Below are 57,671 nucleotides of genomic sequence, written 5' to 3'. Positions count from 1 at the left end.
GTTTATGTTTCATGAAGTAATCGATAATAATCTCTGGCATTTCAACTAGAATCTCTTGAACAACTTTGCAACTTGGATACATACCATATCCGCCTACACCACTATAACGATAGTTATTCATAGCAAGTGTTAAAGTATCTTCTAGGCCCACTTCTTTATCATGAAGGGTCATGGAAACGACACGTTCACCTACTGGTTTTGTAAGGTCGAGAGTATAGTGAAGAGGAGCAAAATAATCATAGTTGTAATGAGATACTTTAGGCTTTAAGAATTTGTCTGAAATAGAGATTTCATCATTTTCTAAATGGAAGTAGCTTGCTGTGTTTTCAAGACCTTCTTTTAATATTTCTCCTGTAACTTCTAAGACAACTAATGTATTTGGGAAGATGTAAGTAGAAACAATATCACGTACTGTAACTTCTTGATTAAATCCTTTAACACTGTTGGCAAATGAAGTACAGGCGATGTCAGCACCACTACGTTCTAATTGAACTTGGTTAATAAAGTTTGCAAGTGGTGTACCATGAAGAGCCATTTCTAAATGATCACTTGGTGTAAGGGGCATGTTTAAGAAACCAACAGGTTCATCTAGCCAAGTTTGAAGAGCTGATTCAATAGGCATTAACTCATTATAAAGACGTTCATTGTATTCAATACCTGTTGAAATAAGTTCAGAGTGTGTAGATGTTGTTCCATCTTCAGCTACCTCAACTTCAACTTTAGCAAATTGAGTACCATATTGAGGTGTTTGAACAAGATGCGTACCACAGATTTCTTTGCCAAACATAGGTATATGTTGGTGACCTGTAAGAAGTACATCAAAATCAAAAGCTTCACAAATGGCATAAGCTAAGTTTTCTTTGCTCTCACTTAATTTTTTATTTGTTTCTAGATCATATTCTAATCCGCCGTGGTAAATTCCTACCATTAAATCTACCTGACCTTTAAGTGCTTCATAACTTGGGCGAATGCTATCAAGTGTAGCAGATACCATAAAGTTAGTTAAGTTTTCTTTCTTTTCCCATACAGGAATAAATTCTGTACTTACTCCAATTAAACCTACTTTTAATCCATTTTCTAATGTATGAATAGCATGTTTTTGAATAGGAAGTTGGTCTAGTTTATCATCTACATTCGTACAAAGACATGTAGCATTTACATAATCTAAGTAGCTTTTTAAATAATCATAGCCATAGTTAAAGTCATGATTCCCTAAAGTAATATAGTCATAACCAGCCACATTCATAACTTCTGCAATTGGATTTTTAGGTAAAGGTTGGCGACTTAAAAAAGTTGTAAAAGGAGAACCTTGAATAGTATCTCCACCATCTATAATTAAAGTATTTCCATCCTTTTTAAATTGTTCCATCATACATAAGAAACCTTGTGGTTTCTTTTCTTGGTCTCTATAATCAGTTGGATAAACATATCCATGAACATCAGATGTAAAATAAAGCGTTAGTTTTTTCATAAAGTGCACCTCGTGAGTAATTTAAACAATCTCATGTATTATATCAATAAATAACAAATCAAGCTATCTTTAGGATATGAATTAAAAAGAAAAAATATAGTTGTAAAAATTTTGCTAATTAACCAATGTATTTAGTGTTTTAGTCTATAATGAGATTAAGAGAAAAGTCTAAACTGAAAAAATATAGAAAGATAGGAGGGATAGGATGATTCAAGTAAAACATCTTACCAAGACTTTTGTAAGAACGGTTAAATCAGGAAAAAGAATAGTGAAGGAAGATTTTAATGCGGTTGAGGATGTGTCCTTTGAGGTAGGGAAAGGAGAAGTGTATGGCATTTTAGGACCTAATGGTGCAGGTAAAACAACATTGCTTAGAATGCTAGCAGGTATTTTAACACCTACCTCGGGTGAAATAGTAGTTGGAGGCATTGAGTATAAGAAAGATAAGAATCAAGCTAAAAACCTTATTGGGTACTTATCGGGTAACACTAAATTATATGGTAGATTATCTCCAAGAGAAGTATTAGAAATCTTTGGGGGACTTTACTCTATAGATAAGGCTACGTTAGATACAAGGATTGAAGAGATTATAGAACTATTAGATATGAGGAGCTTCGTAGATAATCGCATAGATAGACTTTCTACAGGGCAGACACAAAGAGCCTCTATTGCAAGGTGCCTTATACATTCACCAGAACTCTATATTTTTGATGAACCTACATTAGGATTAGATGTATTAAGCAGTAGAACAATTATTGACTTTATGAAGAGTGAGAAGGAAAAAGGGAAAACAGTTCTCTATTCAACTCACTATATGGAAGAGGCTGAAGCTTTATGTGATCATATTATTATGATACATGAGGGGTGCATACTAGCGATGGGAACAAGTGATGAACTTAAATCTATGACTCAGACACATAATTTAAGAGATGCATTCATTCAACTCATGGAAGAAAAGGAGGTCATAGAATGAGAAGTTATATTATCAAAAACATCTTAAAAAAAGAACTGAAAGATATTTTTAGAGATAAGAAAACAATCTTTATGATGATTGTCCTACCTATTTTACTTTATCCTGCTATTATGCTAATTACATCTCAGATTACAATGTATTCTATGAATAAAACAGAAACAGCTTCTTATAAAGTGAGTGTATCTAAAGGAAAGCTACACAATCAAATAATAGAGAAACTTCTGCAGGAAGAGGACTATGAACATTTAGAATTTATTGAAGTAGGAAATCCAGGTGAAGCATTAGAACAACGAGAAATAGATGCTTATATAGAGGTAGAAGTGTTACCAACTCAGCAAATGAGTTATAAAATTTATATTAATTCATCTATAGGTCAGTCTCAAAATGCAGGGCATAAACTTCAAAACTTTTTAGAAGAATATAAGGAAGAAATGATTTATAGTAACATAGAGCAAATAGGATTAGACCCTATTATTTTATTAGAGCCTGTAGTCTACGATACAGTAGACTTAGCTAAGAATGAGCAGAAGGCTGGTCAGCTAATGGCCATGATTTTACCACTCATCCTGATTATAGGTATATTAATGGGTGCACTTTATCCAGCAATTGATGTGATGGCTGGTGAAAAAGAAAGAGGTACCATTGAGACCTTATTAACTTTGCCTGTTTCTAATTTAGAATTGATTATAGGTAAGTTCTTAGCAGTAGCCATTATTTCAATCATATCGGCAGTATTAAATGTAATCTCTATTGTGGCAAGTATTATGCTTGTTATGATAAGTGCAGATTTATCAGGGATGATGAGTCAGCTTAATATAGATGCAAAGCGCTTTATTGTACCATTTTTGATTGCCTTTATATGTATTTTAATCTTTGCTTTAATTGTCAGTGCGATTAGTATGTGTGTATGTAGTATGGCAAAAAGCTTTAAAGAGGCACAGAACTATGCAACGCCACTCATGCTTGTATTAATGTTGCCTGGATATGCAAGCATGATACCGGGATTAGAGCTGACAACAGCAACAGCATGCATTCCTATTGTGAATGTCGTTTTACTGATTAAGAGCGTTTTAACTTTCCAATATAATATAGGTGCAATGGCTATAGTTATTGTCACTAACTTTGGGTTCCTTATATTATCTTTGATTATATTAGCTAAGATGTTTAATTCGGAAGAAATTTTATTTGGAAGTAGTAAGGAGTTTTCTATCTTACAAAAACGCTACAATATTCAAAAGGGTACGCTACCAACACCAAGTGATAGCTTAATGATTTATGTGATTGCATTGCTTGGAATTATTTATATAGGTAGTTTGCTTCAAGTGAAGTTAGGCTTTTTAGGTTTAGCACTTACTCAAGCATTAGTTATAGCTATTCCTATTCTATTTGGGTGGTATATCAAAACAGATTTTAAAGAAGCATTGTCGTTAAAGAAGCCGAAAGGTAAGCATATAGGTGGAGCAATTATCTTATGGGGAGGGCTATTTTTCCTTGTACAAGGTATTTCATTATTAATGATGCTTGTTTCACCAGATTTACAAGAGCTCAATAATAAGCTTGCTCAAGCAGTGACTCATCCTAATTTGTTTGTTAATTTATTGGTTGTAGCAGCTTTGCCAGCTATTTGTGAAGAAGTATTATTTAGAGGTATGATTTATAAAGGGCTTGAAGATGATGGAAAACATGTGAAATGGGCAATCATTGTATCTGGAGTTTTATTTGGAATTATGCATTTAGATTTCTTTAGGATGATACCTACAGCTATTTTGGGTATAGGTTTTGCCTATATTGTATATTCTAGTAAATCTATTTTTTTAGCGATGATGGTACATTTCTTGAATAATGGTGTTATAGTATTAGTACAGCACTTTATAGTACGCCCAGATGTAGAACCGGCTTTGACATCAGGGCAGATTATACAAAGTAGTGTTGTATATCTTTTGCTTAGTGTACTACCGTTAGTAACAGGTATGTTATTGCTAGGTTATAAAGATCAACCAAGTATTAAAAAAATATAGAGTTATTCATGAAATAGATTAAATAAAAGTAAAAATATACTTATAGTAAAGGATAACTTGTAGATAAAGGAATGAGTATAAATGAAAATGAATAGTAAGGTTAAACGTACTGCATTAGATGAAAAACTAGATTCTTATAGAAGACAGGGGTATATTGTACCACCTAAAAATATTATTAAAAATGAAAAGCAAATAGAAGCTATTAAAAAAAGTGCAGTGATTAATACAGCTATACTTGATCATGTAGCAGAACATATTAAAGAAGGTATGACTACTTTAGAAATAGATGAGATGGTTTATCGCTTTACAAAGGAACATGATGCTACGCCAGCACCTCTTAACTATCATGGTTTCCCTAAGAGTGTATGTATTTCTATCAATCAAGAAGTATGTCATGGAATTCCTTCTAAGGATAGAGTTCTTCAAAATGGCGATATCGTTAATGTAGATGTATCCACAATTTATCATGGATATTTTTCAGATGCATCTCGTATGTTTATTATTGGTGAAGCATCTGAAGAGGCTAAAAAAGTTGTAGAAGTAGCTAGAGAATGTATGCAAAAAGGGATAGAACAAGTTAAGCCATGGGGCTTATTAGGTGATGTGGGTGCAGCAATTAATGCACATGCTAAAGCACATGGATACAGTGTAGTAAGAGAAATTGGTGGACATGGAGTTGGCTTAGCGTTCCATGAAGACCCCTATGTAAGCCATGTGAGTAAGGCTGGCACAGGCATGCTTCTTGTACCAGGAATGATCTTTACTATTGAACCTATGGTCAATGTAGGAACAGCACGTGTAAAAGAAGATAAGAAAAATGGATGGACCATTTATACAGCAGATGGTAAGTTATCTGCACAATGGGAGAGTATGGTCCTTGTAACTGAAACAGGATATGAAATTTTAACTTGCTAGGATATGCTTAAATTTGATTTTTTAGGAGTAAATGAACGTGGAAAATATAGAGATTTTAAATAATATTACAGATAAAGATATGGCTAATATATTAGAGGTATGGGAGTCATCAGTAAGAGCAACCCATCTATTTTTAACAGAAGAGGATATAGTTTCTCTAAAACCTTGTGTGGAAGAAGGGGCAAAATTCATTAGTCACTTAGCAGTCATAAGAAATGAAGAAGATGCCATCCAAGCATTTATAGGCATGCATGATAATAAAATTGAAATGTTGTTTGTAAAAGATACTTGTAGAGGTAAAGGACTTGGAAAACACCTTGTCAATTGGGCAATCAATACTTTGAATGTAAAATTTGTAGATGTAAATGAACAAAATGAGCAAGGTCTAGGATTTTATAAATATATGGGATTTGAAGTTTTTGATAGGTCAGAATTAGATGAACAGGGCAACCCTTTCCCTATACTTTATATGAGACGATAACATATGTAATTCCAAATAAATAGTTAAAAAAGGAACTGTCACGAGCTGAGTTTAATCAGCTAATGTGACAGCTCCTTTTATTTACTAATGTTATTGAATGATTTTATGCAGATTGATCGAATTGGCTATTGTAGAGGTCTGCATAGATGCCACCTTTTGCAAGAAGCTCATCATGAGTACCTTGTTCAACTACATTACCGGCTTTCATGACTAGGATAACATCTGCGTCCTTGATGGTTGAAAGGCGATGGGCGATGACGAAGTTTGTCCTGCCTTCCATAAGGCGTGTCATCGCATTTTGAATATAATGTTCTGTACGTGTATCAACGCTACTTGTTGCTTCATCTAGAATAAGAATAGAAGGGTTAGCAAGGATAGCACGTGCGATAGTAAGAAGTTGTTTTTGACCTTGAGAAATATTAGAGGCTTCTTCATTAAGAATTGTATCATAGCCTTGAGGTAATGTACGGATGAAGTGGTCAGCATGAGCTGCTTTTGCAACTTCTACAACTTCTTCAAAAGTAGCATTTTCTTTGCCGTAAGCAATATTATCACGGATAGAACCTTTAAAGAGCCAAGTATCTTGAAGTACCATACCAAACAGTTGACGTAAGTCTTTACGAGTTAAGTCAGTAATATCAACACCATCTACACGAATCTCTCCACCATTAAGTTCGTAGAAACGCATAAGTAGATTGATCATAGTTGTCTTACCTGCACCAGTAGGCCCTACAATAGCAATGGTTTGACCAGGCTTTACTGTAATATTAAGGTCTTTCATCAGAAGATGATCAGGTGTATAACCAAAAGATACATGATCAAATACAACTTCACCTTTTGGATTTTTTATAGTAACTGGATTTGTTGCTTCAGGTACAGATTCTTCTTCATCAAGAATGGCAAAGACCCTTTCAGCAGAGGCAATAGTAGATTGAAGAATGTTAGCAATATTAGCAAGTTGATTAATCGGTTGAGTGAACTGTCTAGAGTACTGGATGAAGGCTTGAATATCACCAATAAGTAGACGACCGCTAACAGCTAAAACACCACCTACGACAGCTACAACAACATATCCGATGTTATTAACAAGTCCCATAAGAGGCATAACAAGGCCAGAAACAAATTGTGCTTTCCAACCAGATTCATAAAGAGAATCATTAATACATGTAAAGTGCTCTATAGATTCTTTTTCATGTCCAAATGCTTTTACAACAAGATGTCCAGTGTACATTTCTTCTATATGTCCATTAAGATCACCAAGGGCATTTTGTTGAGCAGAGAAATGTGTTTGTGAACGACCGACAATAGGGCGAATAACAAAGATACCTAGAGGAAGTGTTATAAGAATAATCAAGGTTAAGATCCAACTAATGCTAAACATCATAATGGTTACTCCAATAAGAGTTACTACAGAAGTAATAAGTTGGGTAATACTTTGTTGAAGCGTATTACTAATGTTATCTACGTCATTGGTCACTGTACTTAATAAATCTCCATTTGAATGGGAGTCAAAATATTTAAGAGGAAGACGTGATAACTTTTCATGAACATCAGTACGTAATTTAAATACTGTGTTTTGGGCAACGTCTGCCATTAAATATTGTTGGAGATAGCTAAAGAATGCACTTAAAATATAGAAACCTGCTAGCCACATGAGAATGGTGAGTAAAGCATTAAAGTCGATACTACCAGTTCCTTTTGCCATGTTAACAACACCAGCAGCAATAGTATTGGTTGCTGCCCCTAATATTTTAGGACTAGCAACGGCAAAAATTGTGCTTAAAGCTGCAAGGATGAAGATGATAATGAGTTTTGTACGAGCTGGATTAAGATAGCTTAATAAACGTCTAAAAGACCCTTTGAAGTCTTTGGCACGTGCACCAGCCATGACCATACCATGACCACCCATTGGGCCGCCAGGTCTATTTGGTTGTTTATGTTTATTTTCCATTTTCAATCTCCTCCTTTGAAAGTTGAGATAGAGCAATTTCTTTGTAGACTTCACAAGTATCTAAAAGTTCACGATGCGTACCTTGGCCTACTACTTTTCCATCAAATAATACAAGAATTTCATCTGCATCCATAATCGTGCTAATACGTTGAGCAACAAGAATCATAGCAGATTCAGTAACTTCAGATTTAAGTGCTTTGCGAAGTGCAGAATCTGTTTTAAAGTCAAGTGCTGAAAAGCTATCATCAAAAATATAGATTTCAGGCTCACGTACAAGGGCACGAGCGATGCAAAGACGTTGCTTTTGACCACCAGATACATTCGTACCACCTTGAGAGATATAACTATCTAACCCTTTTTCCATATTAGAAACAAAGTCACGTGCTTGAGCAATGTCTAGTGCTCTCCAAAGGTCTTCATCTGTAGCATCTTCTTTACCATATTTAAGATTGTCACGAATCGTACCGCTAAAGAGTAAGGCCTTTTGAGGGACCAAGCCAACCTTATTACGAAGTTCCTCTTGGGGCATATCTTTAATATTTACACCATTAACTAAAATTTCACCTGAAGTTGTATCATAGAAGCGAGGAATTAAGTTAATCAGTGTAGATTTACCAGAGCCCGTCCCACCAATGATAGCTGTGATTTTACCAGGCGTTGTCTCAAAGGAAATGTGAGAAAGAGCAGGTTCTTCACTATTAGGATAGTTAAAGGTAACATCTTTATAAACAATTTGACCATGTAAAGAACTATGAGTTAATTCATGAACATGATCTTGAATTTCAAAAGGGGTTTCTAAGACTTCATTAATACGTTCAGCAGATGCTGCAGCACGAGGAATCATAACAAACATCATAGTGACCATAACTAGTGCCATCATAATTTGCATAACATATTGAATAAAAGCGATTAAGCTACCCACTTCAAAACTACCGGCTTCTATGCGAACTGCACCAAACCAGATAATAGCAACAGAAGTAAGATTTAATATAATCATCATACTAGGCATAAGGACAGCCATAATTTTATTAACACGTATGGCAGTTGAAGTTAAGTCTTTATTAGCAGCGTCAAAGCGTTTTTGCTCATAGGTAACTTTATTAAAAGCACGAATAACACGAATACCTGTTAAGTTTTCTCGAAGGACTAAATTAAGTTGGTCTAATTTCACTTGCATAGATTTAAAAAGTGGCATACCAAACTTAGCAACAAGCCCAATAACAACGAGTAAAATAGGAATAGAAAAGGCCAATACAACAGAAAGTTCAAGGTTAGTAGATAAAGCCATAATAAGTCCACCAATAACCATTAAAGGTGCAGTAACCATCATACGTAAGGACATAAGCACTAATTGTTGAACTTGAGTAATATCATTGGTTGTTCTTGTAATTAATGAAGAAGTTCCTAATTTGTTAAATTCACCTAAAGAAAAGGATTCTACTTTTATAAAAAGATCACGCCTTAGATCTTTGCTAAATCCCATAGCAACTTTGGCTGAATTTAAGTTTGCAAAGACCATAAATGCACTTCCTAATAATGCAACTAAGAGCATATAAAAACCAACGGATAGGATATAGGAGGTATTACCATTAGGTATACCAATATCTACTATTTTGGCCATTAGTGTAGGAAGTAATAAGTTGGCAATCGTTTGTAAAAAAAGTAAAAACAGAGTAAGGATTGTAGCACCTAAATAAGGCTTAAGATATTTAGCTAGTCTAAACATTTTTTGTCATCTCCTTGAGCATCAGATAGATTATCTCGAACCTGCATTAAAAGTCTTTTAAGCAGTATTTGTTCCTCTATGCTTAAATCTTTGTTGTAGAGTTGTTCGTTCTGGGCATAAAGTTTATGAAGTGCTTTACAAGTAGCATGCCCCTTTTTAGTTAAAAAAGTACGGCATATACGTTTATCATTTTCATCCATTTGTTTATAAAGCATGCCAGTACGTTCAAGCCTTTTAATTGTTACAGTTACAGTAGAAGGCTTAACATGTAATTTAGAGGCCAAAGCAGATTGGTTGAGACCATCTTCTTCATAAAGACACATAAGTAGGGGGGCTTGTCCAGGGTGGAGGCCATATTCTTCAAATAATTCGTGACTTCTGGTATATTGTAAGCGTATAATTTCCCATAATAAGCTATTGATTGTAAAATGATTTTTCATGATTTCCTCCGATATTAGTTAGTTAACTAATTATATAGCGATGAAATATGATAATTTGGTATCAAAATTATGAATAAAAAATGAACTTTATAGTCAAGAATAAATAAGAACATAACCTTACCCTACCTATAATTGGATGGGTTGGATAGTTGTAATAGTGTATAATATTTGATATACTTAGTGATAGCGTTTACTCTGATGAAACTTAGTATGTGATAAAATTGATACATATATAACATAGAAAGAAGAAGGTGAAGATTTTGAAGAACTTTGTAGAGAAAATTTTTGGAACTCACTCTCAACGTGAGCTGAAAAGAATAGAACCAATCGTTGCAAAAATTGAAAGTTATGATGAAGCTATGCAAAAGCTTTCAGACGATGAGCTTAAAGCAAAAACAGCGGAGTTTAAAGAACGTTTAGCAAACGGAGAAACTTTAGATGATATTTTACCAGAAGCTTACGCAGTATGTCGTGAAGCTGGTTGGCGTGTAATGAAAATGAAACACTTTAAAGTACAGCTTATTGGGGGGGTTATCCTCCATAACGGGCGTATTGCAGAGATGAGAACTGGTGAAGGTAAAACATTAGTAGCTACATTACCAGCTTATTTAAATGCCCTTTCAGGAAAAGGTGTACATGTTGTAACAGTTAATGATTACCTTGCTAAACGTGATGCTGAGGAAATGGGACAACTTCATAACTTCTTAGGCCTTAGTGTAGGGTGTATCTTAAGTGGTATGGAAAACGATGAAAGACGTGCGGCATACAACTGTGATATTACTTACGGTACAAACAATGAATTTGGTTTCGACTACTTACGTGACAACATGGTTCTTTATGCAGAGCAAATGGTTCAAAGACCACTTAACTATGCAATCATTGATGAGGTTGACTCTGTTCTTATTGATGAGGCAAGAACACCACTTATTATCTCTGGTAGTGGTTCAAAATCTACACACCTTTACAAAGCAGCTGATATCTTTGTAAGACGCCTTAAAAAAGGTAGACTTTTAGGTGAAGAAAGTGCTATGGCTTCTCTTATGAGAGAAGAAATAGAAGAAGAAGGGGACTTCATTGTTAATGAAAAAGAAAGAAATGTTACCCTTACAGCTGATGGTGTAAAAAAAGCAGAACAATACTTTGGTATTGAAAACTTAGCTGACCCAGATAACATGGAAGTGCAACATCATATTAATATAGCGCTTAAAGCACATAACTTAATGCACCTTGAAAAAGACTACATTGTAGATGAAAAAGGTGAAATTGTTATTGTTGATGAATTTACAGGTCGTCTTATGGATGGACGTCGTTACTCAGATGGTCTTCACCAAGCGATTGAAGCTAAAGAAGGCGTAGAAGTACAAAAAGAAAGTCAAACACTTGCAACAATTACTTTCCAAAATTACTTCAACAAATACAATAAAAAATCTGGTATGACAGGTACAGCTTTAACAGAAGAAGGCGAGTTTAGAGATATTTATGGAATGGACGTTATTGTTATTCCTACAAATAGACCAATTCAACGTATTGACCATGCAGATATGGTATTTAAAACAGAAGAAGCTAAATTCAAAGCTGTAATTGAAGATATTAGAAAATCTTATGAAAAACAACAACCAGTTCTTGTTGGTACAGTAACAATTGATACATCAGAACTTCTTAGCAAACTTCTTAAAAAAGAAGGTATTCGTCACCAAGTACTTAATGCAAAATATCATGCAAAAGAAGCTGAAATTGTTTCATTAGCTGGTAAAAAGGGTGCTATAACAATAGCAACAAACATGGCTGGTCGTGGTACAGATATTAAACTTGAAGATGGTGTACAAGAACTTGGTGGTCTTAAAATCATCGGTACAGAACGCCATGAGTCAAGACGTATTGATAACCAGTTACGTGGACGTTCAGGACGTCAAGGTGACCCAGGTGAATCACGTTTCTACTTAGCTCTTGAAGATGATTTAATGCGTCTATTCATTCCAGAAACAACAATGAAAATGTTTGATGCACTTGGTCTTCCAGATGATGAACCAATCGAACACAAAATTCTTTCAAAAGCGATTGAAAGAGCACAAACAAAAGTAGAAAGTAATAACTACGGTATTCGTAAACATCTTCTTGAATACGATAAGATTATGAATGAACAAAGAGAAGTTATCTACGGTGAACGTTTCAAAGTTCTTAAAAACGAAAATCTTAAAGATAATGTATTAAGCATGGCTAAAAATGTGATTACAAAAGCTGTTATGAGTGCAACAAATGGTATTGAGTATCCAGAAGACTGGAATTTAGCATCTATGATGGATCACCTTTCAACAATCATTCCATTTGAAGAAGTTGAATTTACAAAAGAAGAGCAACAAAATCTTACACCAGATAGCTTAATTGACCTTCTTTATAGCAAAGCAGAAGCTTTATATGAAGTAAAAGACAAAGAAATTGGTGAGCAACTTCGTGAAATTGAACGTGTTATCATGCTTAAAGTAATTGACCAAAAATGGATGGATCATTTAGATAACATGGATCAAATGCGTCAAGGTATCAACCTTCAAGCATATGGTCAACGTGATCCATTAGTAGAGTATCGCTTCTTAAGCTTTGATATCTTCGAAGAAATGACAGAAATCATTCAAGAAGAAACAGTTAAAGCACTCTTCCACGTAAGACTTCAACCACATCAAGAAATCAAACGTGAAGCAGTTATTAAAGTAACTGGCACAAACCACAAAGACGAAAGCTTAGGTGCTCAACCTGTAGTGAAAAAAGAAAAAGTAGGTCGTAATGACTTATGTCCATGTGGTAGCGGTAAAAAATACAAACAATGTTGTGGACAAAACGAATAAATAAATTTAAGGCTCTAGATACAAGCGTCATAGCTTGTATCTAGAGCCTTTTTTATTTAATAATAGAGCTTAAGCTTAGATATAGTTTGAAGATATAATTATAATTAATAAAAAAATAAAAGTAAAATATTAATTAATATAAAATATTATGTTGCTATAATCATAGGTTTTTAGTAATCTTGTTTATAAAGACATCTAGAATAACTAGAGCATTGAGAGGAGATTTAAACATGAAGTTTTTAACTTTTAATATTCGATGTGATTATAATCAAGATGGAAATAATAATTTCTGCTATAGAAAGCCTTTAGTATTAGAGAAATTAAAAAAAGAATTACCAGATATAATTTGTTTTCAAGAAGTACTTCCTCATGTAGCAAGTTGGTTAAAAGAAAATCTAGAGGAGTACTTTATCTTAGGATGTGGAAGAGATGAAAATCTAGAGGATGAACAAACAGCAATAGCATTTAAAAAGCAAAAATATCAGCTCATACATATGAATACTTTTTGGCTATCACCAACCCCACAGGTACCGGGTTCACGTTATGAGCAGCAAAGCATTTGTCCAAGGACTTGTACAGAAGTTATACTACAAGATTTAGAGTCAAAAGAAATTTATCGTATTATTAATACTCATTTAGATCATGAAGGAAGTGAAGCTAGAAGGTTAGGTATGGCACAGATTTTAACTTATATAAAAGAAGTTGAAACATTTAAAGATGCATCTATCTGTCTAGCAGGAGATTTTAATGCAACACCAGATACTCCAGAAGTTAAAATAATTAGTGAAGCTGGATTAATAGATCAAACAGAGGGAGTAGAGGGAACATACCATGAGTATGAAACACTACCAATAAATAATAAAATAGATTACATTTTTACATCACCAGATTTAGTATGTAATGATGTGACACCATGGAAAGATGAAAAAGAGGGTGTATATCTATCAGATCATTATCCTGTATGTGCTGAGATTATTAAAAAATAAAAGAGAAGTATAGAGCGAATAAATAAGTATAGCCATAAAGAGCTTAATCTTGATTACTAAAATGTAACTAAGATTAAGCTTTTTTATTTGTTGTATTTTAATAAATTTTCTATATAAGTAAATAAAATTAAACATAAAATATACAAATTGTGAAAAGAATGTGATATAATTTGACATGCATTAGTGTAATTTTAAAAGATATTATATAAATACTATTATTTAATTTTATTGCTTGCTTAGTGAACTTATATATTAGGAATGAGAAAAGAGGATCAAATGACAAAAATATTAAAGAAAATTGGGGTATATATTTTTCATTCCAATACAATATTTATTCAACTTCTTGTATTTACTTTAGTTGTAAGTGTAGTACCTATTATTCTTATTAGTCTACTCTTATTTAATAAAATGTCAGATCTAGTTGTAACGACTTTAGATAAATCATCCTCGCAGCTAGTACTTCAATATATGAATGATATTAATGGGAGCTTTTTTAGATATCAGGATAAGCTTCAACAGATAGCGAATAACACGATTATTATGGATGAATTATTAGGTAAAGGGGATGACTCTAATCCCTATATAAAAGGTGATAAAGTAAGTAAAGAGGTGAACAAGAGTTTACGATTAGAAGGCTATAGTGAATATAGGAACTGTATGATTTATTCAACCGTATATGACTCAAAAATATATGGAAATAATGTATCCATGTTAGAAGAGGCAGTGAAAGAAGTATGGTATATAGATCATCCAGAGTATAAAGGGAATATTTTCTCATATTTAACAGCTAATAGAAAAAACAAAGTGCTTTCATTAGTACAGCAAATCAATTATATAGATACAAATTCGTTTAAAAATAGTGATTTAGGATTCGTAAAGCTGGATTTATATGCTGATAAGTTATTTGAACCTCCTAAAGATAAAGAAAATGGAACTTATTCTTATGACATTATTGTATTAGATGAAAGTAGTAATTTAATTTATGAATCCGAAGAACAATTGGTTAGAGAGTTGGATGAAATCCCTTTTCACCAACTTACAAGTAATCAAATGACAGCGCATAATAATATGCTTATTTATAAAGATACGGTAAAGCGTTATGGATTAGATATCATATTTTTGTTTGATAGCCATGTGTTGGTAGATAAGCAAGAGGAGTTAGGACGTTCAATTATTCCAATTATTTTAATTGTTATAGGTGTTATTATAATAACAGCCTATTTGTTTACTAGAAGCTTTGCTTTTAGAGTAGAAAAATTAGTCCGTAAGATTAAGGCAGTAGAAGAAGGTGACCTTACAGTAACTGAAGAAATAGGTGGAAATGATGAAATTGCATTATTAGATAAGCAGTTCAACTCTATGGTTAAAAGACTAGACAAGCTAATTCAAAAAAATTATATACAACAACTAGAGAAAAAGGAGGCTGAGCTTAGAAATTTACAATTGCAGATTAATCCACATTTCTTATATAACACTTTAGAAACAATCAGTGCAATGGCTGCTATAAAAGGGCTATTTAATATCTGTGATTTATGTGAGAAATTAGGAGAAATCTTTAGGTATAGTTTAGGAAAAAACTATGGTGAGTACGTGACTATAGAACAAGAATTAAAACATACTAAAAACTACATATTTATCCAAGAAGCAAGATTTGGCAATAAATTTGAGGTGGATTATAATGTACAATCAGAATTAATGCATGCTCAAATATTACGATTTATTTTACAACCTATTGTAGAGAATGCAATTATCCATGGACTTAGTAATCATACAAGGAAAGGTAAGTTAAGTATTTCTATCTATCAACAAGATGGTGATATTCTCATTGAAATAGAAGATGATGGAGTAGGAATGTCTAAAGAGCGTTTACAAGGACTTATTGAATATATTAATGATCAAGATAAAAATATTAAGAGAACAACAAGAAGCATAGGTGTTAAAAATGTAAATCAAAGAATTAAATTATCCTGTGGAAATGACTATGGCATTATGATAAGAAGTGAATTAAACGAAGGTAGTTGTTTTACAATACGTTTGCCGATTGTGCAATAAGAGGAGGATAAAATGGGGCGAAGTATTTTAATTGTAGATGATGAAGAACTGATTAGACAAGGCATTAGAGCAAGAATTGATTATCTAGGATTTAAATTTGATTCTATACGAGAAGCAGATGATGGAACGACAGCATTATCTCTATTAGAACAAGCGCCAGCAGATGTTGTCATTACAGATATCCGAATGAATGATATGGATGGGATTGAGCTTATTGGAAAAGTGAAACCTTTATATCCGCACATCCAGTTTATTATTTTAAGTGGATATGCTGAATTTGCTTATGCAGAGCAAGCCATTAATTTAGGTGTTAATGCTTATCTTTTGAAGCCTATTTCAAATGAAGAATTAAAAAAGACGATGAATAATGTTTTAGAGCGTATAGAACTTGAGGAGCATAATCACAGAACAGTTAAATTAGGAGAGCAAATACTTGTTGAAAATCAAAAGCATATTTTTGAAAAGAATTTAAATGCGCTTTTATATCATCCTAATCCCTTGAAAGGAGAAGGCAAGGTACTATTTAATACAGTCAATGAACAATTCCCCTTAGAAAAAAGAAAATTTATGACTATTCTTATGAATATAGATGGAGATAGCTATGAGGGGAATAAATTTGGATATCAAGATATTAAACTTATACGTTTTACAATCAAAAATATCCTAAGTGATTTCCCGTCTCAAAGTGATAAAGTAGTTATAAGTAACCTATCTAATACCAACCAATTATTTGCAATTTTGTCTAATGAATGTAGCACTACATTAAGAGCTGAAGCAGAACAAGTCTTTTCAGCATTGCAGGGTGTGCTATGGAATCGTATGCAAATTTCTATTAGTATAGGGATTAGTTCAGTAACAGATAAGCTATCATTAGATAGTACAAAAGAAGCACAAGAAGCTTTTCAACAAAGGCTTATTCATGGGAATGGGAGTATGTATTTTTATGATGATATTAAATTATTATCAGGTACACAGCTACCCACAAGTGAGCTAAATATGCTGAGTCAGTACATAGAGCGTAAAGATATAGGGAATATACAGGTTATTTTAAATGCTATTTTCTCCGATGAGTGTATGCAACAATATAATGTGAATTACATACGTATTGTTTGGGTACGTATCATAGGGATTTTATTAAAGTCGGCTCACTCCAGCTTTGAGAAAGAGCCTCAAAAGGCAGAACAGCTTGTAATGGATTTAGATGATTTGGTGGGGATATCTTCTTTAGCAGAGTTAAGGGAGTACCTATGGACGTTAGTACTTGATTGTTTAGAAACAGATACACATATGGATACAAATGCTAAGAATAAAATTAAGCTTGCAACTAAGTATATTACAAATAATTATAATAAAGATATTGCTATTAACGACTTAGCAGAACGTTTTATGATGAGTCCTAATTATTTTTCCTCTATCTTTAAGAAAGAAACGGGACAAACAACAATTAATTATATTAAAGAACTCCGTATTAATAAGGCTAGAGAATACTTAGCACAATCATCAAAGAGTGTGGTAGATATTGCAAAAGAAGTAGGATATGAAGATAGCCAGTACTTCTTTAAAGTATTTAAAAAATCTACTGGCCAAACTCCATTACAGTATAGAAAATCCTATAGTAAGTTATAGATAGAGAACAGGGGCTATACAAACTAAGTTTTCAATTTCAAGAGAGCCCTGATAAAGTTTTGGTATAATAATAGATTCAGTATTTAAATCATCAATATTGATAGTAAGAGGAGCTTTGATATCCCATGGGATAGATAAAGTTCCTTTTTTTGTACGTAAAGAGAGAAGATAAGTTCCATGAGCTTGTTCTATATAGCCAGGTTTTGAGGTTGAGACAATAGAGAACTGGATAGTATGTGAATCAGGATTAACTTGAGTCTTAAGAAGAGGACCTTTTGACACCCATGTTTGTCCACTATGAATAGCTGTTTCTAATTCTATTTCAATATCTCCAGTAGCATTACCTTCAATAAAAGTAGCAAACTGATCATGCATACTATCTGTACCATGTAGATCCATCCCACTGGTCGCTGCAATACGATAACCTTGCAAGGTTAGGTCTTCCCACCAAAGTAAACCACGTTCATTCACTTCATGGAGAGGTTCTGGATTATTAAAGACTTCAATGAAATCTATATAAGCATAATCAGTAAAGGTCATTTCGAACCCACAAGTAGCAATAGGGTAACCGCATGAGAAGGGATGAGCCACACCGGCGAGCGCTCCTTTTTCTTGTACTGCCTTAAAGAGAAGCTCTGGTTTATGCTTATTGATATTTTCCCAAGGAACGTATTCTTTTAAGTTGAGACATAAAATATGACCATAATAAGTGGTGTATTCCATACCATAAATACAAGGCATATCTATAGGATATGCCTCTAATATTTTGTGAGCTTTTACATGGCCTGAGATTGTATTATGATCAGTTAAAGCAAAGGCATCTACTTTGTCTGTTAGCATAAAATCAATAAGTTGTTGTACTGTAAGATTGCCATCTGATTCCAATGTATGGTTATGTAGTTCTAAGCGTTTGTACATGATTTTAACCTCCTATTTTATTGTGCGGATAAAGATAATGAGTATTTAGTATCATCACGAATAACGCTAAAGGCCACAATGGTGATACGTATGACACCGTCTATTTGAGACTGAGGGATACAGCCTGGAGTAGCATCAGTTTCACTAAAATACAGATGTCTACAGGTTTCTTGACGATGTATGCCTCCAATAAATTGATCATTCATTGTGACAATAACTTGAAGTTCAGTTTTCATCCCACGAATAGTATCAGTAATTACTTCGTCACTAGCTGTATCGGCACCGTATTTACCATTACAGGCAGCCACGAGTTCTTTCTTTAAATCATCAGTAATTACTTCATAATGTTGTTTATCAAAGCTAAAAGTTATGTCCATTTCTTTGTAAATATCATCTAAACAGATTGTATAAGAGATTTGGCCCACAAAACCTTTGTTGAGTGTACCGCCAACTTCATATATTTTTTTCATCCGAATGCTCCTTTTTGGAAGTGAATTCTTAAAGATGTGATAAATATACTATCATTTTTAGACTATTTCAATAGTATTAAAAAAGTCGTAGAAATATCCATCCCTTTGCGTAGAATAGTCCATTGTTATACATAAGTATCTTTAGTAATCTGACATTACAAAAAAGCTTCAATTATATTGACTGAATTAAGATGGAGGATAATGAGATGAAACAACTTACATTTTCACAAGAAGGAAAGTTTAAACTATTACAATTTACAGATATTCATTTCAGCGACAACAATGAAGTGGATAAAGAAACTGTAGAATTAATGAGAAAAATACTAAAAGAGGAAAAGCCTGATTTTATTATGATTACAGGAGATACAGTATATGGAGAAGAAAATGTGGACCATTTACCACTTGCTTTAACACCTGTTATTGAATCTAATATTCCTTTTAGTTATACATTTGGAAATCATGATACAGAAGAAGGACAAGGATATGAAGCTTTATTTGAAGTACTTCAAGGTATTCCAACTTGTATGATGTACCATGATGCAAACTCTAAAGTAGGAATAGGGAACCACACTTTAGAAGTAGTTGGCCATGATGGAGGAGTTAAGTGGGTTATTGCAGGGATAGATTCTGGTAACTATAATCCATTGCCTCATATGGAAGGCTATGCTTATGTCCAAAAGCCACAAATTGAATGGTACCAAGATGTGATGAGGAAGTATGAAGCTCAAAATCCAGATTTTGCGTCACTTGTATTTATGCATATTCCACTTCCTGAATATCATGAAGTTTGGGCAATGGAAACATGTTATGGCATGAAACGAGAAGGTATTTGTAGTCCAAAGATTAACTCAGGATTTTTTGCAGCAATGCAAGAAGTAGGCCATACAAAAGGTGTATTTGTAGGACATGACCATATTAATGATTTCTACGGTGAAATGTACGGTATTACATTGGGGTATGGTAGAGCAACAGGGTATAACACATATGGACAAGAAGATTTCTTACGAGGTGCAAGAATCTTTATCTTGGATGAAAATAATACCGAAAGCTTTGAAACCTATGTAAGATTATCAGATGGTACTGTTATAGATAATCCATCTATGCATTTACCAGAAAGAGTAAGGGATGATAATTAATGAAGTTTGTAACCTTTAATATACGTTGTGATTATAATCAAGACGACAATAATAGCTTTTGCTATAGAAAACCTTATATCTTAGGAAAACTAAAAAATGAAAGTCCTGATATTATTTGTTTTCAAGAAGTACTTCCACATGTAGCAACATGGTTAAAAGAAAACTTAACAGATTACTATGTATTGGGGTGTGGAAGAGATGAAAATTTAGAAGATGAACAAACCACTATTGCATTTTAAAAAATGCAATATCAAATGATAAGTATGAATACATTTTGGCTATCTGAAGCACCACAAGTTCCAGGATCACGTTATGAAAAGCAAAGTATGTGTCCTAGGACGTGTACTGAAATGGTACTTCAGGATATAGAGACGAAAGAGATACTACGTGTGTTTAATACGCATCTTGATCATGAAGGAAGTGAAGCGCGTGTATTAGGGATGACACAAATCTTAACCTATATACAACAAATTACTCTATTTAAAGATGCAACGATTATCTTAACAGGAGACTTTAACGCCTACTCAAGTGATCTAGAAGTAACCATGATTAGTGAAGTAGGTAAATTGGTAGATTTGACCTCGGATTTAGAAGGGACATATCATGATTTTGGTAGAGTAAAAGAAAATGAAAAGATAGATTATATCTTTTCATCACCTCATGTCGTGTGTGAGGAAAAGGGACTTTGGACAGATGAGTACAATGGTGTATTTTTATCAGATCATTATCCGGTGTTCGTAGAAATGACCACTAAATAAAGAAGTTTTGTACATTGTTCAAAAAGCTTAAAAATTTTATCATAAAGGTAGATTAAAACACATCGACACGAAGGAGGAGTTACATGAGTAGTGTTATTGCTGCAAAAGCTGAATGTAAGACAGAGCAGGCAAAACCAAAATGGAAAAAGGTCTTGAAGTATTGGCCACTTTATTTAATGTTATTGCCTGCTATTATTTACTTCATCTTACTTTGCTACGTACCAATGACAGGTATTGTGTTAGCATTTAAGGATTATTCCTTTAGAGAAGGTATATGGGGAAGCCCTTGGGTAGGACTTAGATATTTTAAAACCTTCTTTAGTAGTTATGATTGTGTCAGACTACTTCGTAACACATTAACGGTTGGTCTTATCAAATGTATTTTAGAATTCCCGTTTGCTATTTTTCTTGCATTGATGTTAAACGAAATTCGCAATTTGAAATTCAAAAAGACAGTGCAAACTATAACTTACTTACCACACTTTTTATCATCAGTAATTATTGTAACAATGATGCAAAGAGTGCTCGCTCCAAATACTGGGGTACTAAACCAAATTATTGGTTCAATGGGAGGAGACCCTAGCACATTCTTCCTAATGGAAGCTAAATACTTCTTCCAAATTCTATTCTCTATGGACTTATGGAGAAACATTGGTTGGGATTCCATCATTTACTTAGCTGCAATTAGCTCTGTAGATACAGCTCTTTATGAGGCAGCAGAAATGGATGGTTGTTCAAAACTTAAGAAAATCTGGCATATTACATTGCCAAGTATTAGAGGAACAATTGGTCTACTCTTTATTATGGGTGTAGGTGGTCTTCTTTCTTCTGGATTTGAACAAATTTATTTATTAAGAACTCCAGGTAATATGGCATTAGCAGATACGCTAGATACTTTCGTTGTACGTATTGGTCTAGCAGGCGGACAGTTTGGATATGCAACAGCAATTGGTTTAATTCAAGGTGTTGTAGGTTTAATACTTGTTATTATTTGTAATAAGTTATCCAAAAAATTCACTGAAGTAGGACTATGGTAAATAAATAAGAGGAGGTAATAAGATGAAAGGGAAAGTTTTTAAATCAATCGTAGCAACAACAATGGCAACAACGATGTTAATGGGAAGTTTAACAGGTTGTGCACAAAGTAGTGGTGGTAGCAGTAACGGTACGAGTACAGATACGAGTGTAGACACAAGTGACAAACCAGATACTTGGATTGCAGACCGTACAATTGTAGTTCAAGCTTATGTAGATGATATTGGTTATTCACTACCAAATAATTTAAGTGATACACCTGTTGGAAAAGAAATTAAAAGACTTACAGGGATTGATGTAGAGATTCAATATACACCAGGTGATAACGATGCAGCAGTTCTTGCTTCTCATCTTGCATCAGGTAGTATTCCAGATGTAGTTGTTACGTACTTAAATGATTCATCAAGACCAGAATTTTCATTATTACATAAAGCAGCAAAAGAGGGGATGTTTGCTGATGTAACAGAGTATATGAAAAACTCAAAAGTATATAAGAAGTATTTAGAAGAAGGCTATCTTCCAAATGATGCTTATAAAAATATTACTTTTAGAGATGACTTAGACGGTGCATACATCATGCAACTTTCTATTCCAGCAGTGGATAGAACACTAGAATTCAATCCACAAGAAGAATATGTAGGTGGAATGTACATCCAAAAAGATATTGTAGATACACTTGGTATTAATCCAAGTGAAATTAGAACACAAGAGCAATTCTATCAATTATTAGTAGATATTAAAAATGGTGGTTTTACAGACGATCATGGTCAACCAGTTTATCCATTAGGACCTAAATACTGGGGTGGTTCAAAAGATACTTTAGATTATATTGTTCGTGGTTATGACTGGGGAGTAAGTGATGGTTATAACATGGATACAGATGGAACAATCAAACATGAAGTTGAAACAGATTATGTTTATAAGAAAATTGACTTTGTAAGACAATTATTAGCTGAAAATTTAATTAATCCAGAGTTCTTTACAATGGATGGAACACGTGCAGCTGAAGTATCAGAAACACACAACTCAGCTATTATTGCAGACGTACATAACTACAAAGAGATTGTATATCAAACAGGTGACTGGGTACCACTAGGACCTTTAGATGACTACACGGGAGATAATGCAAGAACTGTTCGTGGTAAAACAGGTTATGGTGCTTGGGCTATCTCAGCAGATTCAAAAAATCCAGAAGAAATCTTTGCATTCTTTGATTTCTTATCAACTCCACAAGGTAAAATGTTAGGAAACTACGGAGTTGAAGGTGTTCATTATGATTTAGTAGATGGTAAACCAGTGGTTAAAGAAGAAGTATTAGAACATTTAAATAATGGTGATTCAGAATGGTTAATTAACAATGTAGGTGCATCATTTGGTGGATCTGGTGTAGTATTCTGGGAATATGTTATGACAGACCTTGATTGGCTTGAAGAATGTGGAGAAAGTCGTCCAGGCGCATCTGCAGGAACAGGCTTTGAAGGCGCAATTCAAATTGCGACAGATTACCCATACAAGAAAAAACTTGTACCAGGATTAAAAGCAACAGCTTACCTTTCATCAGAAGGTTTAGAAGAAGTAAAAGCACAAATGTCATTACTTGACTATAGAGAAATGCTTGTTCAAGCAATGTATGCACCAAATGAAAAAGAAGTACAAAACATTGTAGAAGGTTTCCGTACACAACTTCAAAAAGCTGGTTTAGAAGAATTTAGAGATTACTTAACAGAAACTTATACAGAAGATAAAGAAAGCATCAATTTCTATCCAGTGAATTAATCATTATGCCTCTACTACTTCGGTAGTGGAGGCATAATAAAAAAGAAAGGATATAGGAGTACATGGAAAAAGTGAAAAAGGTAAAGAAAACAAAAATTAAAGAAAATTTAGGTGACAGACTTATTCAGGCATTTATATATTTTGTTGTTATCGCACTATGCTTAGCAATCATAGTTCCTTGCATTAATGTATTAGCCTTATCCTTTAATGATGGAGCTGATGCAGCAAAAGGTGGTATTTATTTCTGGCCTCGTGTATTTACTTTAGATAACTATAAAGAAGTATTTGCAGATGGCAAAATTATGAAAGCATACAGTATTACAATTGGAAGGACAGTAATAGGAACATCATTAAGTTTAATTGTTACATCACTTGCAGCCTTTGCACTTAAAGAAAAGGATTTGCCAGGTAGAAAACTTATAACAATGATGATTACATTCACTATGTTATTTAGTGGTGGTATGATTCCAACTTATATTCAATACAAAAATTTAGGATTATTAAACTCTTTCTGGGTATATGTTATCCCAGGAATGGTAGGTGTAACAAATCTATTAATGGTTAGAACATTCTTTGAATCTATTCCAGATAGCTTAGAGGAATCAGCTAAGTTAGATGGGTGTGGTTATTTTAAAACTTATACTCAAATAATCTTACCACTGAGTAAGCCTGTTATTGCAGTAGTAGGACTATATACAGCAGTAGGACATTGGAATGATTGGTTCTCAGGTGCATTTTACATGAATTCTAGTAAATTATGGCCAGTACAAACAGTACTTCAACAAATGTTATCAAGAGCAATGGCTTCTTCACAAGAAGTTACAACAGCATCACAAGCAATTGCACAAGCTAATAGTGCTGTAACATCAGACTCATTAAAGATGGCTGCAGTTATTGTTACAACAGTTCCAATCCTTTGTGTGTATCCTTTCGTACAAAAATATTTTGCTAAAGGTGCTATGATTGGAGCAGTAAAAGGATAAGAAGTGGTAAATAACTTAAACATGAAAATAAGTGGGGCGTTGCACTAAGCCAAGTTAGCGCAGCGCTCCTTTTTGATAGAGGAGAATGAAAATGAAAAAATGGGATGTATATGTCTATGGTGATATTAATATTGATCTTGTAATTCCAGGTGTAGAGAAGTTTCCTTTACCAGGGCAAGAGGATGTTGTAGATATAATGAATACCTATGTGGGTGGTGGCGCTGCAGTCTTTACATTAGGCATTGGAAAGTTAGGATTAAATCCTGTATTTCAAGGAACTATTGGAGATGACTGCTATGGTAAGTTTATACGTGATGAGTTTCGCATAAAAAATGTAGATGATACTTTACTTGCTACAAGCAGTATGAATAAAACAGGTATCTCAATTAGCTTTACTAATGAAAAAGATCGTTCTTTCCTTACCTATAGAGGGACTAATGATGAGATAGACTTATCCAAGATAGATCTTGAAGGTGTAGGACAATCTAGACATATTCATGTAACAGGGTATGCAGGCACTAAAAATCATCATCAGTACTTAGAACTTCTTAGAAGAGTAAAAGATATGAATGAAGTTACTGTATCTTTTGATTTAGGATGGGATGATGCTGGAGAATGGTATCAAGGTATTTATGAACTCTTCCCTTACATAGATGTACTCTTTATGAATGAGACAGAAGCTATCCACTATAGTCGTAAACAAACAGCTATAGATGCTGCTCTAGATTTCTCACAAACATGTTCTTTAGTAGTGATTAAATTAGGGAAGAAAGGTTCGATGGCAATAAAGAATGGGAAAATTTATGAAGCTTGTGCCTATACAGTGAAGGCTGTAGATACAACTGGAGCTGGAGATTCCTTTAATGCAGGATTCGTATATGGATTTTTAAAGGGTAAGAGTGTAGAAGAAAGCCTTAAATGCGGTAATGGATGTGGTGCATTATCTGTAACACAATTAGGTGGTAATACAGGTTTCCCACAAGAACATGAGCTATTAGAATTCATTTCAAAACAAGAAAGGTAGGAGATATCATGAAAATAGCAGTTATTGGAGGCGCAGGTGTTCGTACCGTTATATTTGTTAATGGATTATTAGATCGTTATAAAGCTTTAAACATTAATAAAGTTGTTCTTTTTGATATAGACGGAGAGAAATTGGAGATCATAGGTAAGCTTTGCAAACATGTTGTAGAACGTAGAAATGAAACGTTACAAGTAGAAGTTGCATATGAAGCAGTAGAAGCGATTACCGGAGCGGATTATATTGTTACAACACTTCGCGTAGGTGGGGACCACTCAAGAGTTGTAGATGAAACCATTGCATTAGAAACAGGAGTGATTGGTCAAGAGACAACAGGTGTAGGTGGATTCTCTATGGCAGTACGTACAATTCCTGTACTTATAGAATACTGTGAACTCATTAAAGAGCACGCACCAAATGCTTGGATTTTCAACTTTAGTAATCCTTCAGGTCTTGTGACACAAGCACTAAGAAGTAAGGGATATGACAAAATTATAGGGATTTGCGATGCACCAAGTAGTACTAAGTTCCGTATGGCACATGCCCTAGATGTAGCAGAAAAAGATTTATATGTGGAATTCTTTGGACTTAATCATCTTTCTTGGATTAGTAGTGTGAAACGATATGAAGAGGAGATGCTACCTACATTATTAAATGACGATGCTTTCTTAAATGGCATTCAGGAGTTTTCTATGTTTGATCCAGATCTACTTAGACAAATTGGATTCTTACCAAATGAGTATCTTTATTACTACTATCATAGAGAAAAAGCATTAGAAAACATTCTTAAATCAGGTGCTACACGTGGTAAGACAATCGAAGCTGTAAATATACAAATGATGGAAGAACTCAAACGTATTAATATAGATGAACAACCAGAAGAAGCACTTCAAATCTTCCTTTACTACATGGAAGTAAGAGAACGTTCTTATATGAGTATTGAAACAGGAAGTAACAAAAAAGCAGAGATAGAAAGAGGTAATTTACAAGTTCCAGATGGTATAGGTTATGCTGGTGTGATGCTAGATTGTATTGAAGGTTTACAAAGTGAAGAAGGTAGATATCTTGTACTTTCTGTACAAAACCAAGGATGTATGGCAGGCTTAGCACCGGAAGATGTGGTTGAAGTAACTTGTAACGTTTCTAAAGAAGGCATCCATCCAGTAGCAGTTGGTGAAGTACCAGAGTACTGCAATGTCCTTATTCATGCTATTAAGTTATACGAAAAACTAACAGTAGAAGCAATTTTTACAAAATCTAAAGAAAAAGCAATACAAGCATTAACATTACATCCACTTATTAATTCATACTCACTTGCAAAAGTACTTGTAGAAAAATACGATCAAGCTTATGGTGGGCTTTTTAATTAAAGTAAACTTAAAGGAGAATACATATGCCATTTGACTTTCATAATAAAGGACGCATTAACAATTTAATCGAAGAACTTCAAGAACTTAGATATAGAAATCTCCATGATATTGCTTCATTTAATTGGTATACAGATGATGGGACAGTAGGTAATCGTATGCCACAAGGAGAACCAGTAACAGTAACACCTGGATTTAGATGGAAAGGCTGGGATCAATATAACTGGTTATGTACAAAAATTAGTATCCCAGAGACACTCAAAGATGAAGAAGTGATAGGGCTATTTGATTTTGGTGTACCTGTTGGAACAGGAAATAACAGTCACTTTGAAAGTTTACTTTATTTAAATGGTAAACCTTATCAAGGAGTAGATGGTAATCATAAAGAAATCTTCCTAGAAGTAGGTGAAAACGGATTAGAGTTAGATCTTAAGTTCCGAGTATGGTCAGGGCTAAGTGGAGGTGGCGTACCTCATGATATGGCTATGGAAATTGTACGTGCACAGTTTGGTGTACTGGACCATCCTACAGATGATCTTTATTTCTTAGCACGTAGCGTATTAGAAACTCATGCACTACTAGACGATAACAATGAATACAAACAATGGTTATTAAGTGAGCTTGTTCAAACTTTTAAATTAGTAAATTACTTAGAACCAAAGTCAGAAGCATTCTATGCGAGTACAAAAAAAGCTTACGAATATTTAAGTAGTAAAATGGATGGACGCGGCAAGCCAAATGTAAGTGTGAGTATGTTAGGACATACGCATATTGATGTAGCTTGGCTATGGAGACTACGCCATACAAGAGAAAAGGCAGCAAGATCTTTCTCAACAGTGAATCGTTTAATGGACAAATATGATCATTATAGCTTTTTACAGTCACAAGCTCAGCTTTATGAATATATGAAAAATGATTATCCGGATATCTATGAACATATTAAAAAACGTGTAGCAGAAGGCAGATGGGAACCATCAGGCGCTATGTGGGTAGAGTGTGATTGTAATGTTGTATCAGGAGAATCACTTGTAAGGCAGATCTTAGTAGGCAAGAATTTCTTCAAAGATGAGTTTAATTATGAGAGTGAATTCCTATGGCTACCTGATGTATTTGGTTACTCATGGGCTATGCCACAGATTCTTAAGAAATCTGGTGTCAATACATTCATGACAACTAAAATCAGCTGGAATGATATGAATAAGATGCCATATGATACCTTTACCTGGAGAGGGATGGATGGTAGTGAAGTGACAGCACATTTTATCACAACAACAGATGAAGGCGATAGCTATTACACTTACAATGGAGATTCTAGACCTTATGCTGTAAAGGGCGTGTGGGATAACTATAGTAATAAAGATACCAACAATGACCTCATTATTTCTTATGGATATGGTGACGGAGGCGGTGGCCCAAATAGAGATATGATTAAAACAATCTCTACACTTAACCAGATTCCTGGTATTCCAAGTGTCAAAGTGGAAACAGCTACAGATTATTTTAGAAGACTTAATGACACAATTACCAACAATGAAATGAATGGCTATCTTCCAACATGGGATGGAGAACTCTACTTAGAATTCCATCGTGGAACTTATACTTCACAAGGCTATAACAAACGTATGAATCGTAAATTAGAGAACTTCTTGCGTGATACAGAAATTATGAGTGTGCTTGCACATCAGCTTGAAGGAGTTTCTTATAATAAAGAAGATTTATTAAAAGCATGGAAGATTGTACTTTGTCATCAATTCCATGATATTTTACCAGGTTCATCAATTAAAGAAGTTTATGATGATAGCCGTCTTGAGTATGCACAAGCAAAGGCGCTACTGGATAATGTAATGGAACAAGTTAAAGTAAGTTTAATGACAGAAGAAGAAGGAACTTACACTGTATTTAATAATAGTAACTGGACAAGAGATAGCTACATTACAGTAGAAGGTGCGCAAGAAGGAGATACTTTTATAAATGAAGAGGGCAATCTCTTAAAGAGTGCAGTAGAGGGTAGTGTGGCAACAGTCCTTATAAAAGGTATGAAACCATTTGCCTTTACTACAATTAAAAAGGTAAGTAACTGTGATACAGTATTCCCATTAAAACTTAATACACAAGAAGTAGAGACACCTTATTACCGTATTAGCTGGAATGAAGCAGGGCAGCTTATAAGTATCTATGACAAAGAAGCTAAGCGTGAGGTCTTGCCAGTAGGTGCAAAAGGAAATGTCCTTCAAGTATTTGAAGATAAACCTCGTTGTTTTGATGCTTGGGAGTTAGAAGCAACTATTGATCTTAAGATGGAAGAGGTAACCCACTTAAAAGCAGTAGAAGTTAGACAAAATGAACTAGGTATCTTTGTAGACTTTACATGGACTTACCATAAGTCAGAGATTAGACAAACTATGTGCCTCTATTTTGATAAGAAACGTATTGATTTCAAAACAGAAGTGGATTGGCAAGAACGTCAGCGCTTTGTGAAAGCTGCATTCCCTATTGATGTACGTGCAGTAGATGCAAGATTTGATATCCAATACGGTAATATTAGACGACCTATTACAAGAAACAATAGCTGGGAAGCTGCTAAGTTTGAAGTCATTGCACATAAATGGATCGACTTATCAGAAACAGGTTATGGTGTAGCCCTTCTTAATGATTGTAAATATGGTCATGACATTAAAGAAAATGTGATGCGTATATCTCTTATTAAGTCAGCAATAGATCCAGATTATAGTGCTGATTTAGGCAATCATACTTTTACCTATGCGATTTTACCTCATAGCACTGAATGGTATGAGGCAGATATTGAGCAAGAAGCTTTTGATTTAAATAACCCATTAACTGCATTAGAAGGTACATGCAAGCTTATAGATAGATCACTCTTTGCATTTGATCAAGAAAATATTGAAGTAGACTGTATTAAACTTGCTGAAAGAGGAAATCAAATCATCTTACGTTTCCATGAGTTTATGGGAAGGCGTACAAAAGTGAATGTACAAAGTGGATTAGAAATCGCAAGCTGGCAAGAATGCAACTTAATGGAAGAGGTAATAGGAGAAGCAAAAACTTCCCATATTGCAGTAGAAGTCACACCTTATGAAATCAAAACAATATTGATTAACGTAAAATAAATTAAAGGAGGAAGTAAAAGATGCAGATCCACCAAAGTACAGCAATAACTTATAATCAAGAAACGGAATATATTGTGATACCGTATTTAAAAGAAGAGGGGATCAAAAAGGAGTGGCTACAACTTTTACTTCCAACTTTAAAAGAGGATTTTCCTATAGAAGCCTTTATAGAAGAACAAAGTAAGCCTGTAATCTATATGAATCAAACATGGGTTCAACTAGAGTTTCTACCTATTATAAGAGAACAGGTTAATCCGGTTGAAGATGTTAGAAATATATTTAGCCAGTTTGGAAAAGGAAATAATCAAGACTGTCAAATCCTATTAGAACATTTACATATTGAAGGCATCTTACAGAGTGAAATGGTTCAGATAGTTATAGGAGCTTTGTATGAAGGAGCTTACCGGTTTAATAAAGAACACCTAACAAAGGTAACTGATGAAAATATTTTTGCATTAAGAGAGCAACTAACAGATGAAAAATCAAATTTAACAATCACACTTATAATGAATGCAGATTATAATGAAGCAATTCAAAAAGGTGTGATATATGGTAAAGCTATTAATCGTGCAAGAACAATTGCAAATATACCAAATAACTATCTACATGTTAAGGAATTTAGTGCTTATGCTAAGCAGCTTGCTACACACTATGGCCTAGAGTGTGAAGTACTAGGTAATGAAGCATTACATGCATTAAATTGTGGAGGTATTTTATCTGTTAATGCAGGAAGTGATAAAGAAGCCAATTTAGTAGTTCTTAAGTACCGAGGTTCTAAGGAGAAAGAACTTAATGCACTTATCGGAAAAGGTGTTATGTTTGATGCTGGAGGTTACCATCTTAAATCGTTAGATGGCATGGAGGGCATGAAGTATGATATGTGTGGTGCAGCCAATGTGCTGGCAGTCATTGAAATACTGGCAGCATTAAAGTGCGAAACCAATCTCTTAGTTGTTATACCAGCGGTTGAAAATGTCATTAGCCCAGCAGCCACTAAGATGGGCGATGTAATTACAACCATGTCTGGTAAGACGGTAGAAATTTGGAATACAGATGCTGAAGGTAGGCTTATTTTATGTGATGCACTGACTTATGCTATTAGGCAAAGGGCAACCAAGCTTATAGATTTAGCAACATTAACGTATTCTTGCCAAGGTGCATTGGGAACAGAAATTTCTGGAGTATTCTCAAACAATGAAACCTTCTATCAAGAATTCCTTACCTATGCCAATAAGGTAGGAGAAAAAGTGTGGAGGCTTCCACTAGATACCATTTATCATAAGTTACTTAAAAATACTAAGACAGCAGACCTTATCAATTATGCACCTGGATATGCAGCGGGGGCGAGTGTGGCTGCTTGCTTCTTAGAAGAATTCATAGAAGAGAGATTACCTTGGATTCACCTAGATGTAGTGGGAACAGCAGTATGTAGAAGTGATAGCAATACGAAAGAAAAAGGGGCCACAGGTGTACTAGCAAGTACAATAGCTTCTTACTTGGAACATACAAGTAAGTAAAGTTTGAGAGGTTGCTAGATAGTGAGATTTTATAGTTTTAGAATAGAGTGAGATAATATTTAGAATAAGTTAGGGAGGACAGCATGAAAAACTATACATTTGATACAACAATTTCAAAGGAAGTATTAGAGAATTATTTATCACGTTCTGTATCTGCAGCATTTTTTATTCATACCAAAACATTAGAAGATGACCTTAGAGCACTTAAAAATATGGGTGTGAAGTTTGTTGGGCGTGCTTCAGGTATATGGGAGCCAGATGAATGTGATGAGGAACACTTTGCAAAGTCTAAGTACTTAGCTGATCGTGTACATGAAGTAGATCCGGAGATTATTTTACAAGCTTGTATTTTTGAAGCAGTTTATTTTTACGAAGATCGCTTTAAAGTACCGGCTTATGTATTTGAAGCTTTTGGATTACCAGTAGAAGATAGAGGATTTAGAGTAGCTGATATGCTTTTCCCAGAGAAGCCAAATGGGTTTATTTGGGGAGATGAAGGTGGGATTCCAGATCTTAATCGCTTAGAGGCAAGAATGTGGTTCTATTATCGTGCAACACGTTATATAGATGCAGGTTATGAAGCACTACATATGGGACAAATTCACCTTTATACAGCAAATGATCGTGGCATGAAGAAGATGCAAGAATTAATGCAAATGATTCGTGACTATGCAAAGCTTCATGGGCGACGTCATTTAGTACTGATGGATGCCCATAGCCATGGCATTAGTATAAATGGCAAACTCTTATTAGATTACAATGCTATGCCATTTACAAGAGTACCTTTACTTGATAGAGAAGGTGAGAAACTGGTAATGGTACGTGAAGGCTTTAGTGAAGGTGGGGAAAACCCAAATGGTTGGTCAGCAGATGCTATGCCATTTTTAATGGAATATGATAACTGGGGCGGTAAGGTTGTAGATAATTTTGATGACTACACTTATGAGGAAAGAGCATGGAAAGATTGGTGGGGGTATGATCAGATTGGTTGGTTTGCAAACCAAGATGAAAAAGGACAAAGCCATTTCCTAGAGTATACCTATAAATGGACAGCTATTAATAATCCTAACGCATACTTCGAAGTACCATTTAGAAGAACACTAAATCGTGCGGCAGTTAAAATGCAACGCGCTGATAATGGTGAATGGGATACTCAAGATTATTATCAAATCAATACGAAGAGCGAAGCTTGCCCAATGGGATTTGGTCAAGAAGAGACAGTTAAGAAACTGTGGGAAACTAGTGATGAGCTAAGAAAGCAAGCAGCTAATCCATCAGATCTTATTCACTATGGATGCCATGAAGTCTATGATGAAGAAACAGGTATGAAACTTCCTGAGAAGGTAGTGGTTTATGGTAGTTTTCAACCACATGTAGGTGCAGTACAGAATGATTCAAATAGTGAAGTGACACGTATGTATTATATAGGGGACAATACTTATACACTTTCTGTAGTGATGCCATTTGCAGGTGAGTTCGATTATGCTGTTTCAACTTATGGAACGTTGTCAGCAACGTATTGTTATGATACCTATCCAAGAAGTGGTTCATCAAATAAAGGGACTTTCAAAATAGAAAAAGATAATACAGTGGTGAGGTTCCGCTATAAGTTTATGGAGCATGTAGTGACAGTTGAGCTATTTGAGGATTAAAACAGAAAGAAGGAAGAGGGATGGTAGGCATCTTGGCGTATTTAGAAGAATTTAATTATGCTTCTATATTATTACGACTCAGTTTAGCTGTTATTCTAGGTGGAATAGTAGGTGCAGAAAGAGCTACTAAAAGGCAGACAGCAGGTATACGTACCTTTGCTGTAGTTTGTTTAGGTGCTGCAATGGCTATGGTAACCAATGAGTATTTATGTGTACGTAGCGGAGATACAATAGATGCATCTCGTATGGCAGCACAAGTTATTAGTGGTGTAGGTTTCCTAGGGGTAGGAACAATTATTGTAACAGGTAAGAACCAAGTCAAGGGACTTACAACAGCAGCAAGTCTTTGGACTGTAGCAACATTAGGACTTGCAATTGGAGCAGGATTTATTTATGGGGCATGTGTAGGCTTTATCCTTATTATGGTTGCAGTTAAAGTACTAGAAAAAGCTAGTAGATATCAAGAAAAACATAATAGAGTTCTTGAAATATATATGGAATTAAGTCCGGAAGGTGGAATGACTGAGGTCATGGAATATATTAAGTCTAAAGAGTTTGTTATTCGCTCTATGCATCGGGATGGCCAAAATACATTTAAAAGTGAAGATGTAGCAGTAACAATGGAACTAGACTTAGGTACAAAAAAGGATCATAATAGTATTCTAGTGGAACTAGAACATATAAAAGGATTAGACTACATAGAAGAGATCCGCTAATCTAATTTACGTAGAGGAGAATAGATGATGTACTTAGCAGATTATCATATGCATTCCAAATACTCTTTTGATGGACATGAAGAAATACATGTCCTTTGTGAAGAAGCAATCCGAAAAGGACTTAAGGAGATTGCGATTACAGATCATTATGATATGTTCCAAGATAAGAAGTATAGTAGGGAGTTGGATCTTGTAAATTTGTATAAAGATATTGCAAGAGCTAAAGAAACTTATAAGGATAAGCTTATTGTAAGGGCGGGGATAGAAGTTGGTCAGCCTCAAGCTTCGCCAGATGAATATAGAAACTTCCTAGCAAATTATGAATTGGATTTTATTATAGGTTCTGTACATAACTTAGAAGATGCCTTAGATGTAGGAGAGTATGATTTTTCTAAGATGGATATCTGTAAGGTATATGAACACTATTTAGATTATTTAATAGAACTGGCTACCTCTTATGATTTTGATGTCATGGGGCATATTACGTATCCTATGCGTTATGCCTATAACCAATTGGGAAGTTACCCAGATATGAATCTTTTTAAAGAGCGAGTGGAAGCACTTTATAAACTATTGATTCATAGAGGAAAAGGTATAGAGGTCAATGCATCAGGATTTTTTCAACCTATGAAAAGGTCTATGCCTGATTTGGAACTTGTTAAGTTGTACAAAGAATGTGGTGGAGAAATTATTACAATAGGATGTGATGGACATTACTTACAACATATTGGATGTGCAGTTAAAGAAGGATTAGAAGTTATCAAGATAGCAGGTTTTAAAACAATTACAACATTTGAAAAGAGAAAGCCTATCTTCAAGGATATAGAATAAATCTAATGATTTCTAAAGCTCAGAGGGAGTTGAAACAAGCTGAACTTTAGAAATTTATTTATATTAAACAAATAAATGAGGTCTAAAATGAAAGAGAAAATAGCAGAACATAAAAGATATATAGCTTTTATAGGTTTTGGATTATGTATGATTGTTCTGGGTGCAAGTGATAGTCTAAGAGGTATTTTTTCAGCTGTATTTCAAAACCATTTTAGTTTATCTACAACAGAACTATCTCTTATTGTCACAGTAAGTTATTTAGGCAATTTAGTTTTCTTATTATGTGGTGGCAATTTGCTCGATCACTTCAATAAGAAAAAGGTCTTTTTGATGACACTAGGCGTATGGATGATAGGTGCACTACTTTTTGTAACAAGTGAGAGCTACCCTTTACTGTTAGTAGGAATGTTCTTATGTATGGGTACATCTACGTTGATGAATACAACGATTAATATTTTAGTACCTGTTATTTTTGCTGCATCACCAGGGCTTATTGTAAATATCCTTTTCTTTGTTCAAGGAATAGGAACAAGTGGCGCACAAAATATAGTCGGTCGAGCAGCAGTTGATATTGTAAACTGGAAGCTAGTAAATGGTGTATTACTAGGTGGGGCGCTAGTGAGTATGCTTATTCTCTTTTTCTTTAATATGCCTCAGGTTACTCAAAAAGAAAAAGAGTCCATCTCTTATAAGAGCATTTTAAAAAATCCAGCTTTTATCTATTGTATTTTAATTTTTGGTTTTTACTTTATTGCAGAACACGGTATACTTAATTGGTTTTTACTTTATGGCATTAATGGTTTAGGGATTCAAACAAACCAGGCAGCGGTATTACTTTCTATTTTCTTTGGCGGTATAACGGTAGGAAGACTAATTTTCGCACCTGTTGTACAGAAGTTAGGTGTAGAAAGAAGTATTATAATCTTTGGTGGAATAGCCACTATTCTATATGGGATAGGTATAGTAGGAGGAAGTTCTACAGTCGTTGTATTAAGTAGTGCAGGCTTAGCTTTTTCTATTTTATATCCAACCCTTGTATTAATGCTTCAAAATTACTATGAAAAAGAATGCATTGCATCTGCAACGGGTATGATTATTAGTATTGCCACATTATTTGATATAGGATTTAATCTAGTATTTGGAAAAGTAGTAGACTTAATAGGCATGCGCTTAGCCTTTTTCATCTTATTAGGTAGCATGATTATGTTCTTTATTTGCCTGATGCTATTTTGGAAACGTGCGAAACAATATAAGCAAATAGAACCAGAGCAAGCTATGAAGATTTAAAATAACAAAATAAGATAATTATAGAGCAAAGCTCCCTCTTAAAACGCCTTAATAGGCATAAGAAGGAGCTTTTTGTGTATTCAGCTTTTGTTCAGCTAAGGAAGATATACTTAATAACAGTCAAACTGAAATGATAAAGGAGAATGAAGGATGCTGTTTTCAAGTATTATCTTTTTATTTATTTGCTTACCTTGTATTTTATTAATTTATTATGGATTATGTGGTACAAGAAAATGGAAAAATTACTTTCTACTGTGTGTGAGTCTTGGATTCTATGCATGGGGAGAGCCTAAATATATCGTATTACTTTTAGTATGTATCTTAGGGAACTATGTATTTGGAAGGTTTGCAGAAAGCTTGCCAAAAGGAAGCCGTAAGGTACAGATCATGATTGTAGCTATGTTGGTCTTTAATCTAGGTATTTTAGGTATTTTTAAATACTTAGGATTTGCTGTAGCGACTTGCAATAGTGTACTCCAAGTAGATTGGAATGTACCTAATGTAATCTTACCAATAGGTATATCGTTCTTTACATTCCAAGGTATATCTTATGTTATGGATATTTATAGAGGTAAAGGGAGAGCACTTAAAAATGTATTAGATGTGGGACTTTATATCGCTTTATTCCCTCAACTTATAGCAGGGCCTATTGTACGTTATGAGACAGTAGCAGAGGAGTTAAGAGAAAGGAGAGAGAACGTAGAGGACTTTGCAGAAGGGGTTATAAGATTTGCAGAAGGGTTAGGTAAAAAGGTTATTTTAGCTAATAACTTTGCATTAGTGGCAGATAAAGCTTTTGGATTACCAGATGGGCAGTTATCAGTAGTATTTGCATGGTTAGGCGCAATAAGCTATATGCTTCAAGTATACTTTGATTTTAGTGGTTATTCAGATATGGCTATAGGACTTGGAAGGATGTTTGGGTTCCATTTTTGTGAGAACTTTAGAGGACCTTATACAGCAAAGACCATCTCTGAGTTTTGGAGAAGATGGCATATTTCTTTAGGCTCATGGTTTAGAGATTATGTATATATTCCTTTAGGGGGGAGTCGTGTAGCGAAGAAGAATCGCCTTATATGTAATTTATTGATTGTATGGGGATTAACAGGTATATGGCATGGTGCGAACTGGACATTTATTGTATGGGGACTTTATTTTGGTTTACTTATAATGACAGAGAAGGTTGGAGGATTAGAAAAGAAATTAACCAAGTTACCATTTGTAGGACATATTTATACCCTCTTACTTGTGTTAATCGGATGGGTATTCTTTAGAGCAGACTCCTTAATACAAGCGATACAGTACTTAAAAGTGATGTTTGGATTCGAACAAGTGACCTTCTTAGGAAGTTTAGCAAACTTATATCTACAAGAGAACTTTATATTGCTTATTATAGGTGCTATTTGTTGCTTACCTCTTAAAGAATGGGTAGATCGATATCAATTAACAGAACATACAAGTTTACAGGTTATTTATAGAGTAGGATTAAGTATCGTAACAGTCATTGCAGTAGCTTATCTCGTTAAAGGGAACTACAATCCTTTCATCTATTTCAATTTTTAATATTAAACCGTTGTACAAAAATAAAGCAAATGCTTAGAAATAGGTAAGAACTTAAGAGTAGACTATTGGATTAAAAGAAATTCAGGAGGGAGATAGCAGAATGAAAAAAATACAGTATTGGACGATTATTTTATTTTGTATAGCACTTTTATTAGGAGGGGGTATGACTGTTCTTAAAAATGGTAAGACAATTGCTGCCTCAGTGATATATTCTATTAAAGATCAATATACGTCCAATCCTTCTGGGGAAAGTCTTGTCAGTGGGTTTACAGAGGGGATGGAAGAGGGCGTAACAGATAACTTTTGGTTGAAAGAACTTTATGTTGATCTTTATGGATTAATAGAGAGATTATTAGGTAGGGATTATATTAGGGATGCTAATCCATCCAATGTAGTTGTGAAAGATCAAGATGAGAATTTACATTTTATTACGTTCCCATTTGATTATGAACAATCTTTAAATGGGTTAGTAGAGATAAATAAAGCACTAAAACAAGAGGGAATACCACTACTTTTCGTACAAACACCTCTTAAGGTTATAGAAGACTATACAACATTACCACCATCAGTAGTGGATTACTCTAAGAAAAATACAGATGAATTTTTAAGTAAGCTTGAAGAAAATGATATAGACTTTATAGATTTGCGTGAGAATGTTAAAGAGGATGGTTTAGACTTATCGACTTTATTCTTTAAGACGGATCACCATTGGAGAACAGAGACAGCTTTTTGGGCAACCGATAAAGTTACTCAGATATTAAATGAAAGATATAGCTTAGATTTAAATCAAGATGGGAGTTATACTGACTTAAAATCTTACAATAAAAAGACTTATAAAAACTTCTTCTTAGGTTCACAAGGTAGACGTGTAGGGAGACTATACGCAGGCGTAGATAACTATACCCTCATCACGCCAAAGTTTAATACAGATTATGAAGTCACTATCAATAAAAGTGATTCAAGTACAACGTATGCAGGAACTTTTGAGGAAACCATACTCAAACACAGCTTGTTAGATGAGGAAGAAAGTGTTTATACTAATAGATATGCAAGTTACTTTGGAGGGGATTATCCAGAAGTCATCATAAAAAATAAACTTCAAAAAGAAGGAAAGAAAGTATTAATTGTAAAAGATTCTTTTGCACTTCCTTTTTCAGCTTTTCTTTCTACTATGTTTGAAGAGACTAGAATGATTGATACAAGATATTTTAAAGAAGATTTATTAAATTATATAGATGATTATCAACCAGATGTAGTTCTTTATGTTTATAAATCTATGAAAACAATACAGTAAGAGGTGAAAGTGTGATACGCGTACTTCTTGTAGAAGATAATCAAAAGGTAAGTCACAATATTGTGAAGTACTTAGAAGAGGAGTTTAGTATTCAACCTGTTTACACAGGAGAGGAGGCTATTCTCTATTTAGATGCAGAAAGCTATGACTTAATGATTTTAGATTTGATGTTACCAGGAAAAGATGGATTAAGTGTATTAAGTTATGTAGAGAAGAAAAAGTTGCCAATAGGTGTGATTGTACTAACGGCAAAAGAAGATTTAGGGGATAAGCTTAAAGCATTTAATTTAGGTGCTAGAGACTACTTAACAAAACCATTTTTTATGGAAGAGTTAAAGGCAAGGCTCTACGTTATTTTAAAAAGCTTAGGTAAAATTACAAGTTCGAACCATATTCAATTTAAGGACTTGGTCATAGACCTTAATAAAAAAGAAGTATGGGTATTAGATCAAAAGGTTGAGTTAAATGAAAAGACCTTTCATCTGTTGGAGTACTTAATGTTAAATCAAGGCATACTACTTTTCAAAGAACAGATTTTTGAGAGAATTTGTGGATATAATAGTGATGCATCTATAGATATTATTGAAGTATATATGAGTAGATTACGAAAATGTCTAAGCCCTTTTAAATATGATAAATACATTGTAACCAAGAGGGGGATGGGCTATATATTAGATGATAAGGTTGAATAATATGAGTAGACAAGATATTTTTAAGACCACTAAGAAAAAGATTATAGGAATAAGCTTCGGTATAGTACTTGTAAGCCTTTTAACATTAGCCATGCTTACTCAAGTTTTTTATCGTGCACGTTTGTTTGCTAATGTAGATAGACAACTTTTAACCCATCGTAACATGATACTCAATGAAAAAATTATAAAAGGCAAAGGTGAACATAAAGAAGTTATTTTACCTGCACCACTTACACCGGATATTATTAGTTTTGTATGGAAAGATGGAGAAGTAGTGGATGAGAGCCCACATGTTTATTTTGGAGAAGGTAAATATCCAAGCTTCCCAAGTGAAGAAACAGAAGGTATTATTACACTTGATAGTGATGGGTATTACTATAGAGGTGTTAGCTTTATAAAAGAGGGTTTAGTTGTGCAATTACTTTTAAATGTAGATGCTGAACTTCAATCTGTGCAACAACTGGTAAGAGCTACTTGGTTAAGTCTTTTGATTCTCTTACTGGTGACTTTTGGACTCGCTACCTACTTAGCGAATAAAGTCCTTAAACCTATTAGACGTGCCTATGACCAACAGGTATTTTTTGTGCAAGATGCTTCTCATGAGATGCGTACACCACTAGCTGTTATAAAAGGGCAATTAGAACTTTTAAGTAGACATAGAACCGATCAAATAGAAGAACACTTTGAAGAACTAGCTCAGGTTATGAATGAAGTCCATGCACTCGAAAAGTTAAATAGTGACCTACTCTTCTTATCTAAAGAAGATGTAGGAACCCATCTAAATGTAGAGAAGATAGAACTAAATCAATTTATTGAAGAAATAAGTGAGTTCTATGAAGATATAAGTGAAATTCAGGATAAAAGATTCATACTAGAAAAAAGTGAGGTACTGCAGTCTACATGGGTAGAATGGGATAGAGTAAAGGTGAAGAGATGTCTAACCATCTTGCTTGAGAATGCTTTTAAATACACATTAGAATGTGGCGTGATTACGCTTAAGGTAGAACAAGAAAATAAAAAAATTAAAATCAGTGTAAAAGATACGGGTATTGGAATTAAAGATGAAGACCAAAAGAGAATATTTGATCGTTTCTTTAGAAGCAGTGATGTAAGAGGAAGAAGTATTGATGGAAGTGGTATTGGACTGAGCCTACTACAATCTTTAGCAAATACCATGAATATAGAAATCAAAATAACCTCAGAATATGGTAAGGGAAGCTGCTTTACATTAGAAATACCTATTCAGATAAAGGCTTAGATGTATTAATATAAAGAGTATGCTATAATAGGCTATAATGAAACGAAAAAGGAAGTGATAATTGTGTTAGATTTAGATCAACTAAGGCTATCTCTTGAGCCTTATAATGCAAAAGTAATGGAAATGGGGAACTCTCTTTGACATCGCTAAACATAATGAAGAAATAGCGGAGCTCGAAGAACTTTCAGGTTCACCAGAATTTTGGAACGACATGGAGAAAGCCCAACGTACACTTCAAAAATTAAAAGAGCTTAAAGATATAGTGGACAAGTACAATGCACTTTCTAGTAGCTATGAAGATGTGATGACACTTATTGAAATGGCAAAAGAAGAAGATGATGAAGAGTTAGCAAATGAAGCAAGCTCAGAGGCTGATACTTTCGTCAATGAGTATGAATCTATGCGTATTGCAACGCTCCTTGACGGAGATTATGATGCAAATAATGCTATTTTATCCTTACATGCAGGTGCAGGTGGAACGGAAGCTTGTGACTGGGTAAGTATGCTTTATCGTATGTATACAAGATGGGCTGATAAAAAGGGCTACAAAGTACAACTTCTTGATTACCTTGAAGGTGATGAGGCTGGAGTGAAGTCTGTAACAATCCAGATTAATGGAGAAAATGTTTATGGCTATCTTAAAGCAGAAAAAGGTATTCACCGTTTAGTGCGTATTTCTCCTTTTGATTCATCAGGTAGACGTCATACATCTTTTGCATCTTGTGATGTTATCCCAGAGATTACAGATGAGATTGAAATTGAAATTAAACAAGAGGACTTACGTATCGATACTTACCGTGCAACAGGTGCCGGTGGACAGCATATCAATACAACAGACTCTGCCGTTCGTATTACACATATGCCAACAGGTGTTGTTGTACAATGTCAAAACGAACGTTCACAGATTCAAAACCGTGAAAAAGCTATGCAAATGTTAAAAGCTAAGCTCTTTGAAAAGCAAGAAGAAGAGAGAATGGCAGAGCTTGAAGGCATTCGTGGTGAGAAAAAAGATATTGGCTGGGGTAGTCAAATTCGTTCTTACGTATTCCACCCATACAACATGGTTAAAGACCATCGTACAAGTGAAGAAACAGGTAATACTGGTGCTGTAATAGATGGTGATATCGACAGATTTATGAATGCATATTTAGTATGGATTCATCAAAGAGATGAAGAATAACTAAAAATAAATTCTTCAGGCTTTATATATTAAAGTCTGGGGAATTTTTTTATGTAAAATTGAAACAATAATTTATACAATAGATAGTCATATGGTAAGATATACATTATGCAAAATAATTAAAAATTATAAATACTAATTAAGTTATGTTGAAAAAGTTAAAATATTATGCTATAGTCTTTATAACAAAAACAAATGTTCACCATATGCGAACAAGGAGAATAAGATGAAAGAAAACAAGCAATATTACATTATAGATAAAGAGGTATTACCAGAGGTTTTCCTTAAAGTAATGGAAGTAAAGAATTTGCTTGAAACGGAAAAAGCAATGACAGTACAAGAAGCTACAGAAAAGGTTGGGATTAGCAGAAGTTCATTCTATAAATATAAAGATTCGATTATGCCTTTTTATGAAAAAGGTAGGGGGCAAACGATAACTATTTTAATTAAGTTGATGGACGAAGCGGGTAGACTTTCTGAGTTACTTAACTATATTGCAAGTTTAGGTGGAAATATATTGACGATTAATCAAATGATTCCTATGAATGGGATGGCACTCATTAATATCTGTATGGAAACCTATGATGTACAAATGGAGATAGGGGCTTTTATTGAAAAGCTTGAAACAATAGCAGGGGTACAAAGCATTAAATTATTAGCAAGGGAATAATGAAGGAGGGTTATAATATGAAGGTTGCGGTATTAGGATATGGAACAGTTGGATCAGGGGTCGTTGAAGTACTTATGACGAATCAAGAAAGCATTGAGAAGAAGGCAGGAGAACGCTTAGAAGTTAAATATATTTTAGATCTTAGAGATTTTGATGAGAGCCCATTCAAAGATAAATTTGTAAAAGATATAAATGTTATTTTAGAAGATGAAGAAGTTAAAGTTGTAGCAGAAGCTTTAGGTGGTGTAGAGCCAGCCTATACTTTTGTAAAGGGAGCACTTCTTAAAGGGAAGAGTGTAGTGACATCTAACAAAGAACTAGTGGCTACACATGGGCCAGAGTTACTTGAAGTAGCAAAAAATAATCAATGTAACTTCTTGTTTGAAGCAAGTGTAGGAGGCGGTATTCCTATTATTAGACCACTTAATAATGCTTTAACAGCTGATGAGATTTATGAAATTACAGGCATTCTTAATGGAACAACTAACTTTATTTTAACCAAAATGAAAACAGAAGGTAGAAGCTTTGAGGATGTATTAAAAGAAGCTCAGGAGTTAGGCTATGCAGAAAGAAATCCTGAAGCAGATGTAGAAGGGCATGATGCATGCCGTAAGATTGCTATTTTAGCTTCTTTAGCATTAGGTGAACATGTAGACTATAAAGAAATCTTTACAAATGGGATTACACAAATTCAAAAAGAAGATATGGATTATGCAACAAGCTTAGGCTATAGCGTAAAGCTTCTTGGAAGTTGTAAGCGAACAGATGATGGTATTTATGCAAGTGTACAACCTACAATGATTCCACAAAACCATCCATTAGCTAATGTAGAGGATGTATTCAATGCGGTACTTGTAAAAGGTAACATGGTTGGGGATGTTATGTTCTATGGTAGAGGAGCGGGGAAACTTCCTACAGCAAGTGCAGTAGTAGCAGATATCATTGATGCAGCTAAGCATAAGCAAACGAATATTATGTGTTTCTGGAGTAGAGAAAAAGTAGCCCTTGAACCTTATGAAGGATGTAAAGCAACTTATTTTGTAAGGCTTAAAGGAAATGCAGTATCAAATGAACAACGCGTACAAGAGGCTTTTGGTAAAGTTGAATGTATCACACCACTTAAAGAAGATGAATATGTATTCATCACAGAACGTGCACCTATTCAAGAGTTAGAAGAAAAATTGAATAATCTTAAAGACATAGAAGTAATTAGCAAAATATATATGGAGAAATAAAAGGCTAATTTAATCATGAAATAGAATGAGGGTGAAGAAATGAAATATGTTGTCGTACTGGCAGATGGTATGGCAGATGAGAAACTGGAAGCCTTAAATGGTAAGACACCGCTTGAGTATGCCAAGACACCTAATATAGATGCATTAGCACCATATAGCGAAATAGGGTTAGTAAGTACTATTCCAGAAGGTTGTGCTAAGGGAAGTGATACGGCTAACTTATCAGTACTTGGTTACAATCCAAAGCAATATTATTTTGGGAGAAGTCCATTAGAAGCATTAAGCATGGGGGTTATATTGGAAGATAGTGATGTAACCTTTAGAACAAATGTGGTCACTGTAACTGAACAGGAAGAAGAGTATGAGAATAAAATCATCTTAGATCATAGCTGTGATGAAATCACAACAGAAGAAGCAGGTGTGTTGATTGAAGCTATAGAAGCAGCACTTGGTGATGAAATCAAGCAATTTTATCCTGGCGTAAGCTATAGGCACTTACTTGTATGGGATGGGGGGAGCACAAAGGTAAAACTTACACCTCCACATGACATTTTAGATAAGCGAATTGGTGACTATAAGCCAGAAGGAGACTACCAAGATATCATATGGGAAATGATGAAGAAGAGTTATGAGATTCTTCATAATCACCCTGTTAATCAAGCAAGAAAGGCAAGAGGACTTAAACCAGCTAATAGCATTTGGATTTGGGGTGAAGGGATTAAGCCAAACTTACCACAATTTAAGGATAAGTATAAGGTAGATGGAGCTGTTATTTCAGCTGTAGACCTTATTAAAGGTATAGGTATAGGAGCAGGGATGACTTCTATTGATGTAGAAGGTGCAACGGGCAATGTGCATACCAATTACAAAGGTAAAGCAGATGCAGCCATTAAGACCTTATTAGAGGATCAAAATGACTTTGTTTATATTCATTTAGAAGGACCAGATGAATGTGGTCATCGAAGTGAGCTAGAAAATAAGGTATCTGCAATTTCTCAAATTGACCAGAAGGTAATTGGACCAGTTATACAGGCATTAAAAGAGAAGAATGAGGACTTCAAATTGATGATATTACCTGACCATCCTACACCTTTAAGGCTAAGAACCCATACAGATGATCCTGTACCTTATATGATTTATGATTCTACTAAAGTAGGCATAGCAGAACAGAACCAAGAATATAATGAAGCTTGTGCAGGTATGACTGGAATATATTTCAAGAATGGCTATGAACTTATGGGACATTTTGTCGAGTAAATTAGTATAATTAAAGAAAAAGTTGAATATTTTTACCGAAGTATATTATTTCTAGGAAAATTGATTGTAATAGACTGAAAACTGGTGATATAATGTGGTAATTCATAAATTTAGAATAGATGCCTAGAGGAGGAGATAACGTGTTAATTGTACAAAAATTTGGAGGTAGCTCTGTTGCCAATGCTGAGCGTATCTTTAACGTTGCCCAAAGGATTGCGGAAACGTATAAAGAGGGAAATGATGTAGTCGTTGTACTTTCGGCTCAAGGAGATACAACAGATGATTTAATCACAAAGGCAAAAGAAATCAGTAAGAAGCCTTCAAAACGTGAAATGGATATGCTTTTATCAACTGGGGAACAACAATCAGTAGCGCTTATGGCAATGGCACTTGCTGAGTTAGGGTATCCAGCAACTTCTTTAAATGCTTATCAAGTAGGGATGATGACAACTTCAACATATATGAATGCACGTCTTAAAAAGATTAAACCAGACCGTATTCGTCGTGAGTTAGATAGAAAAAATATTGTTCTTGTAACAGGATTCCAAGGGATGAATCGTTTTGATGATATTACAACACTTGGACGTGGTGGTTCTGATACAACAGCAGTAGCTATTGCAGCAGCTTTACATGCTGACAAATGTGAAATCTACACAGATGTAGATGGTGTATATACAGCAGACCCACGCGTTGTAAAAGATGCAAAGAAGATTGAAGAAATTACATATGATGAAATGTTAGAACTTGCTTCATTAGGAGCAAAGGTACTTCACAATCGTTCAGTAGAGTTAGCAAAAAAATATAATGTAGAGCTTGTTGTAAGATCAAGTTTAACAAGAGCAGAAGGAACAGTAGTTAAGGAGGTTTGTAAAATGGAAAGAATGTTAATTAGTGGTGTAGCTGGAGATGATGAAATCGCACGTGTATCTCTTATTGGTATTGAGGACACACCAGGGAAAGCGTTTGATATCTTTACAACATTAGCAAAAAAGAATATTAATGTAGATATTATTCTTCAATCAATTGGTCGTGATGGTACAAAGGATATTTCCTTTACAGTAGCTGATACAGCTTTAACAGATGTAAAAGAAATCGTTGCGACACATATGGACCGTTGGGGACTTAAAGATGTAGATTATAATGAAAATTTAGCAAAAGTATCTGTAGTAGGTGCAGGTATGGTAGCAAATGCTGGTGTAGCATCAAAAATGTTTGAAGCAATGTACGACACAAACATTAACATACATATGATTTCAACATCTGAAATTAAAATTTCTATTTTAATTGATAAAAAAGATATGCATAAAGCGATGAATGCAATTCATGATGCATTTCAACTTGTTGACTAGTTGAAAGTAGACAGTGGTCCAAGGAGTACAAGTGCTCTGAAGGCCACTGTTTTTCATTTTGAAGGATGCTGGAATGTATATTAAAGTCTACTTAAGCTTGCCTACATGCCCTTACACTTAACCAAATATTTATTTTAGACGGTGGATTATTTATACGATGAGAGAGGCAGGTGAAGAAATGAACACTATTAGTATGGTGTTAAGTGCGATTATTCAAGTAATTCTTTTATCTGTTATACCATTTATATGGTGGTTCTTAACTGCTAGAAAGAAGGAACATTTTTTTAGCTGGGTAGGCTTAAAGAAGCCAGAGATACAAGGTTCAAGGGTAAAGCTTATCTTTTTAATACTTATAGTTTCAATAGTATATATTGTACTCATGTTAATCGTAATGACACAATTAATGGATGGCACCAATACAGCAACCACACAGTTTGAAGGCCAAGGATGGGGAGTGGTACCGTCTATACTGATTTTTGCAATCATACAAACAGGCTTATCGGAAGAAATATTTTTTAGAGGCTTTCTTGGAAAACGTTTAATTCATAAATTTGGATTCAATGTAGGTAATACAATTCAAGCTATTTTATTTGGTATGATTCATGGTATACCATTTGGATTAATGACGGGGAATGTACTGATAACCATTTTACTCATACTTTTGCCAGGAAGTATTGGATGGATACAAGGATGGATGAATGAAAAACGTTCTTCGGGCTCAATTATACCAAGTTGGAGCACTCACGCTATAATGAATATTCTCTCTGCATTAAGTAGCGCTTTTTAGCCTTCTCTTATGGATAGGTGACATAATGACATAGTTTGATTTATAATAGCTTATAATAGGTAGATAATTAACTTGAGGAGGACCTAACTATGGCAAAAGGTGTATTTATAGCATTAGAAGGTGGCGAAGCAACAGGAAAAACAACAACAGCACAAGCTGTAAAGGAAAAGATGGAGGCTCTTGGATATGAGGTCGTTGTAACAAGAGAACCAGGTGGGATTCCATCAGCTGAAGCGATAAGAAATAATATTATGGATTTTCATGTAGATCCAAAGACTGAGTTGTTACTCTATGTAGCAGCAAGACGTGAACATCTTGTAAATAAAGTCATTCCAGCATTAGAAGCAGGGAAGATTGTTATAACAGATCGTTTCCACATTAGTTCATTAGTTTATCAAGGATGCGCGAGAGAACTTGGCATGGAAGCAGTACGTATGCTTAATGACTTTGCATGTGAAGGGCATTACCCTGACCTAAATATCATTATTGATATTCCAGTTGAAGTGAGTATGGAAAGAAAAAAAGGTGTAGAAGATATCAATCGTTTAGATTTAGAAGGTTATGCTTTCCATAAGAAAGTAGAAGAAGCTTATAAAATGATTAGTGAAAAAGGTGAAGATCCAACTTTAGTTATAGATGGAACAAAACCTATGGATGAAATGATAGAAGAAATTTATGAGGTTATTAAAAATAAAGTAGAGGCCATGCAGTAGCATCTATTTAATCATAGTGCCATAAAGCAGGTCTCGTAACAAATTTATAAAAATAAGCAAATGCTTACCTTTACTAAAAAGACTTGAGACTTAATAAACAAGTAAGCCTAGAGAAAGAGGGATTTTAACCATGATTAAAGTAAAAGTACCGGCAACAACAGCTAATATGGGACCTGGTTTTGACAGCATTGGAATGGCACTTCAAATGTATAATATTGCTTATGCTGAGGAGATAGAAGAAGGATTAGAAATTATTATTCAAGAAGGAAGTCCAGATATCCCAACAGATGAAACAAACCTTATCTATAGAAGTATCTGTCACTTTTATAAAGAGATAGGCAAACCAGTACCCGGTATGCGTATTATTCAACAAGATCATATTCCTCATACAAGAGGTCTTGGAAGTAGTGCGGCATGTATTGTAGCAGGCTTACATATTGCCAATGCCATGAGCCATAGTTTCTTTTCTAAGGAAGAGCTTGTGCAAATGGCAGCACAATTAGAAGGGCATCCTGATAATACAACGCCAGCTCTTTTAGGTGGTATGACAATAGGCGCTATGAATGAGGAGGATATGAAATATGTTAAAGTAAAGGTAGCTGAGAATCTACATTTTGCAGTGATGATTCCAGACTTTACTCTTTCTACAGAAAAGGCTCGTGCAGCACTTCCAACCCATATTCCACTTAAAGATGGAGTATTTAATGCGTCACGTGCAGCCCTCCTAGCGGCATCTATGATTACAGGAGATGTAGAGAACTTAAGTATGGCTATGGAAGATCGTTTTCATGAACCTTACCGTGAAAGCCTTATCCCTAATATGAGAGAGATATTAGAACATGCGAAGACTTGTGGTGCAAAAGGGACATTTTTAAGTGGAGCTGGACCAACACTTATAGCAGTTGTAAGAAATGTTGTTTCCTTTAGAAAGGAAATGGTTGAATTCTTTGGTGGCTTAGAGCAAGATTGGCAAGTCCAAATGCTTCAAGCGGACCAAGGTGGTGCTAAAGTTTGGATTGATGAAGAGTTGAAATACTAAGAGAAAGTAACTAATAAAAAAGGTGCCGTTACCTAGTGATTAAATAACACTAGGTAACGGCACCTTTAATGTATATGCAGAAATTATCTTTCTGAATGTTTGAATGGTTCTCCAGATGCTTTTGGCGCTTGTGATGATTTTGAGAATACAACAAGTGCTAAAAGTGTCATTACATAAGGGAAGATCTTAAGGAATACTGGAGGAATTGCTTGGAACTGAGGTAATACATCTGATACGTTTGAAATAGTCCAAGCTGTACCAAAGAATAATGTTGCAGCTACGATAGCAAGAGGTCTCCATTGACCGAAGATAAGAGCTGCAAGAGCAAGGAATCCAAAACCACCAACAGTACCATTGAACTCACCAGCAAATGTTACAAGGTAGATTGCACCACCTAAACTACCAAGTGCTCCTGAGATGATAACACCGATATAACGCATTTTGTAAACGTTAATACCAGCAGCATCAGAAGCATGTGGATTTTCACCACAAGAACGTAATCTGAGACCAAAGCTTGTTTTGTAAAGTAAGAAACAAGTAATAGCGATAATAATGATTACAACCCAAGTTGTGATGTATGAGTTTTTGAAGAATAAATCTCCAATTACAGGAATGTCTTTTAAAATAGGAATATCAAATTTTGTAAAACCTTTAACACGGATAGTACCACTACCTGTAATGTTACGTGCTAAGAAGAGTGTAAGTGACCCAGCCATCATATTGATTGCTGTACCACTAATAACTTGGTTTGCACAAAGGTTAATACTTGCAAATGCATGTAAGAGAGAGAAAATACCTCCGACTACAGCAGCTACAATAAGGCCAATCCATACTGGAGCATTGCTACCAGCAGGGAAAACAGTTTCTAAAGATACAATGGTTAAAGCACAAGCGAATGAACCGATAATCATAAATCCATCTAGACCAATGTTAACAACACCACTTCGTTCACAGTAAAGTGCTCCAAGGGCAGTAATGAGAAGAGGAATTGTTAAAGCAATAGCATAAGGAAAGATTTGAACAAGTGTTTCCCACATAATTTACTCATCCTCCTTTTTGGTTTCTTCATTATAGTCTGTTGGTTCTGTTTTTGGAGCTAAAGGTACATTGGAAATAGCTGTTTCAGAAGTTAATTCTTCAGAAAGGCTTGGTGAACTTGTTACCTCAGCTTGAGCAGATTCTTTTTTGTCTTGACGTTTTTTAATAGTACGATCAATCCAACCTTCAATAAGCATACTTGTAGCAGCAAAGTAAATAATAGTTGCAATAATTGTATCAGCAATTTCTGGTGGAATCTTTGTAGCAGCACTCATGAAACCACGACCTGCGTAAAGAATACCAAAGAATAATGCAGCAAGAAGTGCACCGATTGGTGTGTTTGCACCAAGAAGGGCAACAGCAATACCATCAAAACCTTGAGTTGGGATAACCCCTAATTGGATACAAGATGCGTTACCTGCATAGTGTACAACACCAGCAAGGCCAGCGAGTCCACCAGCGATCATCATAGAAGCGATGATATTTTTATTAACAGAGATACCAGCATATTCAGCAGCGTAACGGTTGAAACCTACTGATTTTAACTGATAACCAAAAGTTGTTTTGTTTAAGATAAAAGCAACAATAATAACGCCTAAGATAGCAATAAAGATACCTAAGTTGATGTAAGAACCACCAAATAAGCTTGACATTGCATCTGAACGAAGCGTTGCGTTTGGTGTTAACAGGCGAGATTCTGTTTCCATTGTACCTGTAAAACGTGCTTTAACAGCATAGTATACAACCCAGTTTGCAATCCAGTTCATCATAATAGATGATACAACTTCATGTACGTTGAATTTAGCTTTAAGAAGACCTGGTACGATTCCCCATACAGCACCACCAAGCATACCAGAGATGATCATGATTGGAAGAAGAACAAATGCAGGAAGAGTAGGGAAGCTAAGACCTACTGCTGTTGCACAGAAGCCACCAAAGAGCATTTGACCAGGTGCACCGATATTAAAGAGGCCTGTTCTAAATGCAAAGGCTACAGAAAGACCTGTTAAAATCAGTGGTGTAGCAGTTGCAATGGTATTACCGATACGTTCAATATTTTTAAGCGCACCTTGTAGAAGATAACTAAAGCCTGTAAAAGGATTATGTCCAGTAATGGCCATAAAGATTGCACCAACAGCCAGGCCAAGGAAAATAGAAATTAAAGAGACAAGTAATTTCTTATATCTACTCATTTGTCGTATCTCCTTTCACACCGGCCATCATAAGACCTATTTCATTTTCATTTGTATTTGCTGTGTCTACAATACCGATAAGTTCACCAGCATTTACAACAGCAATTCTATCAGAAACGTTTAATACTTCATCAAGTTCAAGAGAAACAAGTAATACAGCTTTACCTTTATCACGTTGTTCAACTAGACGTTTATGAATATATTCAATAGAACCTACGTCAAGTCCACGTGTAGGCTGTACTGCAATAAGTAATTCTGGATTAAGTTCAATTTCACGACCGATGATTGCTTTTTGTTGGTTACCACCTGAAAGGGCACGAGCAGGTGTGCTTGCACCTTGTCCGGCACGAACGTCAAAAGCATCTACAATTTTCTGAGCATATTCACGAATAACAGGGAATTTAAGAATACCATGTTTTGAGAATGGTGCTTTATTAAAGCGTTCAAGAATCATATTTTCTTCAATCGTATAGTCTAGAACAAGGCCACGTTTTTGTCTGTCTTCTGGGATATGAGCGATACCACTTTCGATACGGTCACGAATAGGAAGTGAAGTAATTTCTTTATTTTTGATAAAGACTTTCCCTTCTTCAATTTTACGAAGACCTGTAATCGCTTCAACAAGCTCAGATTGACCATTTCCTTCAACCCCAGCAATACCTACAATTTCACCTGCACGTACTTCTAAGTTAAAGTTTTTAAGACCAAGAACTTTTTTGTTGTTAAGAACAGAAACATTATCTACTTTAAGAATAGTTTCTTTTGGAGTAGCAGGTGTTTTGTCTACTTTAAAGTTAACATTACGTCCTACCATCATTTTAGCCATTTCAGCTTCACTTGTTGTCTTAACATCTACTGTACCGATGTACTTACCACGACGAATAACACTACAGCGATCTGCCACTGCTTTGATTTCTTTTAACTTATGAGTAATGATAATAATTGATTTACCTTCTTTAATAAGGCCTTTCATAATTTCCATTAAATCATCAATTTCTTGTGGTGTCAGTACTGCAGTAGGTTCATCAAAGATGAGAATATTGGCATCACGGTAAAGCATTTTCATAATTTCTACTCTTTGCTGCATACCAACAGTAATATCTTCAATTTTTGCATAAGGATCAACATTAAGACCGTATTTCTCAGAGAGTTCAGCAACACGTTTTGCAGCGCTTGCAATATCCATTGTAAGACCTTTTTTAGGTTCAATACCAAGAACAATATTTTCTGTTGTTGTAAAGTTATGAACAAGTTTGAAGTGTTGATGTACCATACCAATACCAAGTGCTGTTGCTACGTTAGGATTAGTAATTTTAACTTCTTTTCCGTTAAGTTTAATTTGACCTTTATCAGGTTGATACATACCAAAGAGCATACTCATAAGTGTTGATTTTCCAGCACCATTTTCTCCAAGGAGGGCATGAATCTCCCCTTTTCTTAGTTGAAGGGTGATATTATCATTGGCAACAATCCCTGGAAACTCTTTACGTATACCGAGCATTTCAATAACATATTCCATAGTGTACCTCCTTTTAAGTTTAGTTTCAAAAAAAAAGGCGGTCAAACCGCCTTTTTTAATTATTTAATAAGACTTCCATCATTGTTATCAGCGACTGTGATTTTTCCATCTTTCATTTGTTGTGCAACATCTGCAACAGTTTTAACTGTTTCTTCACTTAAGTTTGGATTTTCTACAGGGATACCAACACCATCATTTGTGATATCAAATGTAAGTGTTTGACCACCTGGGAAAGTACCATCAAGTTGTGATTTAACCATATCGAAAGAAGCGTTATCAATACGTTTAACAGCTGATGTTAAGATACATGATTTTGTATTATCTTTATCGTAGAAACCTTCAGCATATTGGTCTGTATCTACACCAATAATCCAAGCTTCTTTACCTTGAGATGAACGTTCAACAGCTTCTTTGATTGAACCAACACCAACACCACCAGCAGCACAGAAGATAGCTTTTACGCCTTTATCAAACATTTGAGCTGCAAGTTGTTGACCAGCAGGAACGTTATCGAATGAACCTTGGTATACTACGTTTGATTCTTCGATTGTCATATTTGTACCAAGATTAGCATTTGCGTAAGCTACACCTTGTTGGAAGCCCCAGTTGAATTTTTGTACAGCAGGAATTTCCATACCACCGATGAAACCTAAAGCACCTTCTTTAAGTTCTACAGCAGCAGCAACACCAGCAAGGAAACCTGATTGATGTTCAGCGAAGTAGATAGCAACTGTGTTATCAGCAACAGAGTAGTTACCATTTTCGTCAGCAGGAGCACCATCTAAAATAACGAAGTTTGCATCTTTGTATTTATCTTGAGCTTTGTAAATTGCTGTTTCGAATTTGAAGCCTGGAGTAACGATGAATTTGTAACCTGTGTCATAAAGGTTACTGATTTCTTTTAAGTAGTCAGCTTCTGTAGTACCAGCTGGTTTAAGGTAGTTCGTTTGAACACCAAGTTCTTTACCAGCACGAAGGATACCTTCCCATGTACCTTGATTGAATGATTTGTCATCAATAGTACCAGCATCAGTAACCATACCTACTTGTAAATCTGATTTAGGAGCCTCTCCATTGCTGCCACCATTAGAAGAACATCCAGCAAGTGATACTGTAGCCATAATACCACACATTAATAAAGCTAAAAATTTCTTTTTCATGACTTCACCTCTATACTCTTTTATTTAATTATATGTAGACGAAACAAGCATTAGAAGAACAACTTATAAGTAATGTCTTGTTTATCCCAATTAATCATACATGATAAGCATCATTATTTCAATATTTTGTGTAGATATATAAAAAAATATGTAGATGAAAAATATTTATTGAATCATGTAATACGAAACCTTACTAAAAAACATATAATTTTAATAAGGAGCTTATAAAGGAGCTAGAAATATGAGGACATTTATGAGTGCATCATACTTGCAAATGGAGGATATGATTTACTATACCATAGGCCAAGATCCTAATGTAAAGGTAGGTCATGTTGTTATATGTACAGAAGATGAGGCGGAGATTTGTATATACACTAGATATCTTGATCAAGCAGAGGCTCTTAGAAGCGTAATGCCAGAGGTTTATGAGTGGGGAATGAAGAGATTATGTACGAAGATTTTTTGTGGGGAACAACAAATAACCACCTGTTACTGCACTAAGCATAATCAAAGATCTGTAGCAAGCTTGTTTTGCCGAGCACTGACAACAAATCCACTTTTTGTAGGGGTAAGTTTAAATGAGCAACCCTTTCTTCCTATTAAAAGTAGCATTAATGTATATATATATCCATGTTTACTTCCTATTAGATGTAATGGACAGCATGAGAGTGAACAAAGCTCTGTTCAAACATTTGCTCAAGTATTAAAAAGAGAATTTGGTGGTATCTTGTCGACAGAGGTATTGTATGTAAGTGATGCTGTACGAAGGAAAAATGGACATTGCTTATACTGTGTTGGTAGATATGGAGAGTAGAGGGTTTAAAAAGGCAAGTCTATATTTTTGGAAAAATTTGTGTTAATATACCTAGGAAAGAGAGTAAGGGACAAAGGAGAAAACAAGATGGATATTATTCAAATCTTACAAGAAGAACTTCAAATTAAACGCACACAAGTAGAAAATACAATTGAGCTGATAGAAGCTGGTAATACGATACCGTTTATTGCTAGATATCGTAAAGAGGTTACAGGGGGGCTAAATGATGAAGTATTACGTAAGTTCCATGAGCGTTATACTTATCTTCAAAATTTAGAAGCAAGAAAAGAACAAGTAATTCGTTTAATTGATGAACAAGGTAAGTTAACAGAAGAACTTAAAAATCAAATTGTAAAAGCTGCTACTGCAACTGAAGTAGAAGATTTATATTTACCATACAAAACTAAAAAACGTACACGTGCTACAATTGCTAAAGAGAAAGGGTTAGAACCTTTAGCAGAGATAATTAAGGCTCAAAATCTATCAGATTTAGAAGCAGTAGCCAGTGAGTATATCAATGAAGAAAAAGGTGTAACATCTGTAGAAGAAGCGCTTCAAGGTGCAAGTGATATTATTGCTGAAAGTATTAGTGAAGAAGCAAGCTATAGAAGTTTCATCCGTAAAGTAACCTTCAATGAAGGGATGATTGTAACAAAGGTTAAAGATCAAGATAAAGATGAAAAAGATGTTTTTGCAATGTACTATGAATATAGTGAAAAAGTAAAAACAATGCCAGGCCATAGAATTCTTGCTATTAATCGTGGAGAAGGTGAGAAGATTTTAACAGTAAAAGTAGAAGCACCAGTAGAAAAAATCTTACTTTACCTTCACAAACAAATTATTAAACCTAATAGTCCAGTAGAAGATTACCTTGTAAGTGCAATGGAAGATAGCTACAAGCGCCTTATAGCACCAGCTATTGAACGTGATATTCGTAATGAACTTGCACTTAAAGCTGAAGACGGTGCTTTAGAAGTATTCAATAAAAACCTCTATCAGCTTTTAATGGGAGCACCTATTAAAGGGCATACTGTAATGGGTGTTGACCCTGCTTTTAGAACAGGATGTAAAATAGCTGTTGTAGATGAAACAGGTAAAAAGCTAGATAACACAGTAGTTTATCCAACAGCACCACAAAATAAAACAGAAGAAGCTAAGAAAGTATTAAAAGCTTTAATTGATAAATATGATATTGATTTACTTTCAATTGGAAATGGAACAGCATCCCGTGAAACAGAAAAGTTTGTAGCAGAGATGTTAAAAGAAATTCCTAAAACGATTCATTACGTTATCGTAAATGAGGCAGGTGCTTCTGTATATTCAGCTTCAAAGCTTGCAACAGAAGAGTTTCCAAATGATGATGTAGGGGTAAGAAGTGCTGTATCTATTGCAAGACGACTTCAAGACCCATTAGCAGAACTTGTAAAAATTGATCCAAAGTCTATAGGTGTAGGTCAATACCAACATGATATGAACCAAAAACGCTTAGAAGAAAACTTAACAGGGGTTGTTGAAAAGTCTGTTAATGAGGTAGGTGTAGACTTAAATACAGCATCTTCTTCACTGCTTCAATATGTAGCAGGAATTAAGAAAACAGTAGCGAACAATATTATTTCTTATAGAGAAGAAGTAGGTAACTTTAAAACACGTAAAGAAGTTTTAAAAGTAAAAGGGCTTGGACCTAAAGTATTTGAACAATGTGCAGGATTCTTACGTGTACCAGAAAGTAAGAATTTCTTAGATGGTACAGCAGTCCATCCAGAGTCTTATGATATAGCAACAAAATTACTTAGTGCACTTGGTTACAAAGAAGAAGATATGCAAGCAGGTGGAATTAAAGGTCTTAGTCAAAAAGTAGGTGACTTAGAAAAGTTAGCTGAAGAAATTGGTGTAGGTGTAATGACACTTGAAGATATTATCAAGGAACTTGAAAAACCAGGTCGTGACCCTCGTGAAGATATGCCAAAACCAATTTTACACAGTGATGTACTAGACCTTGAAGATCTTAAAGAAGGTATGAAACTTAAAGGTACGGTTAGAAATATTGTAGACTTTGGGGCTTTCGTTGATATCGGTGTTCATCAAGATGGACTTGTACATGTCTCACAAATGTCTGATAAATTTATTAAGCATCCTTTAGAAGTTGTAAAGGTTGGAGATATTGTTGATGTGACAGTGATGAGTGTAAATGTTCAAACACGTAAAATAAGCTTAACGATGAAAGGTTAAGATGCATAGACTTCTATTAATTAGCAAATCCTAATTTTAAAAAGGAAATATAGGAGATGCATAATGAAACGAAAATCTATATGGAAATTACTAATTGTAATGATGACTATAGTGTGTTTGACAACCTCTACGTTGAGTGCTGCAATGACTTCTAGTGATATAGATCAGAATTTAACTAAGATACAAGAAGATCTTAAAAATGTACAGAAACAGTTAGCCTCAGTGTTAGAAGTCATATACCGAAATAAGTTAGAAAATAAATCTAGTAATGATAGCGAAAAAATTTTAAATTATACTCACAGTGAATTGAAAAAAGAGATAAATGATTTAAATTATTTAGAAACAGGAAAACTAAATTCTGTTCAATCGGCTAAATTACAAGTTTTGATTGCTTCAGCAAATATATTAGATTATATGGTAACTGCTTTAATTGACTATGTACAAGCAGAGGAATCAATAGAACAATTACAGCTATTAAAAGTATATTTTAAGTTAGATACAGTAATAAGCCAATTTATGATTGATTATGACTATTTTAAGGCAACATCTTATTAATTAAATAAAATGTAATAAAGAGAGCAAGGTATATAATTTATACCTTGCTCTC

The 57,671-nt window shown here is 34.5% G+C and carries 47 protein-coding genes (1 of these 47 running past the window's edge); 37 read left to right on the top strand and 10 right to left on the bottom strand.

The window, feature by feature from the left end; translation table 11 throughout:
* On the bottom strand, window positions 1–1,471 hold the 5' portion of the coding sequence (locus PBV87_RS12020) for a bifunctional metallophosphatase/5'-nucleotidase (protein ID WP_271012459.1). The gene continues 44 nt to the left of window position 1, outside the view; the window shows 1,471 of its 1,515 coding nt (coding positions 1–1,471); its start codon is at window positions 1,469–1,471; its stop codon lies off the left edge, out of view.
* Window positions 1,472–1,676: 205 nt separating this feature from the next.
* Here PBV87_RS12020 and PBV87_RS12015 point away from each other — a divergent pair, with 205 nt between their 5' ends.
* The 4 genes from PBV87_RS12015 to PBV87_RS12000 all read left to right on the top strand — a co-directional run bounded on the left by PBV87_RS12015 (window position 1,677) and on the right by PBV87_RS12000 (window position 5,858).
* On the top strand, window positions 1,677–2,444 hold the full coding sequence (locus PBV87_RS12015; RefSeq protein WP_053983310.1) for an ABC transporter ATP-binding protein: 768 nt from the start codon (window positions 1,677–1,679) through the stop codon (window positions 2,442–2,444).
* Entirely contained in the window at window positions 2,441–4,462 is a 2,022-nt protein-coding gene (locus PBV87_RS12010; protein ID WP_271012458.1) for an ABC transporter permease subunit/CPBP intramembrane protease, read from the top strand. The genes PBV87_RS12015 and PBV87_RS12010 overlap by 4 nt, the downstream gene beginning before the upstream one ends.
* An 87-nt stretch (window positions 4,463–4,549) precedes the next feature.
* Window positions 4,550–5,377 carry a type I methionyl aminopeptidase gene (gene map / locus PBV87_RS12005; protein WP_154668777.1) on the top strand — a complete coding sequence of 276 codons (828 nt, stop codon included), beginning with the start codon at window positions 4,550–4,552 and terminating at the stop codon, window positions 5,375–5,377.
* A 37-nt stretch (window positions 5,378–5,414) separates the two neighbouring features.
* Entirely contained in the window at window positions 5,415–5,858 is a 444-nt protein-coding gene (locus tag PBV87_RS12000; RefSeq protein ID WP_082238592.1) for a GNAT family N-acetyltransferase, read from the top strand.
* Window positions 5,859–5,961: 103 nt separating this feature from the next.
* Here the strand turns inward: PBV87_RS12000 and PBV87_RS11995 are convergent, their stop codons facing one another.
* Genes PBV87_RS11995 through PBV87_RS11985 form a run of 3 tightly spaced genes read right to left on the bottom strand, consistent with a single transcriptional unit; the run spans window position 5,962 to window position 9,975 of the window.
* Window positions 5,962–7,809 (bottom strand): ABC transporter ATP-binding protein, encoded by a 1,848-nt coding sequence (locus PBV87_RS11995; protein ID WP_271012457.1) that lies wholly within the window; start codon window positions 7,807–7,809, stop codon window positions 5,962–5,964.
* Entirely contained in the window at window positions 7,799–9,535 is a 1,737-nt protein-coding gene (locus PBV87_RS11990) for an ABC transporter ATP-binding protein (RefSeq protein WP_271012456.1), read from the bottom strand. Before PBV87_RS11990 ends, PBV87_RS11995 begins: the two co-directional genes overlap by 11 nt.
* Window positions 9,523–9,975, bottom strand: coding sequence for a MarR family winged helix-turn-helix transcriptional regulator (locus tag PBV87_RS11985; protein ID WP_053983316.1), 453 nt, complete (start codon window positions 9,973–9,975; stop codon window positions 9,523–9,525). Before PBV87_RS11985 ends, PBV87_RS11990 begins: the two co-directional genes overlap by 13 nt.
* 260 nt (window positions 9,976–10,235) lie before the next feature.
* On the opposite strand from PBV87_RS11985, the gene secA reads away from it, so the two are divergent.
* From secA to PBV87_RS11965, 4 genes are all read left to right on the top strand, one after another.
* The gene (gene secA, locus PBV87_RS11980; protein ID WP_053983317.1) at window positions 10,236–12,815 is read left to right on the top strand and encodes a preprotein translocase subunit SecA; all 2,580 of its coding nucleotides are present in this window, start codon (window positions 10,236–10,238) and stop codon (window positions 12,813–12,815) included.
* A 230-nt stretch (window positions 12,816–13,045) separates the two neighbouring features.
* Window positions 13,046–13,801: an endonuclease/exonuclease/phosphatase family protein gene (locus PBV87_RS11975; RefSeq protein ID WP_053983318.1), complete on the top strand. Its 756-nt coding sequence runs from the start codon at window positions 13,046–13,048 to the stop codon at window positions 13,799–13,801.
* Between the two features lie 276 nt (window positions 13,802–14,077).
* Window positions 14,078–15,853 carry a sensor histidine kinase gene (locus PBV87_RS11970; RefSeq protein ID WP_271012455.1) on the top strand — a complete coding sequence of 592 codons (1,776 nt, stop codon included), beginning with the start codon at window positions 14,078–14,080 and terminating at the stop codon, window positions 15,851–15,853.
* 12 nt (window positions 15,854–15,865) lie between these two features.
* Window positions 15,866–17,479: a response regulator transcription factor gene (locus PBV87_RS11965; protein ID WP_271012454.1), complete on the top strand. Its 1,614-nt coding sequence runs from the start codon at window positions 15,866–15,868 to the stop codon at window positions 17,477–17,479.
* Here PBV87_RS11965 and PBV87_RS11960 read toward each other — a convergent pair.
* The gene (locus PBV87_RS11960) at window positions 17,474–18,397 is read right to left on the bottom strand and encodes a CehA/McbA family metallohydrolase (RefSeq protein ID WP_271012453.1); all 924 of its coding nucleotides are present in this window, start codon (window positions 18,395–18,397) and stop codon (window positions 17,474–17,476) included. The two genes, PBV87_RS11965 and PBV87_RS11960, sit on opposite strands and share 6 nt — an antisense overlap.
* A gap of 17 nt (window positions 18,398–18,414) precedes the next feature.
* Window positions 18,415–18,867, bottom strand: a complete 453-nt coding sequence (locus tag PBV87_RS11955; protein WP_271012452.1) for a DUF6669 family protein — start codon at window positions 18,865–18,867, stop codon at window positions 18,415–18,417.
* Window positions 18,868–19,073: 206 nt separating this feature from the next.
* On the opposite strand from PBV87_RS11955, the gene PBV87_RS11950 reads away from it, so the two are divergent.
* The 26 genes from PBV87_RS11950 to thrB all read left to right on the top strand — a co-directional run bounded on the left by PBV87_RS11950 (window position 19,074) and on the right by thrB (window position 49,111).
* On the top strand, window positions 19,074–20,003 hold the full coding sequence (locus PBV87_RS11950; RefSeq protein WP_271012451.1) for a metallophosphoesterase family protein: 930 nt from the start codon (window positions 19,074–19,076) through the stop codon (window positions 20,001–20,003).
* On the top strand, window positions 20,003–20,242 hold the full coding sequence (locus tag PBV87_RS11945; RefSeq protein WP_271012450.1) for an exonuclease/endonuclease/phosphatase family protein: 240 nt from the start codon (window positions 20,003–20,005) through the stop codon (window positions 20,240–20,242). The genes PBV87_RS11950 and PBV87_RS11945 overlap by 1 nt, the downstream gene beginning before the upstream one ends.
* Window positions 20,243–20,245: 3 nt before the next feature.
* The gene (locus tag PBV87_RS11940) at window positions 20,246–20,761 is read left to right on the top strand and encodes an endonuclease/exonuclease/phosphatase family protein (protein ID WP_271012449.1); all 516 of its coding nucleotides are present in this window, start codon (window positions 20,246–20,248) and stop codon (window positions 20,759–20,761) included.
* 83 nt (window positions 20,762–20,844) lie between these two features.
* The gene (locus PBV87_RS11935) at window positions 20,845–21,798 is read left to right on the top strand and encodes an ABC transporter permease (RefSeq protein ID WP_053983325.1); all 954 of its coding nucleotides are present in this window, start codon (window positions 20,845–20,847) and stop codon (window positions 21,796–21,798) included.
* Window positions 21,799–21,820: 22 nt separating this feature from the next.
* Window positions 21,821–23,572 (top strand): extracellular solute-binding protein, encoded by a 1,752-nt coding sequence (locus tag PBV87_RS11930; protein ID WP_271012448.1) that lies wholly within the window; start codon window positions 21,821–21,823, stop codon window positions 23,570–23,572.
* A 62-nt stretch (window positions 23,573–23,634) separates the two neighbouring features.
* The gene (locus PBV87_RS11925; protein WP_053983327.1) at window positions 23,635–24,555 is read left to right on the top strand and encodes a carbohydrate ABC transporter permease; all 921 of its coding nucleotides are present in this window, start codon (window positions 23,635–23,637) and stop codon (window positions 24,553–24,555) included.
* Window positions 24,556–24,646: 91 nt separating this feature from the next.
* Window positions 24,647–25,579, top strand: coding sequence for a carbohydrate kinase family protein (locus PBV87_RS11920; RefSeq protein ID WP_271012447.1), 933 nt, complete (start codon window positions 24,647–24,649; stop codon window positions 25,577–25,579).
* 8 nt (window positions 25,580–25,587) lie between these two features.
* Complete coding sequence (locus PBV87_RS11915) at window positions 25,588–26,946, top strand: family 4 glycosyl hydrolase (protein WP_271012446.1); 1,359 nt, start codon at window positions 25,588–25,590, stop codon at window positions 26,944–26,946.
* 23 nt (window positions 26,947–26,969) lie between these two features.
* Window positions 26,970–30,071 carry an alpha-mannosidase gene (locus PBV87_RS11910; RefSeq protein WP_271012445.1) on the top strand — a complete coding sequence of 1,034 codons (3,102 nt, stop codon included), beginning with the start codon at window positions 26,970–26,972 and terminating at the stop codon, window positions 30,069–30,071.
* Between the two features lie 20 nt (window positions 30,072–30,091).
* Window positions 30,092–31,588 carry a leucyl aminopeptidase family protein gene (locus tag PBV87_RS11905; RefSeq protein ID WP_271012444.1) on the top strand — a complete coding sequence of 499 codons (1,497 nt, stop codon included), beginning with the start codon at window positions 30,092–30,094 and terminating at the stop codon, window positions 31,586–31,588.
* 83 nt (window positions 31,589–31,671) lie between these two features.
* The gene (locus PBV87_RS11900; RefSeq protein ID WP_271012443.1) at window positions 31,672–33,240 is read left to right on the top strand and encodes a hypothetical protein; all 1,569 of its coding nucleotides are present in this window, start codon (window positions 31,672–31,674) and stop codon (window positions 33,238–33,240) included.
* A gap of 20 nt (window positions 33,241–33,260) precedes the next feature.
* Window positions 33,261–33,956: an MgtC/SapB family protein gene (locus tag PBV87_RS11895; RefSeq protein ID WP_271012442.1), complete on the top strand. Its 696-nt coding sequence runs from the start codon at window positions 33,261–33,263 to the stop codon at window positions 33,954–33,956.
* 24 nt (window positions 33,957–33,980) lie between these two features.
* Window positions 33,981–34,787, top strand: a complete 807-nt coding sequence (locus PBV87_RS11890; RefSeq protein WP_271012441.1) for a histidinol-phosphatase HisJ family protein — start codon at window positions 33,981–33,983, stop codon at window positions 34,785–34,787.
* A gap of 87 nt (window positions 34,788–34,874) precedes the next feature.
* The gene (locus tag PBV87_RS11885) at window positions 34,875–36,074 is read left to right on the top strand and encodes an MFS transporter (RefSeq protein ID WP_271012440.1); all 1,200 of its coding nucleotides are present in this window, start codon (window positions 34,875–34,877) and stop codon (window positions 36,072–36,074) included.
* A 150-nt stretch (window positions 36,075–36,224) separates the two neighbouring features.
* A complete protein-coding gene (locus PBV87_RS11880) occupies window positions 36,225–37,637 on the top strand; it encodes an MBOAT family O-acyltransferase (RefSeq protein ID WP_271012439.1) in 1,413 nt (470 codons plus the stop codon).
* A gap of 100 nt (window positions 37,638–37,737) precedes the next feature.
* On the top strand, window positions 37,738–38,931 hold the full coding sequence (locus tag PBV87_RS11875; protein WP_271012438.1) for an alginate O-acetyltransferase AlgX-related protein: 1,194 nt from the start codon (window positions 37,738–37,740) through the stop codon (window positions 38,929–38,931).
* Window positions 38,932–38,942: 11 nt separating this feature from the next.
* A complete protein-coding gene (locus PBV87_RS11870; RefSeq protein ID WP_271012437.1) occupies window positions 38,943–39,623 on the top strand; it encodes a response regulator transcription factor in 681 nt (226 codons plus the stop codon).
* A gap of 1 nt (window position 39,624) precedes the next feature.
* Window positions 39,625–40,881 carry a sensor histidine kinase gene (locus tag PBV87_RS11865; RefSeq protein ID WP_271012436.1) on the top strand — a complete coding sequence of 419 codons (1,257 nt, stop codon included), beginning with the start codon at window positions 39,625–39,627 and terminating at the stop codon, window positions 40,879–40,881.
* A gap of 63 nt (window positions 40,882–40,944) precedes the next feature.
* Window positions 40,945–42,061 (top strand): peptide chain release factor 2 gene (prfB, locus tag PBV87_RS11860; RefSeq protein WP_271012435.1). Its coding sequence is split into 2 segments (ribosomal slippage): window positions 40,945–41,019 and window positions 41,021–42,061, totalling 1,116 coding nucleotides; the frame shifts between segments, so codons are not numbered across the junction.
* 226 nt (window positions 42,062–42,287) lie between these two features.
* Window positions 42,288–42,731: an ACT domain-containing protein gene (locus PBV87_RS11855; RefSeq protein ID WP_053983340.1), complete on the top strand. Its 444-nt coding sequence runs from the start codon at window positions 42,288–42,290 to the stop codon at window positions 42,729–42,731.
* A gap of 17 nt (window positions 42,732–42,748) precedes the next feature.
* Window positions 42,749–43,966: a homoserine dehydrogenase gene (locus tag PBV87_RS11850; protein ID WP_271012434.1), complete on the top strand. Its 1,218-nt coding sequence runs from the start codon at window positions 42,749–42,751 to the stop codon at window positions 43,964–43,966.
* A 39-nt stretch (window positions 43,967–44,005) separates the two neighbouring features.
* A complete protein-coding gene (locus PBV87_RS11845; protein WP_271012433.1) occupies window positions 44,006–45,223 on the top strand; it encodes a cofactor-independent phosphoglycerate mutase in 1,218 nt (405 codons plus the stop codon).
* Between the two features lie 140 nt (window positions 45,224–45,363).
* On the top strand, window positions 45,364–46,572 hold the full coding sequence (locus tag PBV87_RS11840) for an aspartate kinase (protein ID WP_053983343.1): 1,209 nt from the start codon (window positions 45,364–45,366) through the stop codon (window positions 46,570–46,572).
* Window positions 46,573–46,750: 178 nt separating this feature from the next.
* A complete protein-coding gene (locus tag PBV87_RS11835; protein ID WP_053983363.1) occupies window positions 46,751–47,359 on the top strand; it encodes a CPBP family intramembrane glutamic endopeptidase in 609 nt (202 codons plus the stop codon).
* 89 nt (window positions 47,360–47,448) lie between these two features.
* Complete coding sequence (gene tmk / locus PBV87_RS11830) at window positions 47,449–48,072, top strand: dTMP kinase (RefSeq protein WP_053983344.1); 624 nt, start codon at window positions 47,449–47,451, stop codon at window positions 48,070–48,072.
* A 130-nt stretch (window positions 48,073–48,202) separates the two neighbouring features.
* A complete protein-coding gene (thrB, locus tag PBV87_RS11825; RefSeq protein ID WP_271012432.1) occupies window positions 48,203–49,111 on the top strand; it encodes a homoserine kinase in 909 nt (302 codons plus the stop codon).
* Between the two features lie 83 nt (window positions 49,112–49,194).
* Here thrB and PBV87_RS11820 read toward each other — a convergent pair whose 3' ends face one another.
* The 4 genes from PBV87_RS11820 to PBV87_RS11805 are packed head-to-tail and all read right to left on the bottom strand — an operon-like array spanning window position 49,195 to window position 54,021.
* Window positions 49,195–50,148, bottom strand: coding sequence for an ABC transporter permease (locus PBV87_RS11820; protein ID WP_271012431.1), 954 nt, complete (start codon window positions 50,146–50,148; stop codon window positions 49,195–49,197).
* Between the two features lie 3 nt (window positions 50,149–50,151).
* Window positions 50,152–51,342, bottom strand: a complete 1,191-nt coding sequence (locus PBV87_RS11815; protein WP_082238604.1) for an ABC transporter permease — start codon at window positions 51,340–51,342, stop codon at window positions 50,152–50,154.
* Window positions 51,335–52,861 (bottom strand): ABC transporter ATP-binding protein, encoded by a 1,527-nt coding sequence (locus PBV87_RS11810; protein ID WP_271012430.1) that lies wholly within the window; start codon window positions 52,859–52,861, stop codon window positions 51,335–51,337. The genes PBV87_RS11815 and PBV87_RS11810 overlap by 8 nt, the downstream gene beginning before the upstream one ends.
* 59 nt (window positions 52,862–52,920) lie before the next feature.
* Window positions 52,921–54,021: a BMP family lipoprotein gene (locus PBV87_RS11805; protein ID WP_053983348.1), complete on the bottom strand. Its 1,101-nt coding sequence runs from the start codon at window positions 54,019–54,021 to the stop codon at window positions 52,921–52,923.
* Window positions 54,022–54,262: 241 nt separating this feature from the next.
* Here PBV87_RS11805 and PBV87_RS11800 point away from each other — a divergent pair, with 241 nt between their 5' ends.
* From PBV87_RS11800 to PBV87_RS11790, 3 genes are all read left to right on the top strand, one after another.
* Window positions 54,263–54,835 (top strand): hypothetical protein, encoded by a 573-nt coding sequence (locus PBV87_RS11800; RefSeq protein ID WP_053983349.1) that lies wholly within the window; start codon window positions 54,263–54,265, stop codon window positions 54,833–54,835.
* A gap of 87 nt (window positions 54,836–54,922) precedes the next feature.
* The gene (locus PBV87_RS11795; protein ID WP_271012429.1) at window positions 54,923–57,064 is read left to right on the top strand and encodes a Tex family protein; all 2,142 of its coding nucleotides are present in this window, start codon (window positions 54,923–54,925) and stop codon (window positions 57,062–57,064) included.
* Between the two features lie 63 nt (window positions 57,065–57,127).
* Window positions 57,128–57,619, top strand: a complete 492-nt coding sequence (locus PBV87_RS11790) for a hypothetical protein (protein WP_053983351.1) — start codon at window positions 57,128–57,130, stop codon at window positions 57,617–57,619.
* Window positions 57,620–57,671 lie beyond the last annotated feature (52 nt).

Origin of the sequence: Holtiella tumoricola (assembly GCF_027857615.1) — a bacterium.
GTDB classification, from domain to species: Bacteria; Bacillota; Clostridia; order Lachnospirales; family Cellulosilyticaceae; genus Holtiella; species Holtiella tumoricola.
This window is presented reverse-complemented; position numbering and strand designations above follow the sequence as displayed.

What these genes read in the sequence shown, in the direction of transcription:
- PBV87_RS12015 (WP_053983310.1), top strand. Translation starts at nt 1,677, where the DNA reads ATGATTCAAGTAAAACATCTTACCAAGACTTTTGTAAGAACGGTTAAA.
- PBV87_RS12010 (WP_271012458.1), top strand. Translation starts at nt 2,441, where the DNA reads ATGAGAAGTTATATTATCAAAAACATCTTAAAAAAAGAACTGAAAGAT.
- map (WP_154668777.1), top strand. Translation starts at nt 4,550, where the DNA reads ATGAATAGTAAGGTTAAACGTACTGCATTAGATGAAAAACTAGATTCT.
- PBV87_RS11995 (WP_271012457.1), bottom strand. Translation starts at nt 7,809, where the DNA reads ATGGAAAATAAACATAAACAACCAAATAGACCTGGCGGCCCAATGGGT.
- PBV87_RS11990 (WP_271012456.1), bottom strand. Translation starts at nt 9,535, where the DNA reads ATGTTTAGACTAGCTAAATATCTTAAGCCTTATTTAGGTGCTACAATC.
- PBV87_RS11985 (WP_053983316.1), bottom strand. Translation starts at nt 9,975, where the DNA reads ATGAAAAATCATTTTACAATCAATAGCTTATTATGGGAAATTATACGC.
- PBV87_RS11975 (WP_053983318.1), top strand. Translation starts at nt 13,046, where the DNA reads ATGAAGTTTTTAACTTTTAATATTCGATGTGATTATAATCAAGATGGA.
- PBV87_RS11970 (WP_271012455.1), top strand. Translation starts at nt 14,078, where the DNA reads ATGACAAAAATATTAAAGAAAATTGGGGTATATATTTTTCATTCCAAT.
- PBV87_RS11965 (WP_271012454.1), top strand. Translation starts at nt 15,866, where the DNA reads ATGGGGCGAAGTATTTTAATTGTAGATGATGAAGAACTGATTAGACAA.
- PBV87_RS11960 (WP_271012453.1), bottom strand. Translation starts at nt 18,397, where the DNA reads ATGTACAAACGCTTAGAACTACATAACCATACATTGGAATCAGATGGC.
- PBV87_RS11955 (WP_271012452.1), bottom strand. Translation starts at nt 18,867, where the DNA reads ATGAAAAAAATATATGAAGTTGGCGGTACACTCAACAAAGGTTTTGTG.
- PBV87_RS11950 (WP_271012451.1), top strand. Translation starts at nt 19,074, where the DNA reads ATGAAACAACTTACATTTTCACAAGAAGGAAAGTTTAAACTATTACAA.
- PBV87_RS11945 (WP_271012450.1), top strand. Translation starts at nt 20,003, where the DNA reads ATGAAGTTTGTAACCTTTAATATACGTTGTGATTATAATCAAGACGAC.
- PBV87_RS11940 (WP_271012449.1), top strand. Translation starts at nt 20,246, where the DNA reads ATGCAATATCAAATGATAAGTATGAATACATTTTGGCTATCTGAAGCA.
- PBV87_RS11935 (WP_053983325.1), top strand. Translation starts at nt 20,845, where the DNA reads ATGAGTAGTGTTATTGCTGCAAAAGCTGAATGTAAGACAGAGCAGGCA.
- PBV87_RS11930 (WP_271012448.1), top strand. Translation starts at nt 21,821, where the DNA reads ATGAAAGGGAAAGTTTTTAAATCAATCGTAGCAACAACAATGGCAACA.
- PBV87_RS11925 (WP_053983327.1), top strand. Translation starts at nt 23,635, where the DNA reads ATGGAAAAAGTGAAAAAGGTAAAGAAAACAAAAATTAAAGAAAATTTA.
- PBV87_RS11920 (WP_271012447.1), top strand. Translation starts at nt 24,647, where the DNA reads ATGAAAAAATGGGATGTATATGTCTATGGTGATATTAATATTGATCTT.
- PBV87_RS11915 (WP_271012446.1), top strand. Translation starts at nt 25,588, where the DNA reads ATGAAAATAGCAGTTATTGGAGGCGCAGGTGTTCGTACCGTTATATTT.
- PBV87_RS11910 (WP_271012445.1), top strand. Translation starts at nt 26,970, where the DNA reads ATGCCATTTGACTTTCATAATAAAGGACGCATTAACAATTTAATCGAA.
- PBV87_RS11905 (WP_271012444.1), top strand. Translation starts at nt 30,092, where the DNA reads ATGCAGATCCACCAAAGTACAGCAATAACTTATAATCAAGAAACGGAA.
- PBV87_RS11900 (WP_271012443.1), top strand. Translation starts at nt 31,672, where the DNA reads ATGAAAAACTATACATTTGATACAACAATTTCAAAGGAAGTATTAGAG.
- PBV87_RS11895 (WP_271012442.1), top strand. Translation starts at nt 33,261, where the DNA reads ATGGTAGGCATCTTGGCGTATTTAGAAGAATTTAATTATGCTTCTATA.
- PBV87_RS11890 (WP_271012441.1), top strand. Translation starts at nt 33,981, where the DNA reads ATGATGTACTTAGCAGATTATCATATGCATTCCAAATACTCTTTTGAT.
- PBV87_RS11885 (WP_271012440.1), top strand. Translation starts at nt 34,875, where the DNA reads ATGAAAGAGAAAATAGCAGAACATAAAAGATATATAGCTTTTATAGGT.
- PBV87_RS11880 (WP_271012439.1), top strand. Translation starts at nt 36,225, where the DNA reads ATGCTGTTTTCAAGTATTATCTTTTTATTTATTTGCTTACCTTGTATT.
- PBV87_RS11875 (WP_271012438.1), top strand. Translation starts at nt 37,738, where the DNA reads ATGAAAAAAATACAGTATTGGACGATTATTTTATTTTGTATAGCACTT.
- PBV87_RS11865 (WP_271012436.1), top strand. Translation starts at nt 39,625, where the DNA reads ATGAGTAGACAAGATATTTTTAAGACCACTAAGAAAAAGATTATAGGA.
- PBV87_RS11855 (WP_053983340.1), top strand. Translation starts at nt 42,288, where the DNA reads ATGAAAGAAAACAAGCAATATTACATTATAGATAAAGAGGTATTACCA.
- PBV87_RS11850 (WP_271012434.1), top strand. Translation starts at nt 42,749, where the DNA reads ATGAAGGTTGCGGTATTAGGATATGGAACAGTTGGATCAGGGGTCGTT.
- PBV87_RS11845 (WP_271012433.1), top strand. Translation starts at nt 44,006, where the DNA reads ATGAAATATGTTGTCGTACTGGCAGATGGTATGGCAGATGAGAAACTG.
- PBV87_RS11835 (WP_053983363.1), top strand. Translation starts at nt 46,751, where the DNA reads ATGAACACTATTAGTATGGTGTTAAGTGCGATTATTCAAGTAATTCTT.
- tmk (WP_053983344.1), top strand. Translation starts at nt 47,449, where the DNA reads ATGGCAAAAGGTGTATTTATAGCATTAGAAGGTGGCGAAGCAACAGGA.
- thrB (WP_271012432.1), top strand. Translation starts at nt 48,203, where the DNA reads ATGATTAAAGTAAAAGTACCGGCAACAACAGCTAATATGGGACCTGGT.
- PBV87_RS11820 (WP_271012431.1), bottom strand. Translation starts at nt 50,148, where the DNA reads ATGTGGGAAACACTTGTTCAAATCTTTCCTTATGCTATTGCTTTAACA.
- PBV87_RS11815 (WP_082238604.1), bottom strand. Translation starts at nt 51,342, where the DNA reads ATGAGTAGATATAAGAAATTACTTGTCTCTTTAATTTCTATTTTCCTT.
- PBV87_RS11810 (WP_271012430.1), bottom strand. Translation starts at nt 52,861, where the DNA reads ATGGAATATGTTATTGAAATGCTCGGTATACGTAAAGAGTTTCCAGGG.
- PBV87_RS11805 (WP_053983348.1), bottom strand. Translation starts at nt 54,021, where the DNA reads ATGAAAAAGAAATTTTTAGCTTTATTAATGTGTGGTATTATGGCTACA.
- PBV87_RS11800 (WP_053983349.1), top strand. Translation starts at nt 54,263, where the DNA reads ATGAGGACATTTATGAGTGCATCATACTTGCAAATGGAGGATATGATT.
- PBV87_RS11795 (WP_271012429.1), top strand. Translation starts at nt 54,923, where the DNA reads ATGGATATTATTCAAATCTTACAAGAAGAACTTCAAATTAAACGCACA.
- PBV87_RS11790 (WP_053983351.1), top strand. Translation starts at nt 57,128, where the DNA reads ATGAAACGAAAATCTATATGGAAATTACTAATTGTAATGATGACTATA.